Origin of the sequence: Bacteroides sp. 1001302B_160321_D4 (assembly GCF_015667765.1) — a bacterium.
GTDB lineage: Bacteria > Bacteroidota > Bacteroidia > Bacteroidales > Bacteroidaceae > Bacteroides > Bacteroides xylanisolvens.
The window spans coordinates 1-57,671 of record NZ_JADPLO010000016.1 but is presented as its reverse complement, the minus strand read 5'-3'; the positions used below and the strand labels follow the sequence as shown (position 1 = coordinate 57,671).

Sequence of the window (57,671 nt, the reverse complement as noted above, 5' to 3'; positions counted from 1 at the left end):
CCCGTTGCACACCGATGCGCGGGTGGTATTTACCTTCCTCTTTCTTATCCGCAACAAATAAGACGTTGCTGATTAATGAATAAAGCCCTTCCCGAATCCATACACTATCTTCATCATTTCTACCGGCAAAGAATTGTTCTACCTCCCGTTGTGTTTCGAATCCCGGTTTCATCCGATAAAGTCCGGAGTCATCAACCAATTGAAGAAAGTCCTGTTTGACTAAATGGGTATGCGGTCCGAACAACTGTCCGAGGAAAGATTCATGGATGAATGGTAGCAGATATTCATCGCGGAACGTTAGACCATAACTTTCGATTTCTTCCCGGCTCATCGGCAAAGAAGGATCAAACTGGCCTAACAATCCGTGTACAGCGTGCATCGGTATTTCCCAAATACGGAAGAAACCGAGGATATGATCGATCCGGTAAGCATCGAAGTATTCCGCCATTTTTTGAAAACGCTTCATCCACCAGCGGTATCCGTCTTTTTCCATGACATCCCAGTTGTATGTGGGGAATCCCCAGTTTTGCCCGTTGATCGAGAAATCATCGGGCGGAGCACCCGCTTGTCCGTCGAGATTGAAGTAATGGGGTTCTGTCCAGGCTTCCACGCTGTTGCGGCTGATACCAATCGGAATATCCCCCTTTAATACAACACCGTGTTGGCGGGCATATTCGGTTGCAGACAACAACTGCAGATGCAGATGATACTGGATATAATAATACAACGAGATGTGAGGATAATCTGCCGTTCCCGGTTGGCACATTTTTTCTATATCTTCCGCTTGGTAAACAGAGTGTCGCGGCCATTGGCGGAAATTGGGCGTTTTGTAGGCATCGCGCAGATAACTAAAGACTGCATAAGGTTGCAGCCATTCCTTGTTCGTTTCAAAGAAATCTTTGAAACCTTTGGAAGCCAATACCTTTTCTCCTTCCTGTCGGAACAGTAAGTTGAAAAACTCCCATTTAGTTTGGTTGACCGCTTCGTAGTCAATAGCAGGGAGGCTGTTCAGTTCCTTTTGCTTCTTGCTGAATTTCGATATCGCTTCTTTATCTTTCAGAGTTCCCATTTGCCTGATATCCGCATACATCGGATGGAAAGCATAAATAGAAATGCTGTTATAAGGATAAGAGTCCGTCCATGCATGAGTCATGGTGGTGTCGTTGACCGGTAAAATCTGAATAACTTTCTGGCGAGTATTTACTGCCCAGTCGACCATACGTTTCAAGTCGCCGAAATCACCTACTCCGAAACTTTTCTCTGATTTTAAAGAAAATACGGGTATAGCGATTCCTGCCCCTTTCCATGCGGGAATGTCGAAATAAACATATCGGTCGGAAATCACGAGCGTTTCGTTGGTCTTCAGTTCCGGGTCTGCCAGATAGCGGTTAGGGTTTTTCTCCCAGCAGTCTGCTTTCTTTTCCTGTTTGTTGTAGAGGATGAATTTATATTCCAGCGGATATTTTAGTTTGCTGGCGTCCAGCTCTATCTGCCATTCCGGGAAATTGGTATCACTCATCAGCACCGCTTTCTCCGGGTCCCAGTGACCTAATGATTTCTGGTTGCCACAAATTGCCAGGCAATAATCTTTGTTGATACGTGGGGCGTAGGCCTTGATAACCAGTCCCTTCTTATATCTTTGCGGGATATTCTCTTTTTCAGGATGTGCCAGTAAGGCTTCTGTAAAAGCAGAACTATAAAGATACAGTTGTTCCGGGATATTTTTCCAGCAATCATTGATTCTGTATATCTTCCTGGAGCTGCCTGATAAGAAAATAGATCTCGAAAAACTGTCCCATTCCTTGCGGATAACTATTCCGTTTTGCTCTATCTGATAGCTATAATTGATAGTCATCCCTTCTTGAGGGACTTCAAGCTCAAGTTCTGCCGTCCAATAGATACCATCGGTGGTGTGTAAAGGAATTGATTCCGGAAATAAGCCGGAAATCCTTACTTCTTCTCCCCAATTGGTGCGGTATTCAATATTAAATGATAGAATCATATATATTAGATTTTGATTGTATATGTAAGACACTGCAAGTATAAGACATTTTTTTGAATAAAAAATAAAAGGAGCCGCACCGGACTCCTTTTAATCTTTTGTTTATATATTAATTAACATACGTAGGACTATTATCCACATCTGGAAGCGCCGCAAGTAGTACAAATCAGACAGCCTTCCTGATAAACCAATGTCTCGTTGCCACAGTTCGGGCACTTCTTACCTTTGGCTTCCGTTCCATCCTGAATATACTTCTTCAATGCACGTTCTACACCGTTTTTCCAAGTGTTGATACTTTCACTGTTCAATTGCAGAGAGCCAACCAGTTTGATAACCTGTTCAATCGGCATCCGGTAGCGAAGCACGCCGGAAATCAATTTTGCATAGTTCCAGTATTCCTTGTTGAACTTCTCTGACAATCCTTCAATGGTCGTCTTATATCCGCGTTTGTTCTCGAATTGGAAGTCGTAACGTTTGGTACCGTCTTCATCCACATTTTTAATGATACGTCCGCAAGTCACGCTCTTAGGCAGCAAGATACCTTCGTCGTCATCTTGCAAACCAGTGAATATTTCATAAGGGTGTCCGTCCAATAATCCGACAAAAGCTACCCATTTTTCCTTGTTGTTCTGGAAACGGACAACGTCTGCTTCCAATATTCTCGGACGTACCTCTACAACCGTAGGCGGTTTGCAAGGAGGAAGTCCTTCTTTCTTGTCCTTATCCGATTTCGTAGAGATCAGCACTCCGGAGCGTGAACCGTCACGATATACGGTACAACCTTTACAGCCGGATTTCCATGCTTCTACATACAGGCGGTTTACTAAATCCTCGTCCACATCGTTCGGCAGATTGATGGTTACGCTGATAGAGTGGTCTACCCATTTCTGGATTCTTCCCTGCATCTTCACCTTCATCAACCAGTCGACATCGTTAGAAGTCGCTTTGTAATAAGGAGATTTGGCAACCAGTTCGTCAATTTCTTCCTGGGTGTAACGTCTGGCCGGATCGTATCCGTTAGCTTCCATCCAAGTAACAAATTTATGATGGAATACGATGTATTCTTCGAATGCGTCCCCTGTTTCGTCTACAAAGTCTACATGAACATTCGTATCGTTCGGGTTCACCTTTCTTCTACGTTTGTAAACAGGCAGGAATACAGGCTCGATACCCGAGGTGGTCTGCGTCATCAAACTGGTCGTTCCGGTTGGAGCAATCGTCAGGCAGGCAATGTTGCGGCGACCATATTTCTTCATGTCCTCATACAGTTTCGGGTCGGCTGCTGCCAAGCGTTGGATGAACGGATTGTTCTGTTCACGTTCGCTATTGTATATTTCGAAGGCACCGCGTTCTTTGGCCATTTCCACTGAAGAACGATAGGCGCCGAGAGCTACTGTCTTGTGTACTTTTTCAGAGAATTCCGTTGCTTCTTCCGTTCCGTAGCGCAATCCTAATGCAGCAAGCATATCACCTTCTGCAGTGATACCTACGCCGGTACGACGACCTTGTCCGCTCTTCTTGTAGATTTTCTCCCAAAGTGCACGTTCCGCATGTTTCACTTCTTCGTTTTCCGGATCTTCGTCAATCTTGGTCATGATACGTTCGATCTTCTCTAGTTCGAGGTCGATAATATCGTCCATGATCCGTTGAGCGAGAGCCACGTGTTTTTGGAACAGGTCGAAATCAAAATAAGCATCCGGTTTGAACGGATTTACCACATAAGAATATAGATTGATAGCCAGTAAGCGGCAAGAATCGTAAGGACATAGAGGAATTTCTCCGCATGGGTTGGTAGATACCGTTCTGTAACCCAGGTCTGCATAGCAATCAGGCACAGATTCACGGATAATCGTATCCCAGAACAAAACACCCGGTTCTGCCGATTTCCATGCATTGTGAACGATTTTCTTCCACAAGGTAGAAGCGTCGATTTCCTTGGTGAATGTAGGTTGGGCAGAGTCGATAGGATATTGCTGTACATACGGCTTTTCGTCTACGGCAGCCTGCATGAAAGCGTCGTCCAACTTGACAGAAACGTTTGCTCCGGTCACTTTACCTTCGGTCATCTTGGCATCAATGAATGCTTCCGAATCCGGATGCTTGATAGACACGCTCAACATCAATGCACCGCGACGTCCGTCTTGAGCTACTTCACGAGTGGAATTCGAATATCGTTCCATGAACGGAACAAGACCGGTAGAAGTCAACGCCGAGTTTTTAACGGGAGAACCTTTCGGACGGATGTGTGATAAGTCATGACCTACACCACCGCGTCTTTTCATTAGTTGTACCTGTTCTTCGTCGATTTTGATAATAGCGCCATAAGAGTCGGCTGCACCGTCCACTCCGATAACGAAGCAGTTGGATAGTGAAGCAACCTGGTAGTCGTTACCGATTCCTGTCATCGGGCTACCTTGGGGGACGATGTACTTGAAGTGATCCAGTAAATCATACAGTTCTTTTGCTGTCAACGCATTCGGATACTTCGATTCTACGCGTGCCACTTCATTTGCAATTCTCCAATGCATGTCTTCCGGGGATTTTTCATAGATATTACCGAAAGAATCCTTTACTGCGTATTTGTTTACCCAAACCCTTGCAGCAAGCTCGTCGCCTTGAAAATATCGTAAAGATTCTTCATAGGCTTCGTCGTAAGAATAAATCTGTTTTTCCACGATTCAATTTGTGTTAAATCTCGTTTTTAATAAGTAATATGTAGAAGTTTACTTATCGTTAACAAATGTAGGCGCAAAGCTAAGAATGTTTTTTCATCTATCAAAATAAAAATGAATTAATTTATTAATAGGTTGCAAGTTTTCCATTTGTTTATGCTAAGTGTTTGATAAACAGTTAGAATTGAATTTTGTTCAAAGGTTAAAGTTTTCCAAAAAGAAAACTATTCTATTCCACTAGTGTGGTGGATTATTTTTTTCTTTTTATATCTTTGCAAAAAAAAGATATGTTTGAAACCGTAAAGAACAGAAGAACTATCCGGAAATATCTGCCTAAAGATATAAATCCGATTTTGTTAAATGATTTGCTTGAAACCTCTTTCCGTGCTTCTACGATGGGTGGGATGCAACTTTATAGTGTGATTGTGACTCGCGATGCGGAAATGAAAGAGAAACTTTCGCCTGCTCATTTCAATCAGCCGATGGTAAAAAATGCTCCGGTCGTACTGACTTTTTGTGCTGATTTCCGTCGTTTCAGCAAATGGTGTGAACAGCGGAAAGCTGTGCCGGGCTACGATAATTTAATGTCTTTTATGAATGCGTCTATGGATACTTTGCTTGTTGCGCAGACTTTTTGTACGCTGGCGGAAGAAGCAGGACTCGGCATTTGTTATTTGGGAACTACCACTTATAATCCTCAAATGATTATTGATACCCTCCAACTCCCCGAACTGGTATTCCCTCTTACCACAATAACGGTAGGTTATCCGGATGGTATTCCCGCACAAGTAGATCGTTTGCCTTTGGAAGCTGCCGTGCACGATGAAAAATATCACGACTATACACCGGAAGAAATAGATAAACTCTATGCCTACAAAGAATCGTTGCCGGAAAACAAGCAGTTTATCGAAGAAAATAAAAAAGAAACATTGGCTCAAGTCTTTACGGACGTGCGTTACACAAAGAAAGATAACGAATTTATGTCCGAAAACCTATTGAAAGTACTTCGCCAGCAAGGATTCTTGAAATAAGTATTAAGTATTTTTCAAGTATAAAGTATTAAGTATTACCCTGGTGCGAAACCGCATAATAAAGCCTGTCCGCATGGATAATACTTAATACTTTATACTTAATTTCAGTTTCTCTTTTTCAGTAACGATTCTATTTCCTGTACTTCTGCACTAAAGCTTTTGTCCACCTCCAATTGTCCTTTTACGGTTTTGCAGGCGTGAAGTACCGTTGCATGGTCTTTGTTACCGATAAACTTACCTATCTTAGAAGTTGAAAAGTCTGTGTGGTTTTTAGCTAGATACATGGCAATCTGTCGTGCTTGAACGACTTCCCTTTTTCTGGATTTTGTATGTATGGCAGACGGTTCCAGATCAAAATGCTTGCATACCACTTTGAGGATATCATCGATGGTAACCGCTTTTGTTTCGTTATGAACCACGCCATGTACAATGTGTTGTGCCAAATCCAAATCTATTTCTTTGTTGAAAATAGTGGAACGAGCCATGATAGCAATGACGATACCTTCCAGATCGCGTACACTTTCATTCACATTTTCGGCAATATAATCGATCACTTCTGGCGGGAATTGTAACCCGTCGCGGTGTATCTTGTTGCGTAGAATGTTTTTGCGAAGTTCTACCGTCGGCTTTTCAAGCTCGGCTACCATACCCCATTTGAAACGGGTCAGGAGGCGTTCTTCAATACCTTGCAACAATACAGGAGCACGGTCTGAAGTTAATATGAGCTGTTTGCCGTTCTGGTGTAAATGATTGAAGATATGGAAGAAGTTGTTTTGAGTCTTGGTGACACCGGCAAACTCCTGAATATCATCAATGATTAATACATCAATCGTCTGATAAAAGTTAATAAAGTCGTTGGTCGTGTTATTGCGTACAGAATCCGTATATTGTACCTGGAACAAATGTGCCGAAACGTACAATACTCTTTTCTCTGGATAAATTTCTTTGATTTTCGTGCCTATTGCGTTTGCCAGGTGCGTCTTTCCTACTCCGGATGCTCCATAAAGGAATAACGGGTTGAAAGCAGTCCCTCCCGGTTTTTGCGCTACGGCTTCCGCCACACTTCTTGAAAGTTTATTGCTGTATCCTTCAATGAAGTTCTCAAAATTATAATTGGGATTCAAATGCGGGTCCAAATCCTGAACGGCAGGAGCCTGTAGGAAGCTGGGAGCTTTGTTTCCTCCGATTATGCTTTTGGGAGTAACAGCCGTAGAACGATTGCTTGCTTCGAGATTCACGGTTTGATTCGGAATCGAAGTCTTGTCCACCATGACATTGTACATCAACTTGGTTCCTTCGCCAATGACCTTATATAATGTCTTACGTATAAGATCTACGAATCTCTCTTCCAGTATTTCATAGAAAAACTGGCTCGGGATCTGTAAGATCAACGTTTTGTCCTCATATTTCAACGGAACAATAGGGGCAAACCAAGTATTATATGTCGTCTCGGGAACATTGTCTTTAATAACGTCGAGACAGCGGTTCCAAAGTACGACATGATTTGATTCAATCATAGTAACTTTTAATACATTTATTAATTAAGCAAAACTTCTACGTTTGCAAAATTGGGAATCTTATTCGGAAAAAACAAATCTATTTTTTCTTGTTTTTTTCATGCTAACAATAATGTGTTTACTTTCAATGACTTATGCGTTTGTTGTCGGACACACTCTGTTTACCCTCTCTTGCAGTTTTGTAAGTATCTGTATGTTAATGTCTTATATATATAATTTTAGCCTTTTTTCTCACTTTTGTACGTTTGTACGGGAATATTATTTCGGTTTGTAGATAGACATTTGAAGAGCAATCTACTTTCTTTTGAAAGCCCTTCGTTATTTAGATAAAATCTATATAACGATAATTTGCTACTTGTCTTTCTTGCCGAATAATGAGAAGTGAACGTACCGTTTCGGATGCTCTTTCAGGTCTTCTAATAAGCTGGCTGCATTTTCAGTTGTTGCATTCAGATTATTGTATAAAGTCGGGTCGTTGAAGAGCAGTCCGATTGTGTTATCTTTGCTGTTTAATTTTTCTGTAAGTATTTTTACGTTAGCCAGCGTTTCGTCTATTTTTTTGAAAGTGGCTGCATAGTCTACTTCTTTCAAATTTCCGCTGATAACAACGAAGTTGTCTCCGATGGTGTTCAGTTTACTGGTGAGTTGAGGTATGTCATTACTCATCAGCCCTTTTACCTGCGAACTGACTACTGCCAGGTTGGCGGTTGTCTTCTCTATCGAGTGCAGGGTGGCAGGGATGCTCTTGTCTCCTAATATATTGTTCAGAGAGATGAGGATAGAATCCAGTTTCGGAAGCATTTCTTCTACCTTTGGGATCAGTTTCGCCGCGCTTTCCATCATTCCGTTGTTCAGTGTGCCGGGGATCGTATCTCCTACGGCATATTTTTCGCGCGGGTTGTTTGCCAGAAGAATATTCATGCGTACGCCTCCCATAAGTTCGGATACAAGCTCGGCACTACTTCCTTTGGGAATCCGCAGTTCCGTGTCCAGTTCCACTTCGACAATTACATTTCCGGGTTTGGCATAATCATAATAGATGTCACGCACGATACCTACACGAACACCGTCGGCAAATACCGGGCTTGATTTGGTGAGTCCGTTTACATTTTCAAATTTGGCATAGAAATAGCTGGAAGGTTGAAACATGTGTATACCTTTCAGCCAGTTAATTCCGTATATAAGCACACATAGTGCAACGATACCTGCAATACCTATTCTGACTTCTTTTGTAATGTACTTCATTTTATCTTTTTATTTATTTCTTCTTTTCTTGAATTCGGCAATCGCTTCATTGACGTTCATTTTCTCGCCGTTCCGGAAAGCGATGATAAAGGCGTCTTTGAATTGTGCCGTAATGGTGCGCTTCGTACGCAACACCTTGTTATAATCGGCGGAGGCTCCATACGTATATTTGTATATTCCCCCTTCCTTATAATAGTCTACATCTTTCAGTCCTTTCAGCCGTTTGTCGTTTTTGGCGAGAGGTTTGGAAGAAGTAAGTATCTGTATCTTAAACGTAATTTCACTGTCATTGGTTGCACTCTCTACTACAATTGGGCGTTTCGGTGCTGTTTTTGCTGTCGCGGCAGGTTTTGTTTTTGCTTCGGCCAATAGCTTTTCCTGTTGGGGAGCTGTGTTCACACTTTCGGTATCCTTTTGGGCAATTGCCGGGGCATTGTCTTCTTCCTGTTCGGTTGGGACGATCGTTTTGCTGACTCCTGTTAGGCGCAGTTCATGTTCTCTCTTATAATTTAAGAAAGCACGGTAGATGCCTTTTGCCATGGTGCCGGCCCCTTCTTCAGAATTCAGATAGCGCTCCTCTTCGGGCGTAGAGATAAATCCTAGTTCTATCAGAATGCTCGGCATGGCACTCGCTTTTAAGACAAGGAATCCGGCTTGATGCACTCCACGGTCTGCCCTTCTACAAGTTTGGCGAAATTGTTTCTGCATCAGAGAAGCCAGGTGTACACTCTGTTCCATGTATTTATCTTGCATGAATTCAAATATAATATATGACTCGGCAGAGTTCGGGTTGAAACCGGCATATCTTGTTTTGTAGTCACTTTCGTAGAGGATTACGGAGTTCTCTCGCTTGGCAACTTCCAGATTAGCGTCTGATTTGGCTAAACCCAGTGTCCAGGTTGAAGCACCTTTTGCGGTACGGTTGTTAGCCAGTGCGTTGGTGTGAATGGAAATGAAGAGATCAGCCTTCGCGTTGTTCGCGATTTCTGCGCGTCGGTCTAAAGGGATGAATACATCTTTGCTACGAGTGTAAATCACTTTGACGTCGTCGCAATTCCTTTTAATCAGATTTCCCACTTTCAGGGCAACGTTCAGATTGATATTTTTCTCTTTCGAGATTTTGCCGATGGCGCCCGGATCATGTCCGCCATGTCCTGCGTCGATAACTACTACAAAATCCTTCCCCCATAAGTGGTTAGTACATGAGGGTAGAAAAAGTAGCCAGAGGCAAATGAATATGTATAATATGTACGGTCTATTCAGTTTCATATCTATAATACGGTGCAAATGTAGTAGAAATTTGTAGAAAACTCATTATTTGCCATTAAGTTTTGTGTTTTTTTCGGTTTAATGGTAGCTTTTTTCCTGAAATCTCCGTTACTTTGTGCTTCGAAGTTAAAATGTACGACGATGCTTAAGTTTTTGAAGAATTGGACGTTACCTATTGCTATGCTGGTAGGTGCTATAGGTTATCCGCTGTTTATCAGCCTTTCTTTTCTGACTCCCTATCTTATTTTTACGATGTTGCTATTGACCTTCTGTAAGGTATCTCCTCGTGATTTGAAGCCTAAACCTCTCCATTTGTGGTTGTTATTGATTCAGATTGGCGGAGCGTTGGCTGCTTATTTGTTGCTTTATCGCTTTGATAAAATAGTAGCAGAGGGAGTGATGGTTTGTATTATTTGTCCTACGGCTACGGCTGCTGCGGTGATTACTTCCAAGTTGGGTGGGAGTGCAGCCAGTCTGACCACTTATACATTGATAGCAAATATCGGTGCGGCTATTGCTGTGCCTATTCTTTTTCCTTTGGTGGAGGTGCATCCTGATGTCACTTTTTGGGAGGCGTTTCTTGTTATTTTAGGTAAGGTATTTCCGTTGTTGATTTGTCCTTTTTTGGCTGCCTGGTTGTTGAGTAAGTGTTTGCCAAAGGTGCATCAGAAGTTATTGGGCTATCATGAACTTGCTTTTTATTTGTGGGCTGTATCTTTAGCTATCGTAACAGCGCAGACGTTGTATTCCTTGCTCAATGACCCAGCGGATGGTTTTACGGAAATCATGATTGCTGTCGGAGCACTGATTGCTTGCTGTTTGCAGTTCTTTTTGGGGAAGATAATCGGCTCAATTTATAATGACCGTATCAGTGGCGGGCAGGCGTTGGGACAAAAGAATACGATTTTGGCTATTTGGATGGCACATACTTATTTGAATCCATTGTCTTCTGTGGCTCCCGGTTCGTATGTGTTGTGGCAAAACATCATCAATAGTTATCAGTTGTGGAAGAAAAGAAAAAATGAGATAAAATATAAACTATAAGACGTTGATATTTAGTGCTTTGTCTTTGTTGTGCGTAATTTCCTTTATTTCTCTTGTTTTCTTGTTTAATCTAATAAATGCGTTTATTTTGTTACTATTTTGTTACTCGTATTCGTTGGAGTAACAAAACAAATAGTTATATTTGCATCGGTAACAAAATAAGAACATAATTATGGCGAAGAAAAAACAAGAAGTTAAATTGAAAGAACCCGTAAGGATTAGATTCAAGCAGCTTGCTAATGGTAACCAGTCTATTTATTTGGATTACTATACAGGTGATATTATTAGAAAAGAAAATTATGTTGGCGGTAAACGACAGTATGAATTTTTGAAGTTATACCTTATACCCGAAAAGACAAGAGAGGATAAGGCGAAGAACGAAGCTACGTTGGCTCTTGCAAAAGCCATTCAAAGCAAACGGATAGTAGAGTTGCAAAATGATGCACACGGCTTTCAGAACACTAACAAGTCAAAGGCGAATGTGATTGATTATTTAATGAACATGAGAAGCCAATCTAAAGAACGTGGCAGTTTGAATTACGAAAAGACTATTGGTAATGCCATTCGTGAACTAAAGTTGTTCAGAGGGGATTATATCGCTTTTCGTGATATAGATAAGGACTTCTTAAATAGCTTTGTGGATTTCTTGAAACAAGCGAAGAAAGCAAGTAAGTTTGGTTTGTTAAAAGCTGGAGGCGTATTAAGTAATAATTCCGTTATTGCTTATTATGGAGTGCTGCGTACCGCTATAAATAGAGCCTATAAAGAGGGAATTATTACGGTTAATCCAACGAAAGAGTTTGATTTTGCCAGTAAGGTAAAATCGGAAGTCAGCCGCAGGGAGTATTTGACAATAGAGGAGTTGAAGCGGCTTATCGGGACAGAGTGCAAGTATGAGATAATGAAACAAGCTTTTCTTTTCAGTTGTTTGTGTGGGTTGCGTGTAAGCGATATAAGAAAATTGAAGTGGAGCGATTTGCAGAAAAGCGGTGAAAGAATTAGAATTGAAATAAAGATGCAGAAAACAAAAGAACCGCTTTATCTGCCTATATCCGATGAAGCGTTAAAGTGGTTGCCGCAGCAAAATGAAGCAAAAGGCGATGGTTTGATTTTTCCTTTGACGCATGAGGGAACTATAAATAAAATACTTCAAAAATGGGCGAAAGACGCAGGGGTTATTAAGCATATCTCGTTTCACGTTGCCCGGCATACACATGCTACTATGATGCTTACATTAGGGGCTGATTTGTACACGGTAAGTAAATTGTTGGGACATAAAAATATTGCCACAACTCAAATTTATGCGAAGATTGTCGATAAGAAAAAAGAAGAAGCTATAAGCTTGATACCGAATTTGACAGATTGATTTAAAAAGAAAGTATGGGGATTGTGATATAACCGTACTTTCTTTCTTTTTTTGCCTTTGTTTAGTCGGAAAAATATATCTTTGTTCCTACTAACTGAAATATAGGATATTATGACAGAAAGAGAACTGAAAATAAAATTCGACCATATACAAGGCATATTTAACCGTTGCATCAATCATGCCAGCCAAGTTATGATAGATGGCATTGCTTCTAAGTCTTTATATTTTGACGAAGAGCAGGCAGATAAGCTGGAACAGCAGGAATACGTTCGCACCGCTGATGAACTGGTGCAGTTATATATTCGTTATTCTGTGTTGAATGACATTCAATACTTTTATTCTGTGTCTGATTTCTTTTGGGAAAGTGGTTTTTATGAATCCTTGAAATCTGATGAGAAAAGAAAATATATGTCGTTTAATCCACTTTCATTTGATTATTCCCGGTATGAACAAGATAATACGGTTTATGATGAGGAACTGCCTTATTTTTCAGTGGTAGTCAAAGCTGTTGTGTTGGAACGATATTCAGAATACTTGCGAAAGAAGAAAGAAAGTAAGGTACCAGCGGAAATGCAACTCCAACAAGAACAGGAAGAACTGCAACCAATTCAAGATAAATGCCAAGAGCCTAAAATTATTCCTCATGTTGCTGAAACAGAAAATCCGTTCAAGTCTATTTTAAACGACAGACAAATAGCATTGTTGGTGGATTGTATCAATGAAGTGGAAATTTTCAATGCTCTTATGACTTTTGAAGATTTGAAAGCAATACTTTCTTGTAAGCCTAAAGTTATATTTAGGTCTAATAACAACAGGCTAGTCGCTTTTCTTTTTTCGGAGTTAAGCAATCGTGGTTTGATAACACCTAATTGGCAATCTGTCATAGCAAGGAATAAGTTGTTTGTTACGAAGAATATAAAGAAAGATAAATATCTGAATCAAGGTGATTTAGCCACAGCCGCCAATTATGTAAAAGGGGTGGAGCATGAAAAAGATTATGTAACCATCAGCAATTATATCAAACAACTGAAAAAACTTTAAGAATAGGTTAATACCTCAAACATAGCTTAATCCGCTATCAAGCTATTCCTCAATACTTTTGCCCCCGTAATCGATTACAAGAAACCGGAGGGCATGCACTCCATATTGTCTAACGCAAATACTTTTGTTATATGGAAACAAGTATTGAGAAGCGAGTTGCAGAACTCGAAAATTTAGTGTTCCTTTCAAAGAACGTGCTTAGCTTCGATGAAGCGAGCAGGTTCTTGAACCTTTCTAAAAGCTACCTGTACAAGCTGACTTCGGGTAACTTGATACCCCATTACAAGCCGCAGGGTAAAATGCTTTATTTTGAAAAAGCTGAACTGGAAGCATGGTTGCGTCAGAACCCGGTGAAGACGCAGGCGCAGATAGAGCAGGAAGTGCAGAAGTATATCCTTAACCGTCCTCTAAAGAAATAATGGCTATGGAAAACAAGAAGAAAGAGGAAATCGGACAAGGCACAGCCATGACGAAAGAAGATTTTGCAGCCCTTTGGAAAACCATTTGTCTAAAGGTGACGGACACTTATGAAGTACCGCCCGAAATTCTTTGGGTGAACGGTTCTACTATCGGCACGTTGGGTAATTTCAGCGCATCCACAGGCAAAGCCAAGAGCAAAAAGACATTCAACATTTCCGCCATTGTTGCGGCTGCATTGAAGAATGACGAGGTTCTGAAGTATTCGGCATATCTGCCACCGAACAAGCGCAAAATTCTCTATGTTGATACCGAGCAGAGCAAGTACCATTGCCATAAGGTCATGGGACGCATTTTGCGCCTTGCCGGACTGCCGACCGATAAGGATGTGGATGATTTTGTTTTCATTGTGTTAAGGGAGCAGACCCCCGACAAACGTAAGCAGATAATTGGCTATATGTTGGAGAATATGCCCGATGTGGGGTTGCTCATCATTGACGGAATCCGTGATTTGATGTACGACATCAACAGTCCGAGCGAATCGACCGACCTAATCAACCTTTTGATGCGCTGGTCAAGTGGGTATAACCTGCATATCCATACCGTACTGCATTTGAACAAGGGGGATGATAACACAAGAGGACATATTGGTACAGAGCTGAACAACAAAGCTGAAACCGTCCTGCAAATCACGAAAAGCACGCAGGACGGCAATATAAGCGAAGTAAAGGCGATGCATATACGTGACCGTGAGTTTGACCCGTTCGCATTTCGCATCAATGACAACGCTTTGCCCGAAGTCATGGACGGTTATGTATTCCAACAACCCAAGCAAGACAGGAACTTTCCGCTTACAGAGCTGACGGAACAGCAGCACCGGGAAGCATTGGAGAACGGTTTTGGCAAGCAGGTTGTACAAGGCTATTCCAATGTGATAGCGGCATTGAAACAAGGTTACGCAAGTATAGGTTACGAGCGTGGACGCAATGTCCTTGTGTCGCTTAACAAGTTCCTTGTGAACAAGCGCATGATTGTGAAAGAGGGTAAGGGCTATCGCTACAATCCCGATTTTCATTATTAAAAGTCGGTTTGGTTTAGTCCGGGTGTATATATAAGCGGAACGGACTGTCTGTTTCCCGGTATCGACAGCAGGCAGGTTTAGTATGGTACGGGTATATATATGACGGACTAAACAGGACTGGCGCACTTTTCAACGATTTTTTAATCCCCAAAAAGAAAATATTATGAACATCGAAGATGTGAAACAAATATCCATTGCAGATTATCTGCATAGTTTAGGTTATTCGCCCGTCAAGCGGCAGGGTAACGGTTTATGGTACAAATCACCGTTAAGAGAGGAACACGAAGCGTCCTTTAAGGTGAATACAGACCGCAATCTTTGGTATGATTTTGGCGCAGGAAAAGGCGGCAACATCATCGCCCTGGCAAAGGAACTTTATTTTTCCGACAGTCTTCCCTACCTTTTAAAGAGGATAGAAGAACAGACACCAAACGTTCATCCGGTCAGTTTTTCTTTTCCCCAGCATAGGACAGAGCCGAGTTTCCAACATTTGGAAGTCCGTGACTTGACCCATCCGGCATTGCTCCGTTACTTGCAGGGGCGGGGTATCAATATCGAACTGGCAAAAAGAGAATGTAAGGAACTCCATTTTACCAATAACGGCAGACCGTTCTTTGCTATCGGTTTCCCGAATATGGCAGGAGGTTACGAGGTTCGCAATTCCTTTTTCAAAGGGTGTATCGCCCCGAAAGACATTACCCATATACGGCAGCAGGGAGAGCCGAGAGAGAAATGTTTGGTATTTGAGGGCTTTATGGATTATCTTTCTTTCCTCACGCTCCGGATGAAGAACTGTCCGACCATGCCCGATCTTGACAGGCAGGACTATGTTATTCTTAACTCGACTGTCAATGTGCCGAAAGCCATTGACGTGCTATACCCGTATGAACGCATCCACTGTATGCTTGACAATGATGAAACAGGGTATAAGGCAACACGGGCTATCGAATTGGAATACTCCTACCATGTGCGTGACTTCTCGCACAATTACAGGGGGTATTCGGACTTGAACGATTACTTGTGCGGCAGGAAGCAGGAACAGAAAAACGCAGCCAGCCAAGTGCAGGAAACGAAGCAGAAAACCGGACAACGTGCCGCTCCAAGACAAAAGAAGGGCAGGGGCATTTAATCCGGCAGGATTGCCAGCGGCTGGCGGTTTCATAAGGAGAGCAAGGTTATGTTTCGGTAGACCGAAACCACCTTGCTTTGCTTGACAGCAAAGAAAATTTCTCCCGTTGGTCGCAATTTTTAAGATACCATTTAAATGTAAAAACCTATGACGAATATAAAGGATAAGCCGGGGGGACGTCCGGCAAAGAAACGGATAGAGAAGCAGCAACGGGTAGTCAGCACGAAGCTGACCGAGTTGCAGTATTACGCCATCAGGAAGCGAGCTGGGGAAGCCGGGTTGCGTGTCAGTGAGTATGTACGGCAGGCGGTTGTTTCGGCGGAGGTCATACCCCGGCTGAACAGGCAGGATGCGGACACCATCCGCAAGCTGGCAGGGGAAGCCAACAACATCAACCAGTTGGCGCACCGGGCAAATGCCGGAGGTTTCGCACTGGTGGCGGTGGAACTGGTAAAACTCAAAAACAGGATTGTCGAAATTATAAACCAGTTGTCGGATGATTGGAAAAATAAAAAAGGGAAGCGGGTTTAAGGGCTGCGTGAACTATGTGCTTGGCAAGGAACAGGCGGCTTTGCTCCATGCGGACGGGGTACTGACAGAAAGCCGGGGAGATATAATTCGCAGCTTCTGTATGCAGACCGGGATGAATCCCGACTTGAAAAAGCCAGTCGGACATATTGCGCTAAGCTATTCGGCAGTGGATGCGCCCAAGTTGACAGACGAGAAGATGATACAGCTTGCGCAGGAATATATGCGTGAGATGAAAATCACCGATACGCAGTATATCATCGTGCGCCATCAAGACCGGGAGCATCCACACGTGCATGTCGTATTCAACCATATAGACAACAACGGCAAGACCATTTCGGACAAGAACGATATGTACCGTAACGAGCAGGTATGCAAGAAGCTGAAAGCCAAACACGGGCTTTATTTCGCTGGTGGAAAAGAACAGGTGAAGCAGCACCGCTTGAAAGAGCCGGACAAATCGAAATACGAGATTTACAACGCTGTAAAGAATGAAATCGGGAAGTCCAAGAACTGGCAGCGGTTACAGGAGCGGTTAGCGGAAAATGGTATTACTATCCGGTTCAAGTACAAGGGGCAGACAAGCGAGATACAAGGCGTTTCCTTTTCCAAAGGAGAATACACGTTCAAGGGTTCGGAGATAGACCGCAATTTCAGTTTCTCCAAACTGGATAAATGTTTTGGGGATGTAGGGCAGACGACAGTCGGAAGCAATAAGCAGACGGTTACCGCACCTGTTCAGAAACCAGTATCAGCACCCGACAAAGCGGATAATTCTTTTATAACAGGTTTAGGCGGTCTGTTTTCCGGTTTGTCAGCCCCGGCTGATGAAATGCCCGATGATTCCTTTTTGAGAAAGAAGAAGAAAAAAAAGAAAAAACAACTAAAGTTATAAGCGTATGGAGGAAAATTTGATTTTAGAGGGGCTTCTCTCAATGGTTACAGAACTGAAAGAGAAGCAGGAAGCACAGGTAACACCAGCCAGTCGGGAGGAAACTCTCGAAAGGCTGGATGCAATCGAACAGGCATTGTCAGAACAGTACGGTAATCCGGCTGTTCCCGAAAAGGATTTGCAGGTTATCCGAAGCCAGCTTGACGAGATAAGGAACAGGATGCAAGGTCAGCAGAAACATATCGAAGACACCAAGAAAATAGTATTGGAAACCTATCGTTGTTTCAAGGTAATGATTGATGCTTTGGGCTCTTGCAAGACGAATAAAGAGGAGGCTGCACCCTTACCGCTCTATCGACGGATTTACAACAAGGTGGCTTCTTGGATTCGTCCGGGATTGTTCCTTTTTTCGGCAGTGCTGGTTATCTGTTCCGCTTCCATATTCTTGAATGTCCGTTTGGCTGAAAGTATGCAGCAGTTACAGGACAACGATATGAAATACCGCTATTTGCTGATGCAAGGACAGGCAGACGGGAAAACTTTTGATATGCTGGAAAACAAGTTCAAGTGGCAACGGGATAACGGTTTTATCCGAAGTCTGACCGATTCAGTGATAGATTTTGAATACCGCCTCCAAAGGCAGGCGGAAGCACTGGAGCGTGCAAGGCTGTTGAACGAGCAAGCCGAACAGTTGAAAAAGGAAGCCAATAAGTTGGGTAAACCATAAACTAAAGTAAAGCTGAAGTAGGATGAATTGAATTCACGCTTCGGCTTTATTTATTTTAATTATTTGCAAATATTGGTCGTAGTTCCAGATAAAATACCAACTTGTAGGGATTGTTTTGCTTTGTAAATAGCGGTAATTTTGTCTTATTAACCTTCAAAAAATATATCATCATGAAACAATTATTTTTTTATGCTGTTCTATTTTCATTTTTCATTTCTTCGTGTTCCGAAGACAATATGGCAACTATAGATGATGTTAATGGCAAAACGGTTGTTTCTTACAAAGTTACGCCTGATGAAGCACAGGAAATTGTTCAAGACTTTATTGACATTACCGGAGTTGACACACAAACGAGAAATGGAGGAGCTCCTTTAGGTAGAGAAATTTCAGACATAGGTGTGTTGAGGAATAGTTTGACAGGCACACGGTCACAAGAAACGAGCTCTTCTATTGACTTGGATACATTGATGTATGTTGTTAATTTTGCTAATAATAATGGTTTTGTATTAGTTGCGGCTGATAAACGTACAGAACCAATATTTGCTTTTGTAGATGAAGGTAATTTGGATTTTGAAAAATTAGAGGATGTGGATAATGAAATGTTTCTGTCTTTTTTAGATTATGCTATTGCGACTGAATTTGAAGATATAGAGAATTTTAAGGCAGATGAAAATTTGACAAGAGCAACTTCTAAGGGATGGAGTATAAGAACGAAATATTTGCCTATACTTAAAACAAAATGGTCACAGGGTGGAGAAAATAATCCTAATTCTTATGGAAAATATTGCCCGAATAAGATTACAGGATGTACTGTAACTGCAACAGCGCAAATTTTATCTCATTTTCAGACTATAGGACATGTGAATTGGTCTTATAATGGAATGGGAGGAAGTTCTACTTTACATTGGGATCAAATTATTTCTGATTGTGAAAAATATAATGGGGTTTTGACTCCTGCAAATACTCCACAATCTTTGAATGAAGTGGCTCATTTGTGCAGATACCTTGGAAATGCTTTTGGGGCAAAATATAAAAAGGGCACAACTAGTGTTGGAGAAAATAAGGCCATTGATTGGTTTAATAAGTGGGGAGGATTAAAAGCTTCCAAATTGAAGAAATATGATGAAAACCCAATTATAAATGCTATAAAAAACGGGAATCCTGTTTATGGACGGGGAAATTCTGGAAGAAAGAAATTCTTGGGGATAACAGTTAAGTATAAAGGGGGACATGCTTGGGTCTATGACGGGTATATATCTGCAATTAAAAATGGTAAACAGCAAAACTTAATCCATTGTAATTGGGGTTGGGGTTCCTCTATCAGCTACAATGGTTATTATTTAAGCAAAGTCTTTGATACCAATAGTGGACCTGAAATAAAAGATACGGAAGTTACTCGTAGTGGGAGTTCTAACAATTATAAATATAATCTTGAATACTCTGTAATATCACGATGAAAAAATATTTATGTTTGATTGTATATGCTATTGTCTTTTTTTCCTGTACGAGCAAAGACGGGGATTGGGAGCCAATGGAGTGGAAGGTAGATGCTTCAGTATCTCTTAAAAAGGATCATATAGCAGTTCCAGAAAGTGGAGGAGTTTATACGTTGTTCTGTATAAATTATGCTACTTTTTGGTTGTCGTCTGTGTTTGAGGACAGTGTGCAAATTGAAACGGACAGTAGTGCTGGAAGTGTAGCAAAAGGCATGTGGAGTTCTATTGAAATACGCAAAAATGCAATGATAGTTGTCATTTCTCCCAATGACGGCAATCTAAGTAGGTGCCTGTCTGTTACTCCTACCGCGGGGAATATTTTTTCTTCTTTTATCTTTAATCAAAAAGGAAAAGAAGATTGATTATTAGTCTTTGCAAAATCGGGTTTGGTTTGTTCCTTTGTCTATATATCCAAAACGAACTAAACCAACTTCTATAGACAGCAAAATATATATGCTGGCGAAAAGAAAAACAGTATTCTTCTTTTCGCCAGTTTTACTTTTATGGTTGGAGGGCTTTTGTTACTTTTGCACATGAAGCCCACCACAAAGCGATTTCTTCTTTTTTTTGTTACTATTTTGTTACCCTCTGCTAGTAATTGGTGGGCTTTTCTTTTGACAATCAGACCTATGTATTGTTGTGTATATAATATGTGGCAGAATATTATTAATTCGTGGCAGTTGTGGAAAAAGAGAAAGAAAGAGGCTGAGATTTCTGCATAATACTAAAAAACTGAGATTGAAATTAAGGGCAAATGTGGTGGAGCAAAAGATATTTGAAATAGAAGACTTAAAAGAACTGGAAGAATTTTTGCAGTCTCAATCAGAAATAGAACAGTTGCGCGAACGCTTGTTTGCCGAGTTTCTGAAATATGCGGATTATAAAAATGCCGGAGAATGGAATAAAGCCGTTCGCCTTTGCGAGAGTCTGGCTATTATCGGCTGGGGAAATCACGAACCCGTCGAAGCATTGAGAGGACAATTCTTTAATGGAAATCCCGCGACTTGTTTTCAAAATAAATTTGGAGAAACTCGTTTTGTCGATGCCATTTGGTCGAAAAGAGTCAACGGTTTTACTATGGAGCAGGGAAGGACAAGTTATTGTTTCAGTCCTGACGACCCGAATCAAAAGCAATCCGTATTTTGGGAATATGAGATAAAGGAAGATATACAGGATATAAGGCTTGAAAGCCAGAGAAACTGGATTCCTAAAAATCCGGTTTGGATAAAGCGGACAATTGGTAACTGCTATGAAAACTCCAAGGTAGTAATCGAGAGCGTTGACAAAGAACTGAAACCGGAGTTGGATAGAAGGATGCGCCCCGAAATATACGGACGTGCTATTAATCGAATTATAATTAATTGTTCGTATAGTTATTATGACCACGACCATTGTAAAACAAACTATATCATAGCCGATGAAAAGTTGAAATTGAAACAAAAAGATTTCTATCGGACACTGCTCACTATGTTTACCAGGCAAGAAATAGAGAAGAACGGATATTTCCTTCGCAATCGTTTTGAATTTGGACCATTCAGGGCAGATACCGGGAAAATTAGAATCGGACTAAACCTTGAAAAAGAATTCAGCGAATTAAGTCATTCCGAACAGAGGTTAAAGCTAAGTGAATATATTCTGTTTGCTTTAAACCACGTAACTGACAAGCTAAAAAAGAAGAAGCTGGATTATGACTTCGACTTGATGCTTGAAGATTTTAATTCAATACTAACCGAGTGGAAAGCATGAAAGATATAATAGAGTTATTACAAAACGAAAGAACAAAAACAGTTGACGCTTTAAAACAAGGCGAGCAGGATAAGTTATCTCATCTTCAACAGTTAGACAAGGCTTTAGGCTGGCTGAAAGTCGTTGAAGATAATGAGTTGGCAACTGTAGGGAGCTATAAGATTCATAGATTGCCTGATCCACGCTCTGGCTTCTCTTATTATCATTTAATGATAGACAACGAAAGTGGCGATCCGAAAGATTGGACAGAGTATAAACCCGATAATCAGTCATTGGAACTCTGCTTTGATGATATTATAATAACACGAAAGTAATCTTTTACGTCAGTTATATTTTAGAACTGGTTCTTTTTTGTTATCTTTGCGTCGAAACATTGTAACACACAAAGAAAACATGAAAAATAAAGCCGTTGTAGTTCTTGTTATTTTAGGAAGTTTGATTATATCGATATTTGCAGGTTGCCAACAATCTCCTTTGAAATACATTCCCCCGACAATAGATTCTGTCAATAACGACAAAAGCAGGATGGGGTTGAACGGAAAAGTCAAAACGTTGGATATCTATTATTATCGTCCGGAAAATACATCGTCTTTCTTCTCGGTGAAATTCAAAAAAGGCGAGAAATGGGAAGAGGACGGAATACATCACTACCATTTTCATTTCAATATCGACGGCAATCTTGCTCAATGCAACGAGTACGACAAACAAGAAAATATTATCCGAAAGACCGATTATACCTATGAGACTTGGGGATATACATCTACACTTAGCTTTCCGAAAACTAACAGTACGATTGTCAGTAAGTATAATACTGACGGGAAACTACTGGAAATTGTGTATAGTGATTCCCATGGGGAGATAAATACTTATGACGACAGGGGAAATCTTATCCGAACCAAACAGATTGACGGCACGATTGACAAACCGGCTATGACCGAATATGATTATAACGAACATGATTTGTTGGTAGAGAAGAGGGAATATTATAATATAGGGGAATTATCGGGAAAAACAGTCTATGAGTATGATACAAATGGCTTGTTGGCGCAGACCCAAGTGTATGATTTGTTGAGTCGTGATAGGCCGGAAACGCATTTCATCTATGAATACAGTGACAGTAACCGCGTTGTGAAAAAATATAGGATTGACGATGAAGGTAATAAAGAGTTAGAGTCCTGGTGTAAACGTGAATATTATCCGAACGGTAAACTGAAAACCGTTGTTCGTAATAGTATCGTGCAAGAGAAATACGATGAACAAGGACGACCGATTGACGAGCGGCCAGGATTTGAAATACTCTACAAAGACTTCCAAGACTACGGCTGTGATGCGAATGGCAACTGGATTGAAACAAAGAATTTCAAAGATTATGTTGATTTTGGCACGGGGCTCGGTCGTATATTAAAACCTTATGTCGAGCGTATTTTTACTTATTACGAAGAATAAAAACTTAAAATTGAACAATATGCACACAAACACACCCACATAGCAAGCGGTAAGATTCCAGAAATCATAGTAACATTGTTAGTGCATACTAAAAAAAAGAAAACGATGGGAAAAGTAATGAAAGTATTCAAGACACTGATAAACGAGTTGTTTGGAACTAAGAGAGAGTATAAAGTGGAAGGTTTGGGCATCTTTACCTGTAAGGTTTGTGATTGGTGGCGAGATAAATGCTGCCTTTGGAGTGGTGCAGTGCAATTGCCCTTTTACTCGGTAGAAACTCTTGTTTTGATAGAAGGGGACGCTTCTGCTCCGTTCTCCAGGCAATTATTGGAATTACAGGTGCTATTGCAGAACTGGGTACCTATGGCAGAACAACTAGATAGCATGCTGTCCAGCAAAAGTCAGCAGAAACATAAAGAAAAAATATACGGATCCTGGCAGAATGATTTTTATCCCTATACGATCGTGCCGGCTGTACTATATAGTGACAGTTGGGAGATTGTGTTTTACAGGAATAGTGGTGTAAATTATAATTTCACTGTTTTTTGGAAAGACAACAGAGTACAGGATTTACGTTTAGGAGGTTCTTGAATCCTTCCTTTATTTATAGCATTTCCCGTTCTTTCTTTGTCAAACTTTTGACTACAATATCGTAGGAGTTGCTTACAAGCTCTTTGATTTTCTCATCAGGTACATCTTGGTTGAAATAGACACTGATCCAATATTTCTTGTTCATGTGCCATCCTGGCCTTATGCCGGTATATTCAGTTTGCAGTTCTCCGGATTCGTCAGGGTTGCATTTGATACAACAAAAATCGAAAATCTCAATGTTAACGAAACAGAACCATTTGTCCGCTACATAAAAGCATAGAACGTCACGGCTATATTTGTCGGGCACATTGGGAAACGGCATCTTCTCATGGACTCCTTTAAAAGATAAGCAATATTCTCTAAATTCTTCGATATTCATTTCATTTTTTTATGTTCGGTTATCTATGTAAAAATAGTTAGAATAAAGGAGTGGATAACCATCTTTCTATGAAAATATTCAGGTGAGATGTGTTTCCACGTCTTTGTTTGGTTAGTCGACTTTTTCAAATGAATAGCCGATCTTAAAAACTACTTGACGCTCCACCGCCACCGCTACGTCCACCACCAAAACTGCCGCTACTGCTACTGCTGCCGCTACTACTACTGCTGCTACTGCTACTGTGACTATTACTAGGACTGTCACTATTTGGGGGTGTCTTGCGGGGAATCTTCTGTGTTGTCTGCTTTTTATCTCCGCACATTAAGCAAAGATAGTCGGCAACCTCCAATCCGGCATCGGAATATGTGGCTTCTTTAACTGTTTTCCACGGACTGATACGCTTGGAAGCAATGGTATGGCATTGATTACACATCTTATATTCGCTTCCGACGACAGATTTATACCGCAATATCCAGCCGCAGGAAGTACATTGATAAATACGGTGGATGGCAGAACCTAGTTTGTGTTCCATTTGCTCGGAAGCAGATAATAAAGGGGTTGCAAGCTCATTGGATAAAAGTTGTAAAGCCACAGCTTTGCAAGAGTCGCAGGTCTTACTCTGCAAAATAACACGTTGTTTTTGGTAGAACTTATACCATAAGGATGCCGCAATAAGTGCAGGCCAGACCGGAAAAAACAACACAAGACATCCAAGTGGGCTGTAAAGTGTCAGGACTTTGATTGCTGCTAATGCTGAACCGTCTTTGGGGCGAGCTTTATTTACCTTCATGCGATAAGTGAGAACATTTACCAGTATCAAGAATATCCAAAGCATAGGCGACTGATTTGCCAGAAAATTCCACAACGTATTGCCGGCACTTTTCCAGTAATTATCAGAAATGCCTTGAGAAACTGGTTCATAGTCGCTTCCATAGAGCACTAATGTTACAGCCCGGACTCCCTCTGTCATTCCTCTGTCAAAGTCGTTTTTTCTAAACCACGGAACCATTTCATTCTGTTGAATGCGAAAGCATAAAGCGTCGGGAAGTACTCCTTCTAAACCGTATCCGGTTGCGAAAGTGACTTTACGTTGATCGAGTACTAAAAGAATCAGTAATCCGTTGTCGTCCGCTTTCTTTCCGATGCCCCAGTGCTCAAAAAGCTTGTGGGCAAACTCTGCTGGAATATCTTCTCCAATAGAAGAGAGCGCAACAACCGCCACTTCAATACTCAATGAGTCTTCTAACTGTGACAACATATTATTTATCTCCCACACATAACTTTCATCCAATATCTGATTCGGATTGCTAACCCAATTGGAAGAGCTTTCATTACGCGGATTGGGGACATCTGTTACTTTATAAATTTCTACTGTTTGTTCGTGCTCTAAAGCCAATGCAAAAGCATGACTACCAAAGGCATAACAGAAAACAAGAAGTAATGTCCGGGCTATTTCCCTGAAGCTTTTTTGTGTTTTATCTTTCATTGTTTTGTTATTAACTGATTGTTCTTAGAGTAGAAAATAACTATCACAACTCTCATTCTTTTTGCTAATATAGTTATAATCTGATGAATAAGAATGATAGATGTCTCTGAAATTTTGTATCCATCATACTTTCTTCATGAAATATGGGTATCTATCATTCTTATTCCACTGTTTTTACTGTTTAATCTTTCATGGTATTAACCCGCACATAAATTTTATGACTGCCGCTTCCAATGGTGTCAAGTACTCCTTCTTTTACCCAACCGTTCAATTCATTCAGCGCTTTGTTCTTTAGTAGTCCCGTCAGTTGCGTATACTCTTTGCGTCGTATCATCGGTCGTTCATCCAGAAACCTCTCCAACCTGCGCCGACGCTCTTCCACCGGAACTTCGGCGGAATGTGCAAATCCCGACTTCGCTTTTTCCACAAATCCGCGAACCTTCTTTCGGAAAGAAGATGATGGACGAAAATTTACATTATCGAAATAAATGGACTGTGCATGTATCTCTTTGGCATCCATCACCGGACGTGCTTTCAGCTTGGCTGAAAAATATCCTAGGTTCCCCAACTGGACGTGATGTCCGCTGACTAAATATTCGGATATTTTATTTTCAATAGCCAGCTGAACTCCTTCAATATCTGCCGGCGTAAAGCTGGAAGCTTGAGCGATCTCTTTTACAATTTGTTGAAAGTCGATGGTTCCGTTCGATACGATGCGGGGATACAACGGCTGTTCGTCTTCGTTTTCTTTCGAAGACGGTTTTTTGCGAAAATCATACTTTGCGTACATGTCTTTTCTATTATGGGTTAATGTGGCTAAAACGCCTTTTGAAAGGCATTTTAATGATTGTTTTGCAGCAAGATAACCTACAATTGAAGCCTGGATAATCAACTGGAATCAGTGGCTTTTCTTGGGCACACATTTGTGGGCTCTACAGCCCACGAATGTAAACTATACAGCCCGCATAGGTGGGCTGTACGGCACACTTATGCGGGCTGAAGTCTTACTGCCTGCAAAGATATATCATCCTGCCTTTATTCGCAAATTTAGTAAGCATTATTTCTATAAAATAAAGTCGTGTGGCGTAGCAAATAAAAGCAGTGAAATTTGTTTGGACGAAGAGCATGTTGTATCTTTGTATGGCTGTAGTGCAGCTTTCCTTTTACTGGAAATAATAATAAAAAAAGATGAAAATAACATTAGTCAGAGACGATGGCAAGGTAAAAACCTTACGGACGTTGAAAATGGAGCTCCTTTTGGAGCAGATGAAAACGGAAGTCAAGGCGCAGCCCGTCTCAAAGATGAGGGAAGTCTTGCGGTATACTCTTCCGGGAAATTCGATTGAAGAGGTGCGTAAAGTTCCCAAAGTGATGCCTGCCGCAGCTTTTGTCCGTAAAGAAGGGGTAATGACCTTGAATGAATATAACGGCATAGTGATGATGGAAGTCAACAATCTTTCAGGAAGAGCGGAAGCCGACGAAATAAAGGAACTGGTCAAAGAGCTTCCGCAAACATACCTTGCTTTTACCGGATCTTCCGGCAAATCAGTAAAGATATGGGTGCGGTTCACCTATCCGGACGACCGCTTGCCAACTTTACGCGAGCAAGCGGAACTTTTTCACGCGCATGCTTATCAGACGGCTGTGAAATATTATCAGCCACAACTGCCTTTTGATATCGAACTGAAAGAACCGTCGCTCGAACAATATTGCCGGCTGACGTATGATCCTGAACTTTATTTCAATCCGAAAGCAATGCCCATTTATATGAAGCAGCCCGTCAGTCTTCCGTCCGAAACGACTTTTATCAAACGAACGCGGGAAACTGATTCTCCTTTGCAGCGAATGGCGCCCGGATATGAAAATTATGAAGCATTGTCGGTGCTTTTCTCCGCTGCATTCAACAGGGCGCTCGAAGAACTGGACGGATATCGGGAGGGAGACGATCTGCAACCGCTACTGGTGTGTTTGGCGGAGCATTGTTTTCGGGCAGGTATCCCCGAAGAAGATACTGTGCGGTGGACAAAGGCGCACTACCGGCTCCCTTCGGACGAGTTACTGATTCGCGAAACTGTGAAAAGTGTCTACCGTTCCGCCAAGGGATTCGGCAAGAAGAGCAGTCTGACGGCCGAACAGCTTTTCGCCATGCAGATGGACGAATTTATGAAGCGCCGTTATGAATTTCGATACAATACGCTGACCACGGAAGTGGAATATCGCGAACGGAATAGTTTTAATTTCTATTTTCGTCCGGTGGACAAGCGGGTGCTGGCGAGTATCACGATGAATGCGATGTATGAAGGGGTGAAAATGTGGGATAGGGACGTAATCCGCTATTTGGATTCCGACCATGTGCCTGTTTATCAGCCGGTGGAGGATTTTTTGTATCATCTGCCTCACTGGGATGGTAAAGACCGGATTTTGGAACTGGCCAACCGTGTTCCCTGTGATAATCCGCATTGGGCGCCGTTGTTCCGTCGGTGGTTTTTGAATATGGTTGCCCATTGGAGGGGAATGGATAAGAAACACGCCAACAGTACGTCACCTTTGCTGATTGGCCCGCAGGCATATCGGAAATCGACTTTTTGCAGAATGCTTCTTCCTCCTGCTTTACAGGCGTACTATACGGATAGCATTGATTTCAGTCGGAAACGGGACGCGGAGTTGTATCTGAATCGCTTTCTGCTTATCAATATGGATGAATTCGACCAGATTAGCCCTACCCAACAGGCTTTTCTGAAACATATTCTGCAAAAGCCGGTGGTGAACACACGTCGTCCGAATGCTTCGGCAGTGGAAGAGCTTCGCCGGTATGCATCGTTCATTGCCACGAGCAATCATCGGGATTTGTTGACGGATACTTCCGGTAGCCGTCGTTTCATCGGTATTTACATGACGGGAGCTATAGATGTGTCGCGTCCTATTGATTATGAACAGCTTTATGCACAGGCGTTGGAGTTGCTTTATCACAACGAACGTTATTGGTTTGACTCCGAAGAAGAGGCTATCATGACGGAAAACAACCGGGAGTTTGAACAATCTCCTGCCATCGAACAGTTATTTATGGTTTATTATCGTAGGGCGGAAGAAGAGGAAGAAGGAGAATGGCTACTGGCTATTGATATTTTGCGCCGGATTCAGAAAGCGAGTAAGATGACATTTTCCGCCAGGCAGGCATCTTATTTCGGGCGTATCTTGCAGCGGCTCGGAGTGAAATCTAAACGGAAAACGTATGGTACGTATTATCATGTTGTACCTTTGGAGGTAGAATAGAATTTGTTATTTATTTATTATTTACATCATATATATAATGCTATGACTAAAAAAGATGCTATAAAAGTATTTGAAGATAAAAAGATCCGTGCTGTTTGGGATGACCAAAAGGAGGAATGGTATTTTTCCATTGTGGATGTGATTGAAGTATTAACAGACAGTGAGCGTCCTCGTAAGTATTGGGGGGATTTAAAAAAGAAGTTGAAAACAGAAGGAAGTCAGTTGTCCGAAGAAATCGGACAACTGAAATTACCCTCTTCTGACGGCAAACTGTATAAGACAGATGTAGCTACAACCCAACAACTTTTCCGTCTAATTCAGTCTATTCCCTCGCCCAAAGCGGAACCCTTTAAGATGTGGATGGCTCAAGTCGCCAAAGAGCGTCTGGATGAAATGCAGGACCCCGAACTGACTATAAATCGGGCGATGATGGAATATAAATCTTTAGGTTACTCGGACAATTGGATTAATCAACGATTGAAATCAATTGAAGTACGGAAGGAACTTACTGATGAATGGAAAAGAAATGGGATGCAAGAGGGCGTTCAGTTTGCTGCATTAACGGATATAATTTATCAGACATGGGCTGAAAAGTCGGCAAAAGAATATAAGCAGTTTAAAGGATTGAAGAAAGAAAATCTCCGTGACAATATGACGAACACTGAACTGATCCTTAATATGCTTGCTGAAACGGCTACTACGGATTTGTCCAAAGAGAGAAACCCATCCGGTTTTGCTGAAAATGCCGAAGTGGCAAAAGATGGGGGAAATGTGGCAAGAGTTGCTCGCAAGCAATTGGAAAGTCAGCTAAAACGCCCTGTTATATCTCCACTTAATGCAAAAAGTGCATTGCAAGTTGGTGATGAACGGGAAAAAAATGAAACTTCAGGAGAGAGCGTGGATTAATCAAGTATGATAGATACCCCGTTTTTGATGGTCTAAGTATGATAGATGCCGGAAATAATAGTTATCTATCATACTTATTCTTTTAATTATAAGTGGTTTATGAAAATGAATGAGAGTATGATACTAGTTTTTTTACTCATAGAGAAGATATTTTTTTCTGATCTCCTTGTAATCCTGTAATTCCTTTTGCCAACTATTCCGGATAGCCTCTTCCGATTCTCCTTTGAGGATAGCTTTGCGTACGCTGTCAGTTCCCATCAGCAAATCAAACCATCGGGCACGGGAGAAGAAAGCTGCGTTTTCGCCGGATAAGCGATAAAAGTTCAAGAAGTAGCGAAGCGTAAATCCATTTACATCGGTTACATTCCGGAGATCTTCCCCATAACAGGTGATACCTTTGTGCATCGGATTTTTGTCAAAACCGGGTAAGGAGCGGGGAGTAAAAGTGAAACTTCCGTATTTCTTATTAGGTGCGCCTAATACCTGGAAAGGGAAAGTTGTCCCCCGTCCCACGCTGACGCGAGTGGCTTCAAAAGGACAAAGTGAGGCATACAATCGGATAGACTGGTCGTTCGGGAGGTTGGGCGACGGTTTGATGGGAAGTGAATAAGGTGCTCCGTGTTTCCATCCGGTCATTGGAATTACCTTTAATGAACAAGGATTTTTCTTGTTGGCAATCCATCCTTCCCCGTTTATCATCTGTGCCAGTTCGCCGATGGTACATCCGTGGAGAACCGGAAGAGGTAACATGCCAACAAAACTCCGGTAGGCAGGTTTGAGTATCGGACCATCCACATAATCGCACGGATTGGGGCGATCCAGTACAACCATTTCTTTCTTGTTCTCTGCGCAAGCTTCCATCACATAATACATCGTGCTTATATAGGTATAAAAGCGTGCCCCTACATCCTGAATGTCGAATACAATCAAATCGACATCTTTTAGTTGGGCAGCAGACGGCTTTTTGTTGTCACCATAAAGCGATACGATAGGAATGCCGGTGCGGGAATCTTTTCCGTCTTTCACTGTTTCACCCGCATCTGCGTTACCACGGAAACCATGTTCGGGAGCAAATACCTTGACCACCCGGACGTCTCTCTTTAATAAGGTATCGAGAAGATGAACCTGCTTTCTTCCTACAACAGAAGTGTGATTGACCACCATTCCGATGCGTTTTCCTTTCAGCAACGGCAGATATTGATCCATCTGTTCTGCTCCCGTGACAATTTGACTGTTTACACGCATTGGCAACAACATAATGAACAAAAATATAAGAATGAAGGAAACTCTAGTTTGCATATCGGTAATTTTTTTGTAATATTGCACAAAAATATTAATTTCTCATCAAGAGAGCAAAAAATAAAGCACATGAATCCATACGAAATCATTGATAAGTATTATCCGGAGAATACCCAGCAGAGACAAATATTAGTAATACATAGTCTGGCAGTGTCCGGAAAAGCAATGAAAATGCTGGATGCTCATCCCGAATTGCGTTTAAACCGGAGTTTTGTAAAAGAAGCCGCTCTGTTGCATGATATTGGTATTTTTCAGACCGACGCTCCAACTATTCAGTGCTTTGGCACTCATCCTTATATCGCTCACGGATATTTGGGAGCCGAAATCTTGCGGGCGGAAGGTTTTCCCCAACACGCATTGGTGTGCGAACGCCATACGGGGGCAGGGCTTTCGTTGGAAGATATCATTGCCCAGCAACTTCCCGTTCCTCATCGTGAGATGCTGCCCATCACCTTGGAAGAACAATTGATTTGCTTTGCGGATAAATTCTTTTCTAAAACCCATCTGGATGAAGAGAAAACAGTGGAGAAAGCACGGCAAAGTATTGCAAAATATGGTGAAGAAGGTCTAAGCCGCTTTGATAGATGGTGTTCTCTCTTTTTATAGCACTAAAAAATAATTAAATAACGAAGATTCTAACTCATATTTGGTGAAGATTGTGTACTTTTGCCACTTCAAGCGTAAACTATTAGTTAATGGCGCCATTGAAAGCAAAAATACTTATATCATTCATACTGCTGATTGTCTTACTGATGCTTCCCGATGAGGCTACGTCTCAACGTCGAAGAAGAGGAATGATTGCCTCCAATACCGCACAAACGGATTCCCTTCAGGGAAATGATTCGTTGAAAGCAGATACGGTAACGGTACGCATTGATTCTATCGCACCGGTAAAGAAGAAACAACCACTCGATGCACCGGTTGTTTATGAATCTAACGACTCCACTGTCTTTACTTTGGGAGGAGCCGCTACACTTTATGGTAGCGGAAAAGTGAATTATCAGAACATCGAACTGGCTGCGGAAGTTATTTCGATGAATCTGGATAGTAGTACTGTGCATGCTTATGGCATCAAGGATACTACCGGAGTGGAAAAAGGTAAACCGGTATTTAAAGAAGGTGATACCTCGTATGATACGGAAACAATCCGATACAACTTCAAAACCAAGAAAGCGGGAATTACTGATATCGTCACCCAGCAGGGAGAAGGATATGTGACCGGAAGCAAAGCGAAGAAAGGGGCCAATGATGAAATTTTCATGGAGCATGGGCGTTATACAACCTGCGATCATCACGACCATCCCCACTTCTATATGCAGCTGACAAGAGCTAAAGTGCGCCCTAAAAAGAATGTGGTGACAGGTCCTGCCTATCTGGTTGTGGAAGATGTGCCTCTGCCGTTGGCTGTGCCGTTCTTCTTCTTCCCATTCTCCAGCAGTTACTCTTCCGGTTTCATTATGCCGACTTATATGGACGACTCCAGCCGTGGTTTCGGTTTGGCAGAAGGAGGATATTACTTTGCCATGAGTGATATCATGGACTTGAAAATAACGGGAGATATCTTCACGAAAGGTTCATGGAGATTGTCCGGATTGACAAACTATAATAAACGATATAAATATTCCGGTACGCTGCAAGCGGATTATCAGGTCACCAAGACAGGAGATAAAGGGATGCCGGACTATGCAGTTGCTAAGGATTTTAAGGTAGTATGGAACCATCGTCAGGACGCCAAAGCCAGCCCGAACAGCACATTCTCCGCCAGTGTGAACTTCTCGACCAGTAGTTATGAACGTTCTAATATCAACAACCTTTATAATTCGCAGTTGTTGACTCAAAATACCAAAACATCAAGTATTAGTTATTCTCGTAGTTTTCCTGATATCGGTCTGACCTTATCCGGAACTACCAATATCGCACAGACAATGCGTGACTCTTCTATTGCAGTCACTTTGCCTGACTTGAATATTACATTAAGCCGTCTATTCCCCTTCAAACGCAAGAAAGCGGCAGGAGCCGAACGCTGGTACGAAAAGATTTCCGTTAGCTATACGGGACGTCTGACAAACAGTATTCGTACCAAAGACGACCGTCTGTTTAAAGCCGGATTAAGTGAATGGGAGAATGCAATGAATCACAATATTCCTATCAGTGCTACTTTTACACTGTTCAAATATTTGCAGGTTTCTCCTTCGGTCAATTATACAGAGCGTTGGTATACTCGTAAGATTAATCAGCAATATAATGAGGTAGACCATAAATTGGAAGCATTGCCGGGTGATACATTGAATGGTTTCTACCGGGTTTCCAATTATTCGGCAAGTTTGAGTTTGAGTACGAAACTGTATGGTATGTACAAACCTCTTTTTGCTAAGAAGAAAGAGATACAGATTCGTCACGTATTCACGCCGCAGGTAAGTCTTAGCGGTGCTCCGGGATTCAGCAAGTACTGGGAAGAATATACAGATTATAATGGCAATACGCAATATTATTCTCCTTTCACGGGGCAACCTTATGGAGTACCTTCGCGCGAAGGATCGGGAACAGTCAGCTTCTCTATTTCAAATAACTTGGAAATGAAGTATTACGATGCCAAAAAAGATACGCTTAAAAAAGTCAGTCTGATTGATGAATTGGGAGCGAGCATGTCCTATAATATGGCTGCCAAAGAGAGACCTTGGAGTGATTTAAGTATGAACCTCCGTTTGAAACTGACGAAGAATTATACTTTCAATATGAATGCATCGTTTGCTACGTACGCTTATACATTCGATAAAAGCGGTAATGTAGTGACTAGTAATCGTACAGAATGGTCGTATGGTCGTTTCGGACGTTTCCAAGGATATGGCTCTTCTTTCAACTATACCTTTAATAATGACACATGGAAGAAATGGTTCGGTCCGAAAGAGGAGGATGAAAAAGGAAAAGATAAGAAGTCGGAGGATAGTGACGATGAAGAATCTGACGGAACGGAAGGAGATGGTACTACACCTAAGAAAGTAGAGAAAGCACAGGCAGACCCGGATGGTTATCAAGTGTTTAAGATGCCTTGGTCGTTGAGCCTTAGCTATTCGTTCAATATCCGTGAAGATAGGTCTAAGCCTATTAACCGTTATTCCATGCGATATCCTTATACGTATACGCATAACATCAATGCAAACGGAAATATAAAGATTTCTAATAACTGGTCGCTCTCGTTCAACTCGGGCTATGATTTTCAGGCAAAAGAGATTACGCAGACTTCTTGTACAATCTCCCGTGACTTGCACTGTTTCAACCTGTCCGCTAGTCTTTCTCCTTTCGGACGCTGGAAATATTACAATGTTACCATCCGTGCGAATGCAAGCATCCTGCAAGACTTGAAGTATGAGCAGAGAAGCCAAACGCAAAGTAACATTCAGTGGTACTAGGATAAGTTGAGAGTGGAGAGTTGAGAGTTGAGAGTGGAAATTCGGACGTGTAATTGTTTTGTTACAATATAGAAAAAGAAAAATGGCTGCGCTATCATTCGACGAATAGTGCAGCCATTTTTTTTACTCTTTATTCTTAACTCTCAACTCTCAACTCTCCATTCTCAACTTATCCAACTTCTCCAACTACCATGCGATTTCTGTTTTTCCATGGGTTTTCAGGTAATCGTTTGTGCGGCTGAAATGTTTGTTTCCGAAGAAGCCGTTGTAAGCTGAAAGAGGAGAGGGGTGGGCAGAGGTGAGCACTAGATGCTTGTTGCGGTCGATAAACGCTCCTTTCTTTTGAGCGTATGATCCCCATAAGATAAATACCAGATTTTCTTTTTCTTCTGCCAGGGCACGGATTGCAGCATCGGTAAATGTTTCCCAGCCACGATTCTGATGTGAACCTGCTTGGTGGGCACGTACGGTCAGGGTTGCGTTGAGTAATAAAACTCCTTGTTCTGCCCAGCGAGTCAGGTTTCCCGTGCTCGGGGCATCTGAACCGATGTCGGCTTTGATTTCTTTGAATATGTTCACTAATGAAGGGGGAAAAGGCACTCCGTCGTTTACAGAGAAACAGAGACCATGTGCTTGTCCCGGTCCATGGTAGGGATCTTGTCCTATAATTACAACTTTCACTTTGTCGAAAGGACAAAGGTTGAAAGCATTGAAGATCAGTTTTCCCGGAGGGAAGATCTGATACTGGCTATATTCGCTTTTGACGAAATCGGTCAGTGTGCGAAAGTAGTCTTTGTCGAATTCGGGTTTTAAATGTGCTTTCCAGCTTTCTTCAATTTGTACGTTCATAGTTTGTTATATAAGGTGTATATCAAGTTCTTCACATTCTTTGCGCATATCTTCGGGCCAGATGCTGGCTTGTATCTCTCCAATGTGAGCTTTGCGAAGGTAGAACATACACAAGCGGGATTGTCCGATACCTCCTCCGATAGATAGTGGAAGGGTGTCATTCATCAATCGCTTGTGGAAATAAAGTTCCAGTCTTTTTTCTTCTTTTTCTTCTTTCAACTGACGTTGCAAGGCTTCTTTGTCAACACGGATTCCCATAGATGATAATTCGATGGAGCGTTGCAGTACATTGTCCCACAGAAGGAGGTCGCCGTTTAGTCCGGGCAAGTCGTTCAATCCTTTGGTTGTGTAGTCGTCATAGTCCGGTGCGCGTCCGTCGTGCTTCTTGCCGTCGCTAAGTTTGCAGCCTATGCCTATGATAAACACAGCTCCGTATTTCTGGCAAATGGCATGTTCGCGACATTTGGGTTCCAGATCCGGATAAAGTTGGCGCAATTCTTCTGAATGGATGAAATGTAGCTTTTGTGGCAGGCACGGCTTGATTTGCGGATACATTTCGTATACCATATATTCTGTACGGATCATAGCCGCATAAATACGGTTGACGATCTCTTTCAGGAAGTTTACGTTCCGGTCTTCATTGGTGATGACACGTTCCCAGTCCCACTGGTCTACGTAGAGAGAATGCAGGTTGCCCAGTTCTTCGTCTGAACGGATTGCGTTCATATCCGTATAAATACCATATCCGGGTTCGATATGATAGTCAGCTAAGGTCAACCTTTTCCATTTAGCCAATGAATGAACCACTTCGGCTTGTGCATCGCCCAGATCTTTAATAGGGAAAGAAACGGGTCGTTCTATTCCGTTCAAATCGTCATTGATACCCATTCCTTTCAATACGAAAAGGGGGGCAGTCACACGTCTAAGGCGTAGCTCGGATGACAAGTTTAATTGGAAGAACTCTTTTATTTGCTTGATTCCCAGCTCGGTCTGTTTGAGGTCGAGTAGCGGATTATAGTTCTTAGGTTTTATCAAGTAACTCATAGGTTTGTTAAATGTTAATTGTCGGCAAAGATAGGAATAAAATTGATATATGTAATGGATATTCTCTAAAAGATTGTCAATTTGATAAAGTAAATGCTCTAAAGCATTTCAAAATAACAATGTCTTAACATGGGGAAGTGCCTTAAGAACTATAAAAAAAGAAGAATCATTAGGAAGATGAGAAGATTTTTTATACTTTTGTCCTCACATTTAGAAAGAATGGCTTCTTTATTTAAGCGGATGAAGCGTTTTTTCTAGCCTGATAAATTTGTATAAGCACCTGTAGTTCAATGGATAGAATGGAGGTTTCCGGTACCTCAGATAAGGGTTCGATTCCCTTCGGGTGTACTTTAAAGCCGTACTTGCAGAGAGTACGGCTTTTTATTATTGTATTTTCAGCCCATGTATGGTATATGATGTTACAGCACAGAGCTTTTTATCTTCGAATATTTTTATAGCATCCTTTTTTAGTCATGACCTCTTGTATTTTGATTTTTTTCCTTGTTCAACCAGAATTGTCGCTTATGCAAATGTACAACTTTCACATGATATAAAAGCAGTAATAGATAAAATCTTGTGTTCCATATTATTATCCGTAGTTGCATAATTTAGTCTAAAGAGAATGAAAAGTTGTTTTAGATGATTGGAATCTCATAGAAAATGCTAACTTTGTAACGATGAAGAAGTAAAAAAAATGATGTTGATATAGTGTATTTATAGCTTTCCGGAAGTAGATATCTGACGATAAATTATATTAATCCCATAAATATAAATTAGAATGGAAGAAGCTAGAAAAAAGAAATGGGCTAGTGTGGCGCTGATTATCGGAGCTATTGGTTTTATCATTATTATGATTTACTTTACAGTTATTTCAAGTCTCAACATGTAAAACAGATCATTATGGCATTGAAAAATTGAAGCTTGGACATTTCGTTTGAATCTGTCCAAGCTTGTTTTTTGTGGTTCTGAATGAGATTGACCGGTAGTCTGGCAATGCCTCTTCTTTAGCTTCTTGAAACCTGAAGTCCCTTGTCAGAAAGCGTCATTTCTACAAAACGAGCGCGTGGGTTGGGAGCTTGTTCTGTCAATATCCGTCGGATTTGTCCGGCTGCTTGAGGGCCTTTGGCTACCATATATAAATAACCGCCACCACCTGCTCCGGGGAGTTTGTATCCTAGGGTATAATCCTTGATTTTCTCAATAATGGCTGCTACTGCCGGCGGATTGGTTCCGCAATCTAATGCCTGGTTTTGTATCCAGGTTTTGCCGACCAATCGACCGAAACTATCGAAGTTGCTGCGCAGGATAGCTTCACTCATATCCATTGCATGGGCTTTCATCTCGGCTAGCAAACTTAGATGTGGACCGGAATTGAGGAACATGGAACTGACAATTTCCGCCAGAATACTTTTGGCAGTACGGGTAATTCCTGTATAATATAACAGATGGCAGTCGCGGTAGTCAGGATGAACAAAGAGTTGATCGGGCAACCAGCGCACTAATGGATGCTGTTCGAAACCTGCTTCGGATTGTAGTAGTTTAATGCCGGAAAACACACCGCCATATTGATCCTGCCAACCTCCTCCTGTGGTCAGTAGTTGTTCCAATATTAATGTGTAACTGCATATATCATTCTTATCCCAAGCCAGTCCGCAGAAATCATTGATTGCTCCGAGCACGGTGGAGGCCAGAATGGAACTGGTACCTAACCCCGAGCCAGCAGGAATAGCAGCCAACAGGGTAATTTCGATTCCCGAACCGAAGGCTTCCAGCTGTTTGGCTAAAGAAGGATAGGATTCTGTTGAGAATGCCGGCGCGAAACCTGCCAACGTAAGGGCGGCTTTGGGGATGGAAAATGGAGAACCCACTTTTTTGTAATCTTGCAGTTCCTCGTAATTTCGTATCACTTCCATTGCGCCCATATCAATGGAGCGAAGGGTAATATGATATTCTTTGCAGGGTTTAACGTATACTTGCAGCGGCGGTTGGCCGTTCAGTTCGATGGCAAGATTGACAACGCTTCCTCCTGAATAAAGAGAGTAGGGAGGGGTGTCCGTCCATCCTCCTGCCACATCAATGCGTACAGGGCTGCGGCTCCATACAATCTGATCGGAATAAACGTTGAGTGTGGGATGACTTTTACGTTCGTTCATCACTCCTAATAAACCGTCACGAAGCAGTTGGAAGGCTGCCTGTTCTTCTTTTGCGCAATCTTTGTCTTCACGTAGTTTCATGATGCGTGCACGAAGCATCCGGTTGTGTATCCGTAGCATGGGTGCGGCATCTTCTTGCAGGACATCGGGAGTATCCAGGTTGAAACGTACAAATTCGTTTGCGGCATCCAGTAAGTTAAGTTGATAGAATACGCTTTTTTCATAATTAGCCGCCAGTCCTTTCCAGTTCTCTTTACGGAAAGCGTTGCGCTGTTCATAAAGACGCTTGAGGTTGGCGCCTGCCGAGATTTCGTCGGCAGAAACTTTCTCTGCTTTGAGCCAACGTTTTTTCCCTTCTTCCAGTTGGGGTTCCGATGTCATCCAGCGCACTAATATGCCTAAATTTTCAACAGAAGTTACTTTGGGGAAGATAGATGCTGATTGTAAATCATCGGTGCGTCCTTTTATATCCTCCCAGGTAATTCCTCTTTCTTCCATCCAGCGGGTGAAAGGGATATTAAGATAGGTAGTCGTTGATTTGTCTAACGCTCCTTTGAACACATCATCCAATCCATACGGACGTGCAACAAAGTCATTGTCGCCGATAGGGATAATGTCGATGCAGACTCCATCCGGCAGGTTGATGTTCCATTGGTTTTCGGGAACTCCTGTTATTATTTGGCGGGAACCCAGTTTCCAGCCTTTTCCCACATGACTATTCTCAATCCATAAGTTGGCATTGTCTGCAGAAAGAGAAACTTGTGTGATAGAGTTCTGGATAAAGATAGCCGGATTCGGTTTTACTTTCCGGTGCATGATCCTTCTTTGATCGCGTACCTTGTCTTGTATGGCTAAAGTAGAAGAAATCAGTTCATGGCTTGTGCCATAATGATAGAATTCTCCACCGGGCAAAGGCAATATGGCTACGGATAACTGATTGATTTCTTCATCTTCCGTTTTGGGATGCTCTCCCAAAGCCAAGCCGTAGTCTGAGTATAAGTCATAATAATTAATATCATTGGTTCCTTCTTTTAATGACCGTTTCATCAATACTTCGATGGCGCGGTCACTCAAAATCCAGATACCGATGTCCATCAGGAAAAGATGAGTTTTCGATAATCCTTCTAACTCTTCAAGAGAAGGTTTCTGTAACATGAAGTCGAGAACCTCCGGCTTTTTCCGGTCGGAAACAAATACACCATGATGGGTTGCCAAGGAAGGATTTACCCATAAGCCGTAGCACACTACGTCTGCATTCGGAATATCCTGGAGTGGCTTTTCCGAACGGATATATACATCTCCGCTTGCGATCAGCGTATTCAGACCGGCCGGGGCCTGATTCATAATCCTTTCATAGAGTGGGAGCTGCAATGATAATAGATTCTGTCCGAGTTTTTGTCCTCTTTCCCAACTGAAGATCGGGATCGGAGTCAATATTTTGCCGGAAGGTCCGTAGCTGGGCAGGCGACGGCTTTGTCCGCCTGCATGGAGCAATATTCTTTTTTCATCTCCTATCCAGTTGCCGAAAGATTTTTGTGGCGCGAATGCCTGATGGCAGGCCTGCAATAACCATGTCGTTCCGCCGCCGGAGCCTAGTTTGCTCCCAATGGGGTCTGATGTACAAAACCAATCGGTATGGTTGACTTCTTCCAGTTCGTGGAAGCAATGGATCAAATTGGGTGGTAAGGATAATAACTTTTGCATAGTAGAATCTGCGTTGGCTTAGATGGAATCTAAGTGAATTAAACTCCTGTAAAAATACGATTTATATTCCTTCTTTTCAATGTTTTTCTCCTGTTTTGAAGAATAAATTATCTTTTCAGCTTTTAGGTGTTCTTTTCAAACAGCGTATCCCAATGGTCGCTTAGTGCTTGCATGGATGGCAGTAGCAGATCGGCTCCGGCATCCAGCAATACTTGTCCGTTCAAAGGACCTGTATTTACGGCTATTGTAAAGATACCCGCATTGTGTCCGGCTTCCACTCCTAACGGAGCGTTTTCTACTACGATGGCTTCATCAGCTTTAAGTCTGCCTTTTTTCAATGCCATCAGATACGGTTCGGGATTGGGCTTACCATATTTTACATCGAACGCTGTAACCATCAATTCTTTACGAAACATTCCCGGATAGTTGTGCTCCAACCGTTCGAGCAGGGATAGTTGGCCGGAACCAGTGACCACCATCGGAATCAATCCATCCTTTTTCACTTTTTGTAGCAACTCCCATGCACCGGGCATACGTTTTGCTTCAGGATACGAATTGAACAAAACACTTTTCTCCTGATAGATACTTTCTATTTCTTCTTGGGTAGCTTCTCTGCCCAGTTCACGTTGGAAAACAATATTAATAGTGGAGGCTCCCGTCCGTCCTTCGTGCATATATGCTTCTTCGCGACTAAGAGTGAGTCCGTGAGATTTCATTACTGTATGCCAGGCTTCCGAATGATAGGGCATAGAGTCAAAAAGTACGCCGTCCATGTCAAACAGGACGGCTTTCAGTTTCTTTTTCATACTTTGGTACGTTGCAGAATCTTTTTAAGATGATATTTTATTTTTTTATGAGCATTTTCTTCAGATCAGACAGAGGAATAATCACATCGTATTGCTGACCGGATTCCTTGCCGATATATCTGTAAGCTATGCTTTTATTGTTATCTATGCAGGTTTTGATGAATATCTGGGTGGCGGGATCGGTCTGACTTGCCAGTGTTGATACAATACCCTCTTTCACTTCTGCTGCGTTTTCTTCAATCTGGCTGATGGGACACAATTCTTCGTCCACACTGCATATATAAACAACCGATTCGCCTATGACCTCGATTTTTTCGACAATGACTTCTTCGCTGGCTTGCATCGGGAATTGCAGGTTCGCCATTTTCAGTTGCGCTTCAAGCTTTGTTTGTCCGCTTTGTGCAGGGTCGGCATTTGTATTAATCACTTCTTTCAGTTCTTCGGCGGTAAGTTCGCAAACCGCTTGTTCGCCCGACTTATTCCCTACAAATATCATGTGTAATCCGGAATTGCATTTTGCCATCAACTTGAGCATCTCTTTTACATCTGCTGCCGGATTTTGAAACATCATTGTGATAGATGATTTCATGCTTTCCGGATTGTCTTTCAATATCTTTATATTGGTAATCTCTTCGTTCATGTTCAGCGTGTACACTACGTTATTCCCGTCGTAGATGATGCTGGTGATCGTACCGACTGCTCCCATGTCTATCGGACACTGTTTGTTGGCTACTCCGATCACTGTCTTGAGTTTGGCTTCCTGGCAACCGGTCATTACGAGCATTAGCAATGATATGCTACATAATAATATGAATCCACTGGATTTTTTTAATAAATTTCCTGTCATTTTATTTGTTCTTTTTAGTTTGATTCGCTTAATCTACAGTTGTATATGAGGCAAAGATAACGATAAAAAACGAGAGATAAGTTAGAACGGGAAGATAGTTTAGTGATTACTTGCCATGTGGTATCTACTGCCAACTCTTGTCGTGTAGACTGTTCGGCACTACTGAATTGCGGCGTATTACTTGTATAATTATTTGTTGTTTAGAAGAATATGTGTATTTTTGTAACGTTATAAACTCGACGATAGCATGAAAAAGAGAGTATTATTGTTGCTACCATTGTTTTTAGGCGCCTGCTCTGATAGTGGGGAAAGTCCTGTTATCAAGATAGAAAAGCTTTATGCAAAGGTTGAATCGGAGGATGAAAGTTCCGGTTCCGGTGAAAAAGACTATGCGAATCAGAGGGACGAATTGCCGGCCTTGAAGGTGGGGGACGAAGTGAAAGCTCTTCTGCTTTTGGATGGAAATGGAGCTGAACTGAAAACCTTTAGACTTCAGAATGATGATGAAGTGGATACTAAACTCATCTTTGAGAAAACAGAAGTATCTACAGAGGGAAATCTGACAGATGTGGAAAAGGGACAGCTTCGTTTTAAGGATGGTGTGTCAAAAGCTAAAATTATGGTGATTGCGACCATCAAACAAGTAGATAAGAACGGCGATGTAAAATTAGAGTTCTATCTTTCTTCCAAAGCCGAATGTGAAGGAGCACAGGAAGAAATCGGCTTGAAGACGAAAGCGGAGGATGATAAGTAAAAATGGTGCGCTGTAAACGGTACAACGGATAATAAACGGTGCAACCGGAAACAGCAACCAATAGAATATAATAATGAACGGTGAACAAATCTATGCATATAGCATAGTTGTTCACCGTCCATTGTTTATAGTTTACCGTTTATAAAAACGTTCTTGATTACAGTTTTGCACGGATTGCTTTAGATTCTTCTTCATACCCCGGTTTGTCCAGCAACGCAAACATATTCTTTTTGTATGCTTCCACACCCGGTTGGTTGAATGGATTCACGCCTAGCAAGTAACCGCTGATACCGCAAGCCTTTTCGAAGAAATAGAGCAGACCACCGATGTTGTATTCGCTCAATTCCGGAAGTACGATACGCATATTAGGTACACCACCGTCTACGTGAGCCAACTGTGTTCCCAATTCGGCCATCTTGTTCACTTCGTCCACACGTTTGCCGGCTAAGAAATTCAAGCCGTCCAGATTTGCTTCATCAGAAGGAACTTCCAGTTTGTGGTTAACCTTCTCTACTGAAATCACCGTTTCAAAGATAGAACGTTCGCCTTCCTGAATCCATTGACCCATAGAGTGGAGGTCTGTTGAGAAATCTACCGATGCAGGGAAGATACCTTTATTGTCTTTTCCTTCAGATTCTCCGTAAAGCTGTTTCCACCATTCGCTTACATAGTGCAGTTTTGGGCAGAAGTTAACGAGGATTTCGATCTTCTTACCATTTCTGTACAACTCATTGCGGGTAGCAGCGTAGATAGCAGCAGGGTTTTCAGCAAATGCAACGTCCGAACCACATACTTTTTCCATGTCGGCAGCACCGGCAACCAGTTTGTCGATATCGAATCCGGCCACTGCAATAGGCAGCAAACCAACCGGAGTCAGGACAGAGAAACGTCCGCCTACGTTATCGGGGATGATGAATGTTTTGTATCCTTCTTTGTCGGCTGTTACACGGGCAGCACCTTTCTTGGCATCCGTCACGGCAACGATTACTTTCTTTGCAGTTTCTTTGCCGCGCTGATCTTCACATTGCTTCTTCAGCAAACGGAAAGCAAGAGCTGTTTCAGTAGTAGTTCCTGATTTAGAGATATTGATGACACCGAATTTCTTGTCTTTCAGATATTCAGTCAGTTCGTACAGATAATCTTCGCTGATATTGTGTCCTGCATAGATCATGACAGGAGCTGTTTTCTTTTCCTGCAACCAAGTGAAGCTGTTAGACAAAGCTTCGATGACGGCACGGGCACCCAGATAGCTACCACCGATACCGGCTACGATTACTACTTCACAATTGTCTCTTAATACTTTTGCAGTAGCGTTCAGGTCGGCCAGGTGTTCTTTAGTGATAGAAGAAGGCAAATGCAACCATCCTAAAAAGTCGTTACCTTTGCCTGTACCTTTTTCAAGCATTTCCTGTGCGGCTTTTACTTCAGCTTCGTAAGCAAAAACCTTTTCTTTGGAGATGAATCCAAATGTTTTTTCAATGTTTAAACTAATCATATATTTTAAGTATTAAGTTTTAAGTATTAAGTATTAAGTATTAGTCATCAAGTATGGATTGTCAAGTATGAGTACCTGCGGGTAATACTTAAATGCCTAATACTTAATACTTAATATTTTTTTATCTAAAAGAGTCAGTCAACAGTTTAATCTCGATCATTGGTGAGATACGTTCGTACAGAATGTTGTACACTGCGTCCAGTATCGGCATATTGACATGATGATGCTTATTGATTTCTTTGATACATTTTGTACCATAGTAACCTTCCGCAATCATTTCCATTTCAATTTGCGCACTCTTAACGGAATACCCTTTACCTATCATCGTTCCGAAAGTTCGGTTGCGGCTGAAGTTGGAGTAACCGGTCACCAATAAATCCCCCAGATAAACAGATTCATCCACGTTTCTGTTCAACGGATGCACCGTATTCAAGAAACGGTTCATTTCCTGAATGGCGTTGGAGATCAGTACAGCCTGGAAGTTGTCGCCATATTTCAGACCGCTACAGATACCGGCAGCGATGGCATATACGTTTTTAAGTACCGAACTGTATTCGATACCCGCTACGTCATCACTGACAGATGTTTTGATGAAGCTGCTTCCCAGACGACGTGCGAAGATACGTGCTTTGTCTTTGTCAGGGCAGGCGATAGTCAGGTAGGAGAGGCGTTCCAAGGCTACTTCTTCTGCGTGGCAGGGACCTGCAAGGACTGCTATATTTTCTGGTGGTACACCATATTCTTTTGTGAAGTATTCCGATACAATAACGTTGTCATCGGGTACGATTCCTTTGATAGCGGTGATGATAAACTTATCTTTTATCTTGGTTTTCAGTTTTTTCAGATGCGCCTTCAGATAAGGAGAGGGAGTGACGAAGATCAGTGTATCCGATTCTTTCACCACATCGTTGATGTTGGAACTGAATGAGATGCGTTTTGTATCAAATTTCACTCCTGTCAGATAAGCCGGATTGTGCCCTAATCGTTTAAAATCGGCAATGCGGTCGTCTCGCCGCATATACCAATTAATAGAGTCTTCCTGGGCCAGACACATCTTTGCGATGGCTGTAGCCCAACTTCCTCCGCCCATTATCGCTATCTTGCCGGGTAATTTCATTTGTATGGATTTGGATGAAGAACTTATTAAATTTTCTGTATCCACTCAGTTACGTCGTTTACCGACGGATTGGTCAGTTCTAATTTATATTTCTTGTTAATGCCGCAGATGTCCTGGTGCAACTTCTGCGGATTGACATCTTTCATGTCAGCTACAGTGTTGTAACCGGCTTTTTGGATCACTGGAACCCAGTCTTCTGCGATTCCCAATTCCATATATTTAGCGGCAGCGTCTTTTTTCACTACTTTTTCCGGACGCATTTGGGGGAAGAATAATACTTCCTGAATAGTGGTCTGTCCGGTCATTAACATTACCAGGCGGTCGATACCGATACCGATACCCGATGTAGGAGGCATACCATATTGTAAAGCACGCAAGAAGTCCTGATCGATAATCATCGCTTCGTCGTCTCCCTTGTCGGCCAAACGCATCTGCTCTTTGAAACGTTCTTCCTGATCCAATGGGTCATTCAATTCCGAGTAAGCATTAGCCAGCTCTTTACCGTTCACCATTAATTCGAAACGTTCGGTCAGTCCCGGTTTAGAACGATGCATCTTGGTCAGCGGAGACATTTCAACCGGATAATCGGTGATGAAAGTCGGCTGGATATACGTACCTTCGCAGAATTCTCCGAAGATTTCATCAATCAGCTTGCCTTTACCCATTGTCTCGTCGATTTCCTCCATTTTCAGTTCCTTGCAAACTTGGCGGATTTCTTCTTCGCTCTTGCCGTTCAGGTCGTATCCTGTCTTTTCTTTGATAGCATCTAGGATAGGCAGGCGGCGGTAAGGAGCTTTGAAACTGATCGTTTTTCCGTCGACAACGCTTTCCGTACAGCCGTTTACAGCGATACAGATACGTTCCAACAGTTTTTCGGTGAAATTCATCATCCAGTTGTAATCCTTGTACTGAACATAAAGTTCCATACAGGTAAATTCCGGATTGTGAGTTTTATCCATGCCCTCGTTACGGAAGTTCTTACCTATTTCATATACACCTTCAAAACCACCTACGATCAGTCGTTTCAGATAAAGCTCTGTTGCGATACGTAGGTAAAGGTCTATATCCAATGAGTTATGGTGAGTGATGAACGGGCGTGCACTGGCTCCACCGGCAATAGATTGCAGGATAGGAGTTTCCACTTCCGTGTAACCAGCCTCATCCAAAACGTTGCGCAATGTTTTCACTACAGTGGCGCGTTTCAGGAATGTTTCTTTGATACCGTCGTTTACTACCAGGTCCACATAGCGTTGGCGATAACGGAGTTCGGGATCTTCAAAAGAGTCGTAAGCTACTCCGTCTTTGTATTTAACGATTGGCAACGGTTTAATAGACTTTGCCAGTACAGTCAGTTTCTTTGCATGGATACTGATTTCACCCATTTGTGTGCGGAACACGAAACCTTCGATACCGATAAAGTCACCTAAGTCGAGCAGGCGTTTGAATACAGCGTTGTACAGTTCTTTGTCTTCTCCCGGACAGATATCATCGCGGGTGATATACACCTGAATGCGACCTTTAGAGTCCTGCAATTCGATGAAAGATGCTTTACCCATCACGCGGCGGCTCATGATACGACCGGCTACGGAAACCTGGCGTGGCTCTTCGTCGTCTTTAAATTCAGCTTTAATATCTGTAGAGAAAGCATTGGTTACATACTCTGCTGCAGGGTATGGATCAATACCCATTGCACGAAGCTCATTCAGACTGTTACGTCGAATAATTTCCTGTTCACTTAGTTCTAATATATTCATTTCGTTACGTATTAACTCAATTTTGTGGGCAAAAATACGAAACTTTTCTCATATATCCTGTAATCCGTCTCTTTTTTGTATCTTTGCACCCTCAAACTAATAGGTATGACAGGACAAAAGACACCCACTGCGTTGGGTACGGAAAAGATTGGAAAGCTTTTAATGCAGTATGCCATTCCGGCAATTATCGCCATGACGGCGTTTTCTCTTTATAATATGGTAGATAGTATTTTCATTGGTCATGGAGTAGGGGCGATGGCTATCTCCGGGTTGGCATTAACCTTTCCGCTAATGAATCTTGCCGCGGCTTTTGGCTCTCTGGTAGGGGTAGGTGCGGCTACATTGATTTCTGTGAAGTTGGGCCAGAAAGATTATGATACCGCACAGCGGGTTTTGGGAAATGTGTTTGTATTAAACCTTATTATAGGTATCTCTTTTACGCTGGTCGTTCTGCCTTTTCTTGATCCGATACTTTATTTTTTCGGCGGAAGTGATGAGACTGTCAAATATGCCCGCGAATTTATGCAGGTTATTCTGCTGGGAAATGTGGTAACTCATTTATATTTGGGGCTGAATGCAGTGCTTCGTGCCTCGGGACATCCGCAGAAAGCGATGGTGGCAACCATCACGACCGTGTTAATCAATGTATTACTTGCACCTTTGTTTATTTTTGTATTCGACTGGGGAATTCGCGGGGCGGCCACAGCTACGGTTTGTGCGCAGTTGATCGCTTTGGTCTGGCAGCTTCATCTGTTCTGTCGCAAAGACGAACTGATACGATTGAAAAAAGGTATTTTCCGTTTGAAACGGAAGATCGTGTTGGATTCATTGGCTATCGGTATGTCTCCCTTCCTGATGAATATGGCGTCTTGCTTTATTGTGATTCTGATTAATCAGGGATTAAAAGAGCATGGAGGTGATTTGGCGATCGGTGCATTCGGTATTGTTAATCGTATTGTTTTTGTCTTTATTATGATTGTATTGGGACTGAACCAGGGGATGCAGCCCATTGCGGGATATAATTTTGGTGCGAAGCTCTATCCTCGTGTGACGGAAGTACTGAAAGTAACCATTTATTGTGCAACTGTAGTGACAACGATTGGTTTCCTGATAGGTATGTTCATTCCGGAAATCGTATCTTCCATTTTTACTTCGGACGCAGAATTAATCAGTATTGCGTCTAAGGGATTTCGTGTAGTGGTGTTCTTCTATCCGATTGTAGGTTTCCAGATGGTAGCTTCCAATTTCTTCCAGAGTATCGGAATGGCAAGTAAAGCCATTTTCTTGTCGCTGACCCGACAGATGTTATTCTTAGTGCCCTGTTTATTGATTCTACCTCATTATTATGGACAAATGGGTGTTTGGGCCAGTATGCCTGTGGCAGATTTGGCGGCTAGTCTTATATCCGGAGGTATGTTGTGGTGGCAGTTCCGGCAGTTTAAGAAAGTTACTGTTTGATAAGTTTGTTCCGATATTCTTTAGGAGATATGCCGACATACTGCTTGAAATATTTCCCGAAGAATGATTGTGTGGGGAAGTTGAGCTTGGTCGCTATTTCCTTAATACTTAAATCGGTATTATCGAGCAGATATTTGGCTTCTGTAATGACATTCTGTATAATCCACTGCAAAGCACTACTCCCTGATTTCTCCTTGATGACAGAAGAAAAATATCGGGCGGACAGACATTGCTTGTTTGCATAGAAAGTAACATCCCGTTCCTGATGATAATATCGATAGAGGGTAATCATGAAATTTTGGAAAATCTTATCCTTTTTGTCCTGTGGTAGTGGTGTTTGCGGTTCGTTGTTGAAATAGATGTTTAATAACTCATAGCATATCACTTGTCCCCAGGATTTGATTAATTCAGAAATTAAATGTTGTTTCTGTCGGGAACTGTTACAGATATTCTCCCTATTAATTCGTTTTTCTACAGATTTGAGCAAGTTCTCTACAAATGTATATTGCTCTTCGGAAAGCGACAGACAGGGATTTTCCCGCAAATAAAGCAAGTTTTCCGAGTTGGCTACTTTGTTTACTATCGGTATGACATAATCCAGATCGACCTCTATCATGATTCCTTTCAGGTCTGCGCTTCTTTGGCGTATCTGTAGAAGGTTGGCTGCAGTATATATGAAAAGATTCCTTTTGTTAATCTGATATGGTCTACCTCCCAGCAGGATTTCCGCCTGTCCTTTCTGGCAGAGGAAAAGTCCGCATTGGTTGAATTCGGAAATAATGCATCCTTCTTTCATGGAAGTATCTTCCGGAGATATTATAACATACTTGAATGGCATCAGTGGTTCCATATTCCTTTTCGTTGAAATGAATTTCCTTACAAAGTAACAAACAAATAAATACAAATAGCAAACTATTTCGGCTTTTTATCTTAGCTAACGTACAAATAGAACAATGTTTCGTCTAAATCAACCTTTCTCCTCATGTTTGCTTGGGATACTTTTGTGACAACTAACTAATAAGTGAAAATATGAGACGATTAGACTTCTTATTAACAGGATTTTTAGCAGTTCTATTGACTTCGTGTGGGCAACGTGTACAAAACACAGACAGTAAGCCGGCAGTGAAGATTGATACCGTACTTTCTGCCGACAGACAAATAGCTTTGCAGTTTCCGGGACGGGTGAAAGCGGCACAGGACATAAGTCTGTCTTTCCGGGTGAGTGGTACTATTCAGTATATGCATGTAAATGACGGTGCCTATGTGCGTAAAGGGCAATTACTGGCAGAATTAGATCCGACAGACTATCAGATTCAGCTGGATGCGGCAGAAGCAGAATATCAAAGTGTGAAAGCGGAGGCGGAACGGGTGATGGCACTTTATAAGGAAAATGTGACAACACCGGATGCTAACGATAAGGCCGTGTACGGATTGAGACAGATTACCGCCAAATATAACCATGCTAAAGATCAGTTGGCATACACCCGTTTGTATGCTCCTTTTAGCGGATATGTGCAGAAACGTCTTTTTGATTCCCATGAGACGGTAGCTGCCGGTATGCCCGTCGTTTCCATCATCAGTGAGGGAAGCCCGGAGGTAGAGATTAATCTTCCGGCAGTGGAATATATTCGTCGACAGCAGTTTACCCGCTATTATTGTACATTCGATATTTATCCTCATCAAAGATATGCTTTGGAACTGATTAGTGTCACCCCTAAGGCAAATGCCAATCAGTTGTACACCATGCGGCTTCAACTGAAGAAAGAAGATAAACAGGCAGTTCCATCGCCCGGCATGAATACAATGGTAACTATCGAATGTAGTGAAGGAGATGTGCGTAACCTGTCGGTTCCCGGTGGAGCGATTCTTCGTGAGAACGGGCGTACGAGTATCTTTCTTTATGATGCTTCCAGTCACGCTATTCGCCGTTGTGATGTGACAGTAACCCGTCTGCTTAGTGACGGCAGATGTCTGATTACTTCAGGAGAAGTGAATCCCGGTGACTTGGTTGTCGCTTCGGGGGTACATCATGTAAAAGAGGGAGAACAGGTGGAGCCGCTTCTTCCGGCTACTGAAACCAATGTGGGAGGACTGCTATGATTGATATTAGTAAATGGGCATTTGAGAACAAGAAGTTGATCTACTTCCTGATTGCCGTACTGATTGTAGGAGGAGCTTATTCCAGTTATGAAATGAGTAAACTGGAGGATCCCGAAATAACGGTAAAGCTCGCTATGGTAGTCACTACCTATCCCGGTGCGTCTGCACATCAGGTAGAGTTGGAAGTGACGGATGTGCTGGAGAAAAATATCCGCTCCATGGGGAATATAGATAATGTGGAAAGTTATTCCTACAATGATCTCTCTTTGATTCAGGTAGAACTGAAAACGACTGTCAAAGAGACGGATGTAGAGCAATGCTGGGATTTGTTGCGTCGTAAGGTGGCGAACGCACAGGCAGAACTTCCCGAAGGTGCCAGTCCTTCTATTGTAAAAGATGATTTTGGAAATGTTTACGGAATGTTTTTCGCTTTGACGGGTGACGGACTTTCCGACAGGGAACTGTCTGATTATTCAGAACTGGTGAAACGTGAAGTCAGTGAATTGGATGGGGTGGAGCGCGTTGACTTATACGGTAAACGTCCCGAATGTATTAACATCTCTCTCCTGCAAGACCGGATGGCCAACTTGGGTGTGAAACCCGCCGAAGTGCTAGCTACATTGAACGGACAGAACCAAACTACTTATACTGGTTATTATGATAATGGCGATAATCGTATCCGGGTGACAGTCAGTGATAAGTTTAAGACGGTGGAGGACATCGGTCGTATGCTGATTCAGGGACATGATGCCGATCAGTTGCGGTTGAGTGACATTGCCCGTATTGAGAAAGATTATGAAGACCCTACCCGCAACGAATTGTTTTATGACCGCCAGCGTGCGATAGGAATCATGGTGGCTGCTTCTCCGGATGCCGACATTATTAAAGTGGGGCATCGAGTGGAAAAGAAACTGGAGCAACTAAAGGCTGAACGCCTTCCGGCAGGAGTAGAGTGTCATAAGGTTTTCTATCAGCCGGAACGCGTAGGCACTTCGTTAGGGACGTTCATTCTTAATCTGATAGAATCTGTGATTATCGTAGTCGTTATCCTGATGATTGCTATGGGATTCAAGAGCGGGGTGATTATCGGTATCAGCCTGGTAGTGACGGTATTCGGTTCCTTCCTGTTCCTTTATTTTATGGATGGTACGATGCAGCGTGTTTCATTGGCCTCGTTCGTGCTTGCGATGGGGATGCTGGTGGATAACGCAATTGTTATCATTGACGGTATTTTGGTAGATTTGAAAGCCGGGAAGAGCCGGATGGAAGCAATGACTGCTATCGGACGGCAGACAGCAATGCCTTTGCTGGGAGCTACTCTGATTGCCATCATTGCTTTTCTTCCTATCTTTATGTCGCCTGATACGGCAGGCGTCTATACGCGCGATTTGTTTATCGTACTCGCTGTTTCCCTGTTGCTTAGCTGGGTGCTGGCCTTAGTGCACGTTCCGTTGATGGCCGACCGGATTTTGCGTCCGGAAATCTCTGCGACAACTGCTGCCGGAAAGCGTGTGTATGAAGGAAAGATTTATGCCGTGCTTCGTTCATTGTTGACATTCAGTTTGGCGCATCGTTGGAGCTTTGTGTTTACAATGATCGCTTTGGTATTACTTTCAGCTTTCAGTTACCGTTTCATGAAGCAGGGCTTTTTCCCGGATATGGTCTACGACCAGCTTTATATGGAATATAAATTGCCGGAAGGAACTAACTCCACTCGCGTGGCGCGTGACTTGGAGGAAATCGAAGCTTACCTGAAAAAACGTCCGGAAGTCACACACGTCACTGCTTCTATCGGTGGTACTCCTGCCCGTTATAACTTGGTGCGTAACGTAGCCAATCCCTCCTTATCTTACGGTGAATTGATTATCGACTTCACCTCTCCGGACGATTTGGTGGATAACATGGCGGAAATTCAACAATATCTTTCGCAACATTATCCGGATGCTTACGTAAAGATGAACCGCTACAACCTGATGTTCAAAAAATACCCTATTGAAGCGCAGTTTACCGGTCCTGACCCTGCTGTTTTGCATCAGTTGGCGGATAGTGCCCGCAAGATTATGGAGAATTGTCCGGATGTTTACCTGATTACCACGGACTGGGAACCGCAAATCCCGGTACTGACTATTGAATATGACCAGCCTGCGGCACGTGCTATCGGATTGAGCCGTAATGATGTAAGCCTTTCTTTACTGACCGCTACCAGCGGCATCCCTATCGGGTCTTTCTACGAAGGTATTCATAAAGATAATATCTACTTGCGTTGCCTGGACGAACACGGAAATCCGATTGAAAACCTGGACAATACGCAGGTATTCTCGTCTCTTCCTTCTCTGAACGGTTTGCTGACACAGGAAATGATGATGAAACTGAAGACAGGAACACTATCAAAAGAAGAATTGGTGGAAACGTTGATGGGAACAACTCCGTTAAAACAAATCAGTAAGCGGATTGATGTGAAGTGGGAAGATCCGGTGGTTCCCCGTTATAACGGGCAGCGTAGCCAACGGGTGCAATGTTCTCCTGTTCCGGGGGTAGAAACGGAGAAGGCGCGGCAATCCATTGCCGCGCAGATTGAACAGATTCCGCTGCCTGACGGATATCGGCTTCAATGGCAAGGCGAGAGGAACGCCAGCACAAAGTCTATGCAATATCTGTTCAAGAATTTCCCGTTTGCTATCATTCTGATGATATCCATTCTAATCATGCTGTTCAAAGATTACCGGAAACCGGTTATCATCTTCTGTACTATTCCGCTGGTATTTGTCGGTGTGGTTGCCGTAATGCTGCTTACCGGGAAGACATTCAACTTTGTGGCTATCGTCGGTACATTGGGGTTGATCGGTATGATTATTAAGAACGGTATTGTCTTGATGGATGAGATCACTTTGCAAATTAATCAGGGAGTGGAACCTGTGACGGCATTGATAGACAGTTCGCAAAGTCGTCTCCGTCCCGTGATGATGGCTTCGCTGACTACGATTTTGGGAATGATTCCATTGTTGCCGGATGCTATGTTCGGTTCGTTGGCGGCTTCTATCATGGGTGGGTTGCTGTTCGGCACGTTGATAACGTTGCTTTTTATCCCGATTTTGTATGCATTATTCTTTCATATAAAAAAGACAGACAAATGAAAAAAGAAATTCTTGTAGCCATTAGTGTAGCGGGTGTATTGTTCGGCCTGTCGGTTTCTCTTGCCGCGCAAGAAAAACTAAGTCTGGCGCAATGCCGTGAAATGGCACTGAAATATAATAAGGATATGGCTGCCGCTAATAAGCAGACGGAAGCAGCCCGATTGATGTCTCTTAGTTATAAAGCCAATTTCTTCCCTAATTTTACAGCCAACGGAACGGGTATTTATAGCACAGCGGATGGAAGTCTCGGAGTTCCGGGAGGAAACCTTCCGGTTTTCCTGCCCAATCCTGCTACCGGAGAACTGGTATCGAGCGGTTTCGCTTATTTTCCCGGACTGAATCTGGACTATAAGGTCGGAACTGTTTACTCGGGCGGTATACAAGTGGAGCAACCTCTTTATATGGGAGGAAAAATCCGTGCCGCCTATAAAATGTCACTACTGGGAAAAGAAATGGCACACTTGAACGAAGCCTTAACTACTTCGGAAGTTATTCTGAATACAGATAAAGCATACGTGCAGTTAGTGAAAGCCAAGGAAATGAGAAAAGTGGCGGAAAAATATCACGCCTTACTGACGGAACTTTTCAAAAATGTGAAGAGTGCTCACCGGCATGGCATGAAACCGCAGAATGATGTACTGAAAGTGCAGGTGAAGCTCAACGAGAGTGAACTTTCTTTGCGAAAGGCTGATAACGCCCTCCGTCTTGCGGGTATGAATCTCTGTCATTACATCGGACGCCCTTTGACAGCACAGATTGATATATCTGATGATTTTCCGGAAGTGGAGCAGGAATGGAAAGTGCAGGTTTCTGATATTACCGCCCGTCCTGAATATGGAATCTTGAACAAACAAATAGCCATTGCCGAGCAGGAAGTAAAGCTGAATCGTAGTGAACTATTGCCGCGTATCGGTGTCAGAGGTAGTTATGATTATCTTCACGGATTGGAAGTCAATGATGAAACTTTGATGAAAAAGGGTGCTTTTTCCGTATTCCTGAATGTCTCTGTCCCTCTGTTTCATTTTGGCGAACGTACCAATAAAGTAAAGTCTGCCAAAGTGAAGTTGGAACAAGCTCGTCTTGAACAGGAAAATGTCAATGAAAAGATGTTGCTGGAGTTGATGCAAGCTGCCAATAATCTGGATGAGGCCCGGTTGGAAACGGAGCTTTCCGAACGTTCGCTGGAACAGGCAGAGGAGAATATGAAAGTCAGTGGTAAGCAATATGAAGTGGGACTGGAAACTCTTTCGGATTATCTGGAAGCACAAGTGCTTTGGCAGCAGGCTTATCAGACGAAAGTGGATGCCTATTTCCAATTGTATGTGAATTATGTGGCTTATTTGAAAGCGGCGGGACAACTGCAATGATAAAACCAGTATTCTGGACATCCTTATGGAATGTCCAGAATACTGGTGATGATTTGTACCTGTCGGGGAGTAAAAGTTCGTGTACGCGGATGATAACCTGTGGCAGTCAATAACCGGAGCAGTTCTTTATTTATTTTAATCCATTTGGTGAATATGCGTATGGCGCAACGGGGGGTAATGTTCGGATTGTACATACAAGCCAATTCCTTTTTCTTATAAGTTTTAATGCGAAACGGAATTTCTTCCTCTTCTGATGGCAATTCTTTCATGTTGATATTTTAATGTTTTAAGATGTTGTAAAGATACAAAATAAAAAAGGCGTTGTCAAGTCTTTTACAGGAATACTTTGGGAAACAGTATCCGCCCGTAGGCGGGTACTGTTTTCCTGCTTTTAAAGGCTGATGATTAATCTTATGCTGCCGGGTCCGGTGCTTCTCCTTTGCCGTCATCCGGGTTTGGATTCGGGTTGGGATCCGGTTGCTCCGGGCTGATGGAACCATCATCGGAAGCCACCGCTTTTTGAACACTGACTTTACTTAGCATCTCTTTGAATTTGTAGCCCGGAGTGAAAATGATTTTCACTCTGCGTATCGTATCGCTATCTACCTCTTTTTCAGTATCCTGACTTTCGCAATTCATACCAGGACGGAAGCATCCGAAATCTCCTAATTGAACAGAGATGCCTTTTCTAAGGTTGAGATTTAATGTATCGATCAAAGCATCAAGTACAAATTTTACCGCTCCACTGGGGACCATTCCTACTTTGGTGATTTCCTCGCACAAATCTCTGAAATCCACCGTATTGGTGATTACATTTTGTGCTACATACTTTTCAGCTTTAGTTTTATCAAAGCCGAATGTTCTTTTTTTAATGACGTATCTAAGTGCCATAATTTTTTGTTTTTTTAATTAGTTACTTTATTTATCAATTCTCTTTGTGATCACGATGCAAAGATACTATGGGCACTTTCCGGGGAGGTGCTTTAACGGTCCTAGATGTACGTACTTTGATTCACTTTTATTTATTTTGTTTGTATGATTCTGATTTATAGATCCTTATATATTCTGCTTTAATAGCCATTTCCAAATAGGGAATATTTCAATCAGTTTCACGATACTCAAATGTTCTTGATAATCATAAAATATGCCGAAAAACGATGAACGTTGCAAGAATAAACACTATATTTGTACATATTACACTAAGATAATAGAGGTATAGTATGCTACATTCAAGCCAATCAGCCCCCGTTGTTGATGGCAAAGTCATGGAGTTTGTGATTTTTGCCATTGAGAGTGCCGCCCAGAAGTTGGGTATTCCGGCTCCTACTCTCTATAACCGTTTGGAAAAACTGAATCTTATCCGTCAATACCTGATAAGTGGATATGACATGCTTCACACCCAGAGTCGTGAGTACATAGCCGATACGTTGGTAGAAGCTCTTGAAAACTGGGAAGCCCATTATAAAGAAAAAGGAGAATCTGTATGAAGGTCTATCATGGTAGTACGCAGGCCGTAGAGTATCCTTTGGTCGGTGTCGGACGCGAAAACCTCGACTTTGGTAAAGGATTCTCAATCAACGTCTCATTGACGAGTGTCTCTCTTTCAAAGAATATGTAACAATAAAATAAACTGCGTTTATGATAGATGTATTAGTATGGAATAAATACACTCGTGTGGTGATGCAATTAGCGGAGCGTTTGAATATTTCTCCCGAAAAAGCATTGCACTTGTTCTATAATAGTAAGGTATATGCATTGCTTCTTAATAAACAATATCCGCTTATAACGTTGAGTGATGCCTACATCACTGATGAAATCATACTTGAGTTACAACAGCAATAATCTTGTTGTGGCTCTTAATTCTGTGTTCCAAGAGTTTATACCTTTATATATACAGTCAACTTTCCAACCCCTTCTTTCCGTATTATTCCGTCAGTGATAAAGGAATTTAATTCTTCAATAGCTACTTTTTTATTTCGTCCTGTCAGATGGCTATAATCTGTCCGGCTGATGAATAGGTGATTTTCCAAATATGTGTTGAGGCGCTCGCGACACGTCTCACGGGAGATACTATTTTTCTTAGGGCGTGTGATAGATTCTCCTCGTTGCAGCCTCATTTTGTCGCCTACTTCTTTCTTGAATGGACGACTTGCGCGGAAATTAATATTTTTCATTTGGACAGACGCTGCCCGAATTTCTTTTTTATCTTTAACCGGCGGACATTGCAACGATGTAGAGAAGAATCCGAAGTTTCCCATTTCTACATTCCAGCCGTCGGCTAGTAAATCCCGTGCTTCATTGGCAAAGGCTTCCATGGCTCCTGCCAATAAACTTCTGCTGATACCGGTAAATTTGTGGACACGATCCAGAAACTCTTCTTTATCTACGGTTCCTTTGGAGACAATACGGGCATGTAGCGGTTGTTTCTCTTCTTTGTTTGGACTAGGAGTCTCAAATAAGTCATATATTGCACTCATATACTAATGTTTAGTGGTTTTATAGTTACTGTTAAATCGTTCTACAGCTGTTGACTTTTAGTTCCACAGTTGTTTCCCTTTAGTTCCACATCTGTTATTGTTTCGTTCCATATTTGTGGAACGAATTGATGTGTGCTACAAAAGTAGCTAGTTTATACAAGAGAGAGGTGCTTTAATTGTAGAGTGGTTTCTTATATGAATAAGATAACTAATTGAAGCCTGTCTATTTATATACATACGCTTTAATTATACAATCATCATTCGTTTTCTTTCCTAAACATTTATACCTCTCTCTTGTTATTTTCCGAAAAGTATTTGTACCTTTGTCATTGGAACGTAGCACGCCTTTGTGGTGTGCGATTGTGCGTTTCCTCGGCTAGTAGGAAATTGTAACGGATTTTTTAATGCATGCTGGGAAGACGCCTGTACTTCTATGACTTCTCATAGGGTACGGGCTGTCTGCCCGTATGCATTGGGTAGCCGTTACTACCTCCTACTAGCGGGATGTGACAGCTCCGTACTCTTTTATAATAAAAGGTACGGGCTCAGTCTGAAACCTTGGGGGATTGCGTTAAAATTCTTATTTTTGCATCATGAAAACATCCTCTTCCCAAACGAT

Annotated in this window: 48 protein-coding genes, 1 tRNA gene and 1 pseudogene (1 of these 50 running past the window's edge); 29 read left to right on the top strand and 21 right to left on the bottom strand. The window is 42.2% G+C overall.

Annotation, left to right across the window (positions count from 1 at the left end; genetic code table 11):
• Together KFO40_RS08685 and KFO40_RS08680 are read right to left on the bottom strand one after the other, a co-directional pair.
• Positions 1 to 2,002 carry the 5' portion of a 4-alpha-glucanotransferase gene (locus KFO40_RS08685; RefSeq protein WP_151934589.1) on the bottom strand. 680 nt of this gene lie to the left of the window's left edge, so the window shows 2,002 of its 2,682 coding nt (coding positions 1-2,002); it begins with the start codon at positions 2,000 to 2,002; its stop codon lies off the left edge, out of view.
• 131 nt (positions 2,003 to 2,133) lie between these two features.
• Positions 2,134 to 4,677, bottom strand: a complete 2,544-nt coding sequence (locus KFO40_RS08680; RefSeq protein WP_004299345.1) for an adenosylcobalamin-dependent ribonucleoside-diphosphate reductase — start codon at positions 4,675 to 4,677, stop codon at positions 2,134 to 2,136.
• Between the two features lie 284 nt (positions 4,678 to 4,961).
• Here KFO40_RS08680 and KFO40_RS08675 point away from each other — a divergent pair, with 284 nt between their 5' ends.
• Positions 4,962 to 5,705: an NADPH-dependent oxidoreductase gene (locus KFO40_RS08675; protein ID WP_128858778.1), complete on the top strand. Its 744-nt coding sequence runs from the start codon at positions 4,962 to 4,964 to the stop codon at positions 5,703 to 5,705.
• A 104-nt stretch (positions 5,706 to 5,809) separates the two neighbouring features.
• Here the strand turns inward: KFO40_RS08675 and dnaA are convergent, their stop codons facing one another.
• The 3 genes from dnaA to KFO40_RS08660 all read right to left on the bottom strand — a co-directional run bounded on the left by dnaA (position 5,810) and on the right by KFO40_RS08660 (position 9,736).
• Positions 5,810 to 7,222 carry a chromosomal replication initiator protein DnaA gene (gene dnaA / locus KFO40_RS08670; protein ID WP_004299347.1) on the bottom strand — a complete coding sequence of 471 codons (1,413 nt, stop codon included), beginning with the start codon at positions 7,220 to 7,222 and terminating at the stop codon, positions 5,810 to 5,812.
• A gap of 351 nt (positions 7,223 to 7,573) precedes the next feature.
• Positions 7,574 to 8,467, bottom strand: a complete 894-nt coding sequence (locus tag KFO40_RS08665) for an MlaD family protein (RefSeq protein ID WP_004299349.1) — start codon at positions 8,465 to 8,467, stop codon at positions 7,574 to 7,576.
• A gap of 9 nt (positions 8,468 to 8,476) precedes the next feature.
• Positions 8,477 to 9,736, bottom strand: a complete 1,260-nt coding sequence (locus KFO40_RS08660) for an N-acetylmuramoyl-L-alanine amidase (protein WP_128858777.1) — start codon at positions 9,734 to 9,736, stop codon at positions 8,477 to 8,479.
• Positions 9,737 to 9,817: 81 nt separating this feature from the next.
• Between KFO40_RS08660 and KFO40_RS08655 the strand changes: the two genes are divergently transcribed.
• The 15 genes from KFO40_RS08655 (at position 9,818) to KFO40_RS08585 (ending at position 23,240) form a co-directional block, all read left to right on the top strand.
• Positions 9,818 to 10,780 (top strand): bile acid:sodium symporter family protein, encoded by a 963-nt coding sequence (locus tag KFO40_RS08655; RefSeq protein ID WP_211146268.1) that lies wholly within the window; start codon positions 9,818 to 9,820, stop codon positions 10,778 to 10,780.
• Between the two features lie 172 nt (positions 10,781 to 10,952).
• Positions 10,953 to 12,146, top strand: a complete 1,194-nt coding sequence (locus KFO40_RS08650) for a site-specific integrase (protein ID WP_057259046.1) — start codon at positions 10,953 to 10,955, stop codon at positions 12,144 to 12,146.
• Positions 12,147 to 12,257: 111 nt separating this feature from the next.
• A complete protein-coding gene (locus tag KFO40_RS08645) occupies positions 12,258 to 13,187 on the top strand; it encodes a hypothetical protein (protein ID WP_120141313.1) in 930 nt (309 codons plus the stop codon).
• Between the two features lie 131 nt (positions 13,188 to 13,318).
• A complete protein-coding gene (locus tag KFO40_RS08640) occupies positions 13,319 to 13,606 on the top strand; it encodes a helix-turn-helix domain-containing protein (protein WP_120141312.1) in 288 nt (95 codons plus the stop codon).
• Positions 13,607 to 13,611: 5 nt separating this feature from the next.
• Positions 13,612 to 14,685, top strand: a complete 1,074-nt coding sequence (locus KFO40_RS08635; protein ID WP_120141319.1) for an AAA family ATPase — start codon at positions 13,612 to 13,614, stop codon at positions 14,683 to 14,685.
• Positions 14,686 to 14,848: 163 nt separating this feature from the next.
• Positions 14,849 to 15,814: a toprim domain-containing protein gene (locus KFO40_RS08630; protein ID WP_120141310.1), complete on the top strand. Its 966-nt coding sequence runs from the start codon at positions 14,849 to 14,851 to the stop codon at positions 15,812 to 15,814.
• A gap of 147 nt (positions 15,815 to 15,961) precedes the next feature.
• A complete protein-coding gene (locus tag KFO40_RS08625) occupies positions 15,962 to 16,345 on the top strand; it encodes a MobC family plasmid mobilization relaxosome protein (RefSeq protein ID WP_004310825.1) in 384 nt (127 codons plus the stop codon).
• Positions 16,311 to 17,237, top strand: a complete 927-nt coding sequence (locus tag KFO40_RS08620; protein ID WP_211146267.1) for a relaxase/mobilization nuclease domain-containing protein — start codon at positions 16,311 to 16,313, stop codon at positions 17,235 to 17,237. Before KFO40_RS08625 ends, KFO40_RS08620 begins: the two co-directional genes overlap by 35 nt.
• Positions 17,238 to 17,241: 4 nt before the next feature.
• On the top strand, positions 17,242 to 17,961 hold the full coding sequence (locus KFO40_RS08615) for a hypothetical protein (RefSeq protein WP_120141307.1): 720 nt from the start codon (positions 17,242 to 17,244) through the stop codon (positions 17,959 to 17,961).
• Positions 17,962 to 18,131: 170 nt separating this feature from the next.
• Entirely contained in the window at positions 18,132 to 19,418 is a 1,287-nt protein-coding gene (locus KFO40_RS08610; protein WP_057259033.1) for a C10 family peptidase, read from the top strand.
• Positions 19,415 to 19,819 (top strand): hypothetical protein, encoded by a 405-nt coding sequence (locus KFO40_RS08605; protein ID WP_057259031.1) that lies wholly within the window; start codon positions 19,415 to 19,417, stop codon positions 19,817 to 19,819. Before KFO40_RS08610 ends, KFO40_RS08605 begins: the two co-directional genes overlap by 4 nt.
• 376 nt (positions 19,820 to 20,195) lie before the next feature.
• Positions 20,196 to 21,203: a hypothetical protein gene (locus KFO40_RS08600; RefSeq protein WP_008641035.1), complete on the top strand. Its 1,008-nt coding sequence runs from the start codon at positions 20,196 to 20,198 to the stop codon at positions 21,201 to 21,203.
• Complete coding sequence (locus tag KFO40_RS08595) at positions 21,200 to 21,517, top strand: hypothetical protein (protein ID WP_004316788.1); 318 nt, start codon at positions 21,200 to 21,202, stop codon at positions 21,515 to 21,517. Before KFO40_RS08600 ends, KFO40_RS08595 begins: the two co-directional genes overlap by 4 nt.
• Positions 21,518 to 21,596: 79 nt before the next feature.
• Positions 21,597 to 22,649, top strand: a complete 1,053-nt coding sequence (locus KFO40_RS08590; RefSeq protein ID WP_022199229.1) for a hypothetical protein — start codon at positions 21,597 to 21,599, stop codon at positions 22,647 to 22,649.
• 105 nt (positions 22,650 to 22,754) lie between these two features.
• On the top strand, positions 22,755 to 23,240 hold the full coding sequence (locus KFO40_RS08585) for a hypothetical protein (RefSeq protein ID WP_052587949.1): 486 nt from the start codon (positions 22,755 to 22,757) through the stop codon (positions 23,238 to 23,240).
• 13 nt (positions 23,241 to 23,253) lie between these two features.
• Here the strand turns inward: KFO40_RS08585 and KFO40_RS08580 are convergent, their stop codons facing one another.
• The 3 genes from KFO40_RS08580 to KFO40_RS08570 all read right to left on the bottom strand — a co-directional run bounded on the left by KFO40_RS08580 (position 23,254) and on the right by KFO40_RS08570 (position 25,895).
• The gene (locus KFO40_RS08580) at positions 23,254 to 23,619 is read right to left on the bottom strand and encodes an MmcQ/YjbR family DNA-binding protein (protein ID WP_009038839.1); all 366 of its coding nucleotides are present in this window, start codon (positions 23,617 to 23,619) and stop codon (positions 23,254 to 23,256) included.
• Between the two features lie 142 nt (positions 23,620 to 23,761).
• Entirely contained in the window at positions 23,762 to 25,105 is a 1,344-nt protein-coding gene (locus KFO40_RS08575) for a TPM domain-containing protein (protein WP_211146266.1), read from the bottom strand.
• Positions 25,106 to 25,286: 181 nt separating this feature from the next.
• On the bottom strand, positions 25,287 to 25,895 hold the full coding sequence (locus KFO40_RS08570) for an HU family DNA-binding protein (protein WP_211146265.1): 609 nt from the start codon (positions 25,893 to 25,895) through the stop codon (positions 25,287 to 25,289).
• Between the two features lie 398 nt (positions 25,896 to 26,293).
• Between KFO40_RS08570 and KFO40_RS08565 the strand changes: the two genes are divergently transcribed.
• Both KFO40_RS08565 and KFO40_RS08560 read left to right on the top strand, forming a co-directional pair.
• The gene (locus tag KFO40_RS08565; RefSeq protein ID WP_118407592.1) at positions 26,294 to 28,378 is read left to right on the top strand and encodes a BT4734/BF3469 family protein; all 2,085 of its coding nucleotides are present in this window, start codon (positions 26,294 to 26,296) and stop codon (positions 28,376 to 28,378) included.
• Positions 28,379 to 28,420: 42 nt separating this feature from the next.
• A complete protein-coding gene (locus KFO40_RS08560; RefSeq protein WP_004299365.1) occupies positions 28,421 to 29,284 on the top strand; it encodes a Bro-N domain-containing protein in 864 nt (287 codons plus the stop codon).
• A gap of 132 nt (positions 29,285 to 29,416) precedes the next feature.
• Here KFO40_RS08560 and KFO40_RS08555 read toward each other — a convergent pair whose 3' ends face one another.
• The gene (locus KFO40_RS08555; protein ID WP_118407623.1) at positions 29,417 to 30,583 is read right to left on the bottom strand and encodes an exo-beta-N-acetylmuramidase NamZ domain-containing protein; all 1,167 of its coding nucleotides are present in this window, start codon (positions 30,581 to 30,583) and stop codon (positions 29,417 to 29,419) included.
• A gap of 69 nt (positions 30,584 to 30,652) precedes the next feature.
• On the opposite strand from KFO40_RS08555, the gene KFO40_RS08550 reads away from it, so the two are divergent.
• Positions 30,653 to 31,189, top strand: coding sequence for an HDIG domain-containing metalloprotein (locus KFO40_RS08550; protein WP_004312347.1), 537 nt, complete (start codon positions 30,653 to 30,655; stop codon positions 31,187 to 31,189).
• 89 nt (positions 31,190 to 31,278) lie between these two features.
• Positions 31,279 to 33,993 (top strand): putative LPS assembly protein LptD, encoded by a 2,715-nt coding sequence (locus tag KFO40_RS08545; RefSeq protein ID WP_008024969.1) that lies wholly within the window; start codon positions 31,279 to 31,281, stop codon positions 33,991 to 33,993.
• A 186-nt stretch (positions 33,994 to 34,179) separates the two neighbouring features.
• Here KFO40_RS08545 and ung read toward each other — a convergent pair whose 3' ends face one another.
• Both ung and asnA read right to left on the bottom strand, forming a co-directional pair.
• On the bottom strand, positions 34,180 to 34,842 hold the full coding sequence (gene ung, locus KFO40_RS08540; protein WP_118407591.1) for a uracil-DNA glycosylase: 663 nt from the start codon (positions 34,840 to 34,842) through the stop codon (positions 34,180 to 34,182).
• Between the two features lie 6 nt (positions 34,843 to 34,848).
• Positions 34,849 to 35,886: an aspartate--ammonia ligase gene (gene asnA, locus KFO40_RS08535; protein ID WP_004299370.1), complete on the bottom strand. Its 1,038-nt coding sequence runs from the start codon at positions 35,884 to 35,886 to the stop codon at positions 34,849 to 34,851.
• A gap of 276 nt (positions 35,887 to 36,162) precedes the next feature.
• Between asnA and KFO40_RS08530 the strand changes: the two genes are divergently transcribed.
• A tRNA-Arg gene (locus tag KFO40_RS08530) sits at positions 36,163 to 36,234 on the top strand.
• A gap of 656 nt (positions 36,235 to 36,890) precedes the next feature.
• Here KFO40_RS08530 and KFO40_RS08525 read toward each other — a convergent pair.
• From KFO40_RS08525 to KFO40_RS08515, 3 genes and pseudogenes are all read right to left on the bottom strand, one after another.
• A pseudogene (locus KFO40_RS08525) lies at positions 36,891 to 39,746 on the bottom strand (bifunctional fucokinase/fucose-1-phosphate guanylyltransferase); the annotation flags it as partial.
• A gap of 119 nt (positions 39,747 to 39,865) precedes the next feature.
• A complete protein-coding gene (locus KFO40_RS08520; RefSeq protein ID WP_211146263.1) occupies positions 39,866 to 40,549 on the bottom strand; it encodes an HAD family hydrolase in 684 nt (227 codons plus the stop codon).
• Between the two features lie 37 nt (positions 40,550 to 40,586).
• Positions 40,587 to 41,396: a hypothetical protein gene (locus KFO40_RS08515; RefSeq protein ID WP_211146262.1), complete on the bottom strand. Its 810-nt coding sequence runs from the start codon at positions 41,394 to 41,396 to the stop codon at positions 40,587 to 40,589.
• A 247-nt stretch (positions 41,397 to 41,643) separates the two neighbouring features.
• Here KFO40_RS08515 and KFO40_RS08510 point away from each other — a divergent pair, with 247 nt between their 5' ends.
• Complete coding sequence (locus KFO40_RS08510; protein WP_004313491.1) at positions 41,644 to 42,150, top strand: DUF5035 domain-containing protein; 507 nt, start codon at positions 41,644 to 41,646, stop codon at positions 42,148 to 42,150.
• Positions 42,151 to 42,307: 157 nt separating this feature from the next.
• On the opposite strand, the gene KFO40_RS08505 is transcribed toward KFO40_RS08510, so the two are convergent.
• From KFO40_RS08505 to lysS, 3 genes are all read right to left on the bottom strand, one after another.
• Complete coding sequence (locus KFO40_RS08505; protein ID WP_004299377.1) at positions 42,308 to 43,645, bottom strand: glucose-6-phosphate isomerase; 1,338 nt, start codon at positions 43,643 to 43,645, stop codon at positions 42,308 to 42,310.
• Between the two features lie 121 nt (positions 43,646 to 43,766).
• Positions 43,767 to 44,762: an NAD(P)H-dependent glycerol-3-phosphate dehydrogenase gene (locus KFO40_RS08500; RefSeq protein WP_008024959.1), complete on the bottom strand. Its 996-nt coding sequence runs from the start codon at positions 44,760 to 44,762 to the stop codon at positions 43,767 to 43,769.
• A 26-nt stretch (positions 44,763 to 44,788) separates the two neighbouring features.
• Entirely contained in the window at positions 44,789 to 46,516 is a 1,728-nt protein-coding gene (gene lysS, locus KFO40_RS08495; RefSeq protein ID WP_004299379.1) for a lysine--tRNA ligase, read from the bottom strand.
• 105 nt (positions 46,517 to 46,621) lie between these two features.
• On the opposite strand from lysS, the gene KFO40_RS08490 reads away from it, so the two are divergent.
• Positions 46,622 to 47,974 carry an MATE family efflux transporter gene (locus KFO40_RS08490; RefSeq protein WP_117683261.1) on the top strand — a complete coding sequence of 451 codons (1,353 nt, stop codon included), beginning with the start codon at positions 46,622 to 46,624 and terminating at the stop codon, positions 47,972 to 47,974.
• Here KFO40_RS08490 and KFO40_RS08485 read toward each other — a convergent pair.
• Complete coding sequence (locus tag KFO40_RS08485) at positions 47,964 to 48,824, bottom strand: AraC family transcriptional regulator (RefSeq protein ID WP_117683260.1); 861 nt, start codon at positions 48,822 to 48,824, stop codon at positions 47,964 to 47,966. The genes KFO40_RS08490 and KFO40_RS08485 overlap by 11 nt on opposite strands.
• 179 nt (positions 48,825 to 49,003) lie before the next feature.
• Between KFO40_RS08485 and KFO40_RS08480 the strand changes: the two genes are divergently transcribed.
• From KFO40_RS08480 to KFO40_RS08470, 3 genes are read left to right on the top strand one after another with little or no spacing between them, the layout of a single operon-like run.
• Positions 49,004 to 50,074, top strand: coding sequence for an efflux RND transporter periplasmic adaptor subunit (locus KFO40_RS08480; RefSeq protein ID WP_022275942.1), 1,071 nt, complete (start codon positions 49,004 to 49,006; stop codon positions 50,072 to 50,074).
• Positions 50,071 to 53,208: an efflux RND transporter permease subunit gene (locus KFO40_RS08475; protein WP_118195549.1), complete on the top strand. Its 3,138-nt coding sequence runs from the start codon at positions 50,071 to 50,073 to the stop codon at positions 53,206 to 53,208. Before KFO40_RS08480 ends, KFO40_RS08475 begins: the two co-directional genes overlap by 4 nt.
• Positions 53,205 to 54,575: a TolC family protein gene (locus tag KFO40_RS08470; protein WP_044130663.1), complete on the top strand. Its 1,371-nt coding sequence runs from the start codon at positions 53,205 to 53,207 to the stop codon at positions 54,573 to 54,575. The genes KFO40_RS08475 and KFO40_RS08470 overlap by 4 nt, the downstream gene beginning before the upstream one ends.
• Before the next feature lie 23 nt (positions 54,576 to 54,598).
• Here the strand turns inward: KFO40_RS08470 and KFO40_RS08465 are convergent, their stop codons facing one another.
• A complete protein-coding gene (locus KFO40_RS08465) occupies positions 54,599 to 54,844 on the bottom strand; it encodes a DUF4248 domain-containing protein (protein ID WP_004299385.1) in 246 nt (81 codons plus the stop codon).
• A 142-nt stretch (positions 54,845 to 54,986) separates the two neighbouring features.
• Positions 54,987 to 55,466, bottom strand: coding sequence for an HU family DNA-binding protein (locus KFO40_RS08460; protein WP_004313515.1), 480 nt, complete (start codon positions 55,464 to 55,466; stop codon positions 54,987 to 54,989).
• Between the two features lie 329 nt (positions 55,467 to 55,795).
• On the opposite strand from KFO40_RS08460, the gene KFO40_RS08455 reads away from it, so the two are divergent.
• The 3 genes from KFO40_RS08455 to KFO40_RS08445 are packed head-to-tail and all read left to right on the top strand — an operon-like array spanning position 55,796 to position 56,417.
• Positions 55,796 to 56,062: a DUF3791 domain-containing protein gene (locus KFO40_RS08455; protein ID WP_004299387.1), complete on the top strand. Its 267-nt coding sequence runs from the start codon at positions 55,796 to 55,798 to the stop codon at positions 56,060 to 56,062.
• Positions 56,059 to 56,193 (top strand): DUF3990 domain-containing protein, encoded by a 135-nt coding sequence (locus tag KFO40_RS08450; RefSeq protein ID WP_004299388.1) that lies wholly within the window; start codon positions 56,059 to 56,061, stop codon positions 56,191 to 56,193. Before KFO40_RS08455 ends, KFO40_RS08450 begins: the two co-directional genes overlap by 4 nt.
• A gap of 20 nt (positions 56,194 to 56,213) precedes the next feature.
• Positions 56,214 to 56,417 (top strand): DUF3791 domain-containing protein, encoded by a 204-nt coding sequence (locus tag KFO40_RS08445; protein ID WP_004299389.1) that lies wholly within the window; start codon positions 56,214 to 56,216, stop codon positions 56,415 to 56,417.
• Between the two features lie 35 nt (positions 56,418 to 56,452).
• On the opposite strand, the gene KFO40_RS08440 is transcribed toward KFO40_RS08445, so the two are convergent.
• A complete protein-coding gene (locus KFO40_RS08440; RefSeq protein ID WP_008641083.1) occupies positions 56,453 to 57,052 on the bottom strand; it encodes a DsbA family protein in 600 nt (199 codons plus the stop codon).
• Positions 57,053 to 57,671 lie beyond the last annotated feature (619 nt).

Bases quoted from the DNA above. Each gene is read 5' to 3' on its own strand.
- KFO40_RS08675 (WP_128858778.1), top strand. From the start codon at position 4,962: ATGTTTGAAACCGTAAAGAACAGAAGAACTATCCGGAAATATCTGCCT.
- dnaA (WP_004299347.1), bottom strand. From the start codon at position 7,222: ATGATTGAATCAAATCATGTCGTACTTTGGAACCGCTGTCTCGACGTT.
- KFO40_RS08665 (WP_004299349.1), bottom strand. From the start codon at position 8,467: ATGAAGTACATTACAAAAGAAGTCAGAATAGGTATTGCAGGTATCGTT.
- KFO40_RS08660 (WP_128858777.1), bottom strand. From the start codon at position 9,736: ATGAAACTGAATAGACCGTACATATTATACATATTCATTTGCCTCTGG.
- KFO40_RS08655 (WP_211146268.1), top strand. From the start codon at position 9,818: ATGGTAGCTTTTTTCCTGAAATCTCCGTTACTTTGTGCTTCGAAGTTA.
- KFO40_RS08650 (WP_057259046.1), top strand. From the start codon at position 10,953: ATGGCGAAGAAAAAACAAGAAGTTAAATTGAAAGAACCCGTAAGGATT.
- KFO40_RS08645 (WP_120141313.1), top strand. From the start codon at position 12,258: ATGACAGAAAGAGAACTGAAAATAAAATTCGACCATATACAAGGCATA.
- KFO40_RS08640 (WP_120141312.1), top strand. From the start codon at position 13,319: ATGGAAACAAGTATTGAGAAGCGAGTTGCAGAACTCGAAAATTTAGTG.
- KFO40_RS08635 (WP_120141319.1), top strand. From the start codon at position 13,612: ATGGAAAACAAGAAGAAAGAGGAAATCGGACAAGGCACAGCCATGACG.
- KFO40_RS08630 (WP_120141310.1), top strand. From the start codon at position 14,849: ATGAACATCGAAGATGTGAAACAAATATCCATTGCAGATTATCTGCAT.
- KFO40_RS08625 (WP_004310825.1), top strand. From the start codon at position 15,962: ATGACGAATATAAAGGATAAGCCGGGGGGACGTCCGGCAAAGAAACGG.
- KFO40_RS08620 (WP_211146267.1), top strand. From the start codon at position 16,311: ATGATTGGAAAAATAAAAAAGGGAAGCGGGTTTAAGGGCTGCGTGAAC.
- KFO40_RS08615 (WP_120141307.1), top strand. From the start codon at position 17,242: ATGGAGGAAAATTTGATTTTAGAGGGGCTTCTCTCAATGGTTACAGAA.
- KFO40_RS08610 (WP_057259033.1), top strand. From the start codon at position 18,132: ATGAAACAATTATTTTTTTATGCTGTTCTATTTTCATTTTTCATTTCT.
- KFO40_RS08605 (WP_057259031.1), top strand. From the start codon at position 19,415: ATGAAAAAATATTTATGTTTGATTGTATATGCTATTGTCTTTTTTTCC.
- KFO40_RS08595 (WP_004316788.1), top strand. From the start codon at position 21,200: ATGAAAGATATAATAGAGTTATTACAAAACGAAAGAACAAAAACAGTT.
- KFO40_RS08590 (WP_022199229.1), top strand. From the start codon at position 21,597: ATGAAAAATAAAGCCGTTGTAGTTCTTGTTATTTTAGGAAGTTTGATT.
- KFO40_RS08585 (WP_052587949.1), top strand. From the start codon at position 22,755: ATGGGAAAAGTAATGAAAGTATTCAAGACACTGATAAACGAGTTGTTT.
- KFO40_RS08580 (WP_009038839.1), bottom strand. From the start codon at position 23,619: ATGAATATCGAAGAATTTAGAGAATATTGCTTATCTTTTAAAGGAGTC.
- KFO40_RS08575 (WP_211146266.1), bottom strand. From the start codon at position 25,105: ATGAAAGATAAAACACAAAAAAGCTTCAGGGAAATAGCCCGGACATTA.
- KFO40_RS08570 (WP_211146265.1), bottom strand. From the start codon at position 25,895: ATGTACGCAAAGTATGATTTTCGCAAAAAACCGTCTTCGAAAGAAAAC.
- KFO40_RS08565 (WP_118407592.1), top strand. From the start codon at position 26,294: ATGAAAATAACATTAGTCAGAGACGATGGCAAGGTAAAAACCTTACGG.
- KFO40_RS08560 (WP_004299365.1), top strand. From the start codon at position 28,421: ATGACTAAAAAAGATGCTATAAAAGTATTTGAAGATAAAAAGATCCGT.
- KFO40_RS08555 (WP_118407623.1), bottom strand. From the start codon at position 30,583: ATGCAAACTAGAGTTTCCTTCATTCTTATATTTTTGTTCATTATGTTG.
- KFO40_RS08550 (WP_004312347.1), top strand. From the start codon at position 30,653: ATGAATCCATACGAAATCATTGATAAGTATTATCCGGAGAATACCCAG.
- KFO40_RS08545 (WP_008024969.1), top strand. From the start codon at position 31,279: ATGGCGCCATTGAAAGCAAAAATACTTATATCATTCATACTGCTGATT.
- ung (WP_118407591.1), bottom strand. From the start codon at position 34,842: ATGAACGTACAAATTGAAGAAAGCTGGAAAGCACATTTAAAACCCGAA.
- asnA (WP_004299370.1), bottom strand. From the start codon at position 35,886: ATGAGTTACTTGATAAAACCTAAGAACTATAATCCGCTACTCGACCTC.
- KFO40_RS08520 (WP_211146263.1), bottom strand. From the start codon at position 40,549: ATGAAAAAGAAACTGAAAGCCGTCCTGTTTGACATGGACGGCGTACTT.
- KFO40_RS08515 (WP_211146262.1), bottom strand. From the start codon at position 41,396: ATGACAGGAAATTTATTAAAAAAATCCAGTGGATTCATATTATTATGT.
- KFO40_RS08510 (WP_004313491.1), top strand. From the start codon at position 41,644: ATGAAAAAGAGAGTATTATTGTTGCTACCATTGTTTTTAGGCGCCTGC.
- KFO40_RS08505 (WP_004299377.1), bottom strand. From the start codon at position 43,645: ATGATTAGTTTAAACATTGAAAAAACATTTGGATTCATCTCCAAAGAA.
- KFO40_RS08500 (WP_008024959.1), bottom strand. From the start codon at position 44,762: ATGAAATTACCCGGCAAGATAGCGATAATGGGCGGAGGAAGTTGGGCT.
- lysS (WP_004299379.1), bottom strand. From the start codon at position 46,516: ATGAATATATTAGAACTAAGTGAACAGGAAATTATTCGACGTAACAGT.
- KFO40_RS08490 (WP_117683261.1), top strand. From the start codon at position 46,622: ATGACAGGACAAAAGACACCCACTGCGTTGGGTACGGAAAAGATTGGA.
- KFO40_RS08485 (WP_117683260.1), bottom strand. From the start codon at position 48,824: ATGGAACCACTGATGCCATTCAAGTATGTTATAATATCTCCGGAAGAT.
- KFO40_RS08480 (WP_022275942.1), top strand. From the start codon at position 49,004: ATGAGACGATTAGACTTCTTATTAACAGGATTTTTAGCAGTTCTATTG.
- KFO40_RS08475 (WP_118195549.1), top strand. From the start codon at position 50,071: ATGATTGATATTAGTAAATGGGCATTTGAGAACAAGAAGTTGATCTAC.
- KFO40_RS08470 (WP_044130663.1), top strand. From the start codon at position 53,205: ATGAAAAAAGAAATTCTTGTAGCCATTAGTGTAGCGGGTGTATTGTTC.
- KFO40_RS08465 (WP_004299385.1), bottom strand. From the start codon at position 54,844: ATGAAAGAATTGCCATCAGAAGAGGAAGAAATTCCGTTTCGCATTAAA.
- KFO40_RS08460 (WP_004313515.1), bottom strand. From the start codon at position 55,466: ATGGCACTTAGATACGTCATTAAAAAAAGAACATTCGGCTTTGATAAA.
- KFO40_RS08455 (WP_004299387.1), top strand. From the start codon at position 55,796: ATGCTACATTCAAGCCAATCAGCCCCCGTTGTTGATGGCAAAGTCATG.
- KFO40_RS08450 (WP_004299388.1), top strand. From the start codon at position 56,059: ATGAAGGTCTATCATGGTAGTACGCAGGCCGTAGAGTATCCTTTGGTC.
- KFO40_RS08445 (WP_004299389.1), top strand. From the start codon at position 56,214: ATGATAGATGTATTAGTATGGAATAAATACACTCGTGTGGTGATGCAA.
- KFO40_RS08440 (WP_008641083.1), bottom strand. From the start codon at position 57,052: ATGAGTGCAATATATGACTTATTTGAGACTCCTAGTCCAAACAAAGAA.